This window comes from Kribbella sp. NPDC058245, assembly GCF_042882005.1.
In the GTDB taxonomy this organism is placed as follows: domain Bacteria; phylum Actinomycetota; class Actinomycetes; order Propionibacteriales; family Kribbellaceae; genus Kribbella.
Genome location: NZ_JBHVWY010000001.1, coordinates 169,562 through 225,141, shown reverse-complemented (window position 1 = coordinate 225,141; position 55,580 = coordinate 169,562). Strand labels below are relative to the sequence as shown.

Sequence of the window (55,580 nt, the reverse complement as noted above, 5' to 3'; positions counted from 1 at the left end):
GAGCCAGTTCGGCAGCGTCGTGCTGGGCGGGTGACCACCTACCGCGCTGCCTGGCAGCACGCGCTCTACGGCCCGGACGGTTTCTACCGGCGTGAGCGACCAGCAGCACACTTCCGTACGTCGGTGCACGCGTCCGAACTGTTTGGACGGGCGATCGCGCGGCTGGCGCGTGAGGTCGGTGCTGAGCAGGTGACCGACATCGGGGCCGGCTCTGGGGAGTTAGGGCGAGTACTGCGGGCTGAGGGTCTGAAGGTGGTCGAGATCGAGCTGGACGATCAGCTACCGGACCGGCTGACCGGACTGGTCGTGGCCAACGAGTGGCTGGACAACATCCCTTGTGAGCTGGCGGAGTGGGACGAGGACGGCGTACCGCACTACCTGACCGCCGAGCTGACACTAGGCAATGTTGTCGAGGGCAACGATCTCGCATGGCTGCAGCAGTGGTGGCCTGGCGAACCAGGTGACCGCGCCGAGATCGGACTGACGCGAGACGAGACCTGGGCCGGTGTGGTCGACCGCATCGACCACGGCACCGCGCTGGCCATCGACTACGGGCATCTGGCCGACGACAGGCCGCCGTACGGGACTCTGACCGGTTTCCGGGCCGGACGCGAGTGTGAGCCTGTGCTGGACGGCAGCTGTGACATCACTGCCCACGTCGCACTGGACTCGCTCGGCGGTGAGGTGCACAACCAGCGCGAGATGCTGATGCAGCTGGGCGTCTCGGCGCAGCGGCCGCCGCTGGACCTGGCCCACAGCGACTCGGCCGCCTACCTGGCCGCATTGTCTGCGGCAGGTGAGGCGGCCGAACTGCTGGACCCGTCAGGACTCGGCGGGTTCGGCTGGGTCTTCAGTCACTCGCCAGTCAGCGGCAAGTCGTCGTCGCTGGTGGATCTCGAGTAGACCGGGTCCCCGAAGGGGGTAGCGAACTTGCCGAGGTTGGTGATCGGTGTGGTCGTCCCGGTGGCATGCCCGATCGAGTACACGTAGGCGGCGTTGGTGTCCTTGTCGATGGCGGTGAGCAGGGTGCCCGTCCCGCACTTGCCCGCGACCAGCGTCTCGAAGCCCTGCCAGGTCGACCCGCGGACGGTCTTCACGACCGGCTTCAGCGGCGCGGTGGTCGGGATGTGGATCGTCTCCAGCACGCCGGTCTTCGTCGTGGCCAGGAACGTGTCGTAGGTGGCGGTCTGGCTGATCAGCGCCAGCGCCTTCACGTTCGCGAAGCCGGACGCCGAGGCGACGGTCTTCCAGCCGTTCGTCCAGCGGAACAGCACACCGTCGTTCCGCAGGCCGTAGTGCGCCACGCGGGCGCCGACGACGGACTCCTCGACCATGGTGAACTTGTCCCACCCGTCGGCGATCTTCGTCAGGTCGTTGAACTCCTCGTCACGGTCCTCGAGGTATCCGTACCGCGAGGCGTACAGGGTCGACCCGAGCACGACGTACCCAGTGGTGGACGACCCGTTGACGTCCGGCCCCCAGTTGAAGCGGGACGCGATCTTCGCCTCGCCTGCCGGGTACAGGTGCCGGTCAGGAGTGTTGACGCTGGTCGGCGGCTTGGTCCCCCAGGCGCCGATGATCACTGCGTCACCGGCGCTGTTGATCGAACGTAACGCCATCGTGCAGGCGGCGTCGGGTGCGGCGGTCGCCGTCCCCGCGGTTGTCACGGCCAGGCTCCCCAGCAGTACTGCGGACCCCGCCGCCGCAGCTACTCGCTTGAACATGTTTTTCGTCTGCATGCCAACCACGATGCAGAGCCACGCGCAGAAGTTGTCCTAGGACTCGTGGGGGCGGTTGGACTCGATGGCCTGGCGTGCTTGGCGCGCCTGCTGGGCTTGAGCTTGGGTGAGCCAGGCGGCTTCCTCGGCCGAGCGGTGCAGGGCTACTGCGTTCGTCGGGCCGACCGGGGTGTCGATGTGAACGTCGGCCAGGTTGAGGCGGCGCTGGATCGGTCCCTGGGCCAGCCGGACCGACTGGGTCTTGTGGTGCAGGACGATCGACGTACGGCGGCTCACCCAGCCGGCGGTGGTGACGAAGACCTGCTGGTCGGCGCCGTAGGCGAGGAAGCGCCAGCCGATCGGCCGTAGCCACTTGGCGCGCTCGGGGGCGCGCTGCATCTCGATGGCGTCCAGGTTGAAGCCGGGCAGCACCCTGGCGAGCACTGCGGCTACCTCACCGCGTTCACCGACCGGGAGCAGCTGTGCGCCTTCCAGATGGTCGTCGCCGTCCTCCTTGCCGCCCGCGACACCAGCGATGTCCAGCTCCACCCGAGACCAGCCCAACAGCCGCCAGATGATCGGCTCGGTGATCAGGAGGCCCTGCACGCGACCCGGCGGGATGGTCTGTCGCTGTACGTCGAACAGGCCGCGCTTGGTGCGTAGACCATGGTCGGTCTGGGACAGGGTGAAGCCGTGGTTGCCGACGACCTGCTTCCAGATCGGCTGAACCACACCGAGCAGCAGCGGCAGACCGGCGAACAGGCCGACGTGGAAGTCGAACACCATCGTGGCGACGATCAGCCAGATCAGAGCGCCCGCGCTACCGACGACTGTGGACGACAGCAGCGTCGCACCGAGCAGGCGGTTGGTCGGGACGACCAGCAACGCCTCCGGCTCGTGCTCCTGCTCTTGTTCCTGCTGCTGAGCCGCGTGCTCGCCCTTGGCCCGGACCAGCAGGATCGTGCGCAGCTCACGGGCCTCGGTGTACTTGAAGTAGCTCAGCCGGCCGTCGCTCTTACCGCCACCGGCCACGTCCATCCGCAGCTCGGCCATGCCGAACAGCCGGGCCACGAAGGGCTGGGCCACGTCGATGGCCTGGATGCGGTCGAACCGGATGATCCGGGTCCGCCGGAACAGGAAGCCGCTGTCCACCCGGATCGCCTCATCGGTCAGCTGCCACTTGGTGAACCACCAGGACAGTGCGCCCAGCAGGATGCCACCGACCAGTACGGCGGCCAGTCCGATCCCGGCGATCTCCAGATTGCTCCGCAGACCCTCGTTGTTGACCAGAGCGAACGCTGCGACGACGAAGTACCCCCAGCCCTTCACGAACGGCGTCAGGGGATGCAGCCGCGCACCCATCTGCTCCACCACCGGCGGCTGGCTCGGTGGGACAGGCACTGGCTCGGTCACAGGCCCCACGCCTGTGACTGACCGAGCGTGGACAGCCGGTCACGCAGCCGAGCGGCCTCGTCCGGATGCAGACCGGGGATCTTCGCGTCGGTCGCCGGTGTGGCCGTGTGCAGCTCGACCGTGGCGATCCCGAACGCCCGCTCCAGCGGACCGGCGGCCACGTCGACGAACTGCATCCGCCCGTACGGCACCACGACCAGCTCGCGGAACATGATCCCGTGGCTGACCATCAGCTCGTCCTCGCGCTCGGCGTACTTCCAGGACCGCTGGTTGCGCCCGATCAGGACCCACGACCAGACGAACACGGCCGCGACCACGATCAGCCCGAGGACGCCGTACAGCCACCCCAGGGTGAACCCGAGCACGAACAGCAGCGCGAGTCCGGTCACCCCGGCCATGATCGCCGCGGACACTCGCCGGACCGACGCGAGCTGCGGTGACACCGGCGTCCAGCTGACATCGGAAGGTGCAAAGAGGTCGTCCACGACACCAGCCTGTCACGAAGTGTGCCGTGCGTGCTGGAGCTTGAGCGATGGTGGCGTCCAGGTGCGTGCATCGGGGGCCTTGAGGGGCAGCCTCGATGCGGGGTCCATCGTGGCTGTTCCGCAAGGCCCGCGAGGTGCGTGCCTGGGCGTCAGCAGCGCCAAGCTCCAGTGCGCACGGCACACTTGGGTCATGAGCACTGAGAAGGTGGTTGGTGTCGGCGCGGGAGCTGCTGGATTCGACCCTGCGTTCGAGCGGGGTGGGACCGGTGCCGGCTCGGATCTGCCGACCACCGACATGGTGCTCAACATCGGTCCACAGCACCCGGCGACGCACGGCGTACTGCGGCTGCGGCTGACGCTGGACGGTGAGCGAATCGCCGGCTGCGAGCCGATCGTCGGCTACATGCACCGCGGTGCGGAGAAGCTGTTCGAGGTCCGGGACTACCGGCAGATCATCGTGCTGGCGAACCGGCACGACTGGCTGTCCGCCTTCGCCAACGAGCTCGGCGTGGTCATCGCGGTCGAGCGGATGATGGGCCTGGAGGTCCCCGTCCGCGCAGTCTGGCTGCGCACGCTGCTGGCGGAGCTGAACCGGATCCTGAACCACCTGATGTTCCTCGGCTCGTACCCGCTCGAGCTGGGCGCGATCACGCCGGTCTTCTACGCCTTCCGCGAGCGCGAGACCATCCAGGCCGTGCTGGAAGAGCTGTCCGGCGGCCGGATGCACTACATGTTCAACCGGGTCGGCGGGCTCAAAGAAGACCTCCCGTACGGCTGGCTCGGCCGCACCGCCGCAGCGTCCGCCGCGGTCCGCAAGCGGCTGCCGGACATCGAGAACCTCATCCTCGGCAACGAGATCTTCCGCGCCCGCACCGTCGGCATCGGCAAGCTCTCCCCCGAGCTAGTCGCCCAGTACGGCGTCTCTGGGCCGATCGCGCGCGCATCAGGTGTCGACGCCGACCTGCGCCGCGACGAGCCCTACCTCGCCTACGGCGAGCTCCAGGACGTCCTGCGCGTCGTCACCCGGCCCGACGGCGACTGCTTCGCGCGCTTCGCCGTACTGCTCGAGCAGGTCAAGGTCTCCCTCGACCTGGTCGACGCGTGTCTCGACAAGCTCTCGTCGATGCCGGCGGGACCGGTCAACGTCCGGCTGCCCAAGATCCTCAAAGTTCCCGAAGGCCAGACCTACGCCTGGACCGAGAGCCCACTCGGCATCAACGGCTACTACCTGGTCTCCCGCGGCGACAAAACCCCCTGGCGGCTCAAACTCCGCTCCGCCAGCTTCAACAACATCTCCGCCCTACCAGCCCTGCTCCCCGGCACGATGATCCCCGACATGATCGCCATCCTCGGCAGCATGTTCTTCGTCGTCGGCGACATCGACAAGTAACCCCCACCCACCCCCAGCCCGGCTCTCGCCCTCCCCCATCTCGCCCTCTCCCCCTCTCGCCCTCTCCCATCTCGTGGGCTGACCCACGCCGTTGTGGGTTCTGGACCCGCATGCGGGTGCAGAACCCACAACCTGATGGGTTAACCCATCAGATGGCGAAGGCTGGGTGGGTTAGAACTGGCGGTCTTTGACGGGCGGGCGCTCCGCCGTGGCGATCAGCTTGGTGATCTCGGCAGCCGGGGCGGTGCGGCCTGGGTCGACCGCGCCGGCGGCGCGCTGTTCCGGCGTACTGGCTTCGGTGCGGTACGGGTGCACGTAGACGGCCGTCTCCGGCTCGTGGCGCCAGCTCTCGCTCAGCGGGCCGACGTCGACCGCGTCCCAGCCGAGCTTGTCCAGCAGCTCCACGGCGGTCGCGCGGGCGGCCGCGTCGTTGCCCGAGATCGGCAGCGCGCTGCGATCCGCCGCACCCGTGGGCCGGGCCAGGGACAGCAGGTCCGCCGCGGCGATGTTGTTGAACGCCTTCACCGTGTGCGACTCCGGCAGGTGCCGTTGCAGCAGGTCAGCCGTCGTCACGGTCTCGTTGTCGAGCTCGTCGATCCGGCTGTCGCGGCTCGGGTAGTAGTTCATCGTGTCGATCACGACCTTGCCGGCCAGCGGCTCGACCGGGACCTCGGCGTACCGGCCCAGCGGGATCGTCACCACCACGATGTCACCGGCTTCCGCCGCCTCGGCCGCCGTACCGGCTCGCACGCCCAGCTCAGCGGCCTTCTCCTGCAGGCTCTCCGGCCCACGCGAGTTCGCCAGTACGACTTCTATGCCTGCCGCGACCGCGAGTTTCGCCAGCACGGTCCCGATGTTTCCACTTCCGATGATGCCCAGGGTGCTCATACCTATCGACAACCCCGGAAGGGGCGAGGGTATTTCAGACGCCGGAGCGGATCACCAGTTCGGTGAGCTCTTCGGCGAGCGCCGGGGCCACAGCGAAGGTGCCGCGGGAGGCCGGTGAGTGCTGGCTGCCGTCGAGGTCGAGCACCTGCAGGCCGGCCTCGCGACAGATCGAGACACCGGCCATCGTGTCCCACGGCTTGTTGGAGTACATGATCGTCGCGTCGAAGAAGCCGTTGGCGGTGAAGGTCAGCGCAGCCGCCGCCGTACCGATCTGGCGCAGCCGCTGCACGCGCGGGACGAGCAGGCTGTGCAACTCCAGCCGGCGCGGGTTGATCTCGGCCGCGTCCTCACTGATCGCGAAGTCGCCCATCGCGATCAGGGCCTCGTTGAGCGTCGTACAGCCGCCGCCTTGGATCGCCTTGCCGTTACAGGTCGCGCCCAGCCCCTCGGCAGCGGCGTACCGGGTGCCGAGCGGCGGGTGGTCGATCACTCCGAGGACGGCGCGGTCGTCGACGATCAGGCCCAGTGAGATGGCCCACAACGGCATCCCGTGGACGAAGTTCACCGTCCCGTCGATCGGGTCGAGGACCCAGCGGGTGCCCTCGGTCGGGCCGCCCTCCTCCTCGCCCTGGATGCCGATCTGCGGCGCCTCGCGCTCCAGGAACTCGCGGATCTTCCGCTCGACCGCGTAGTCGACCTCGGAGGCCATGTCGCGGTCACTCTTGAACGTGAGCGTCCCGGGGCCACGGGTGTCCGTCACCGTCCGGCCCTGGTCGACGGCGGCTTGGGCGACTTTCAGCAGCTGAGCGAGGTCCACGCCCTAGAACTTACCGCCTCAGGAGGCGGCGAGGCCGCGCAGTTTCAGATCCACGACGGTCGGGGCGTCGGCCTGGGAGTGTTTGTCGCCGGCGGCAACGACTGTGGCGACCTCTTCGTCGATCTTGTCGAGGCGCGCATCGATCTTGTCCAGGCGACGCTGCATCAGGTCGACGAACTCCGCGTTCTCGACCACGCGGGCACTGGTGATCCGTGAGTACTCCTGCGCGACGGTGGCGCGTTCGTCGGAGTGGGCGAGCCGCTCGACCAGCAACTGGTGGCGGAAGAGCACCGAGGCAGCGATGGCCACCGCGACGGCAGCGATCGCTGCTCCGCGGAGAATCCAGGTGTTCTGAGTGAACAGCGCAACGCTGACACCGAGGCACACAACGATCAACAGAGCGTTGGCGACGGTGAGAACGGTGGTCCTGGTTCGACGGCGGCTACCCCTTGACCCCATGGACCGTCATGTTAGGCGGTCTCGTCGGGGTCATCGGGAATACGACACGCACGTTCCAGCAATAATCCGGCCGTGACGACCAGCACTGAGATCACGGCGGCGAGACCGGCCATGATCACTCTGTTACGAGGACCCGAGGCGCTCACGCCTCGCAGGAAGGATAACGCGAACCCTGCGTACACACCGGTGCACAACGCGCCGACGAAAGCGCTCGCCTTCCCGATCAGCAACAGGAAGACGGCGCGCTGCGGTTCGACCCGCTCCCGCCGTACCTGGACCCGTTGCTGGGTGTTGCGGGCCGCGGCGAACAGCAGCGCGGCCAGGAACGCCCAGGCGACCAGCGTCAGCCACGAGATCGACGGCGCGACCCCACCGCCGGCCTCGATCGCCTTGACCATCGTGAACCCGATCGCGGCGCCCAGTACGGCGATTGCCACCAGCAATCGCCGAGAGGTCGGCCGCACCGAGCCTGGGCGCTGTGGCTCCTTGCCGGAACCAGGGGCGCGGCCGGACTCGGGACCGCCGGAGGCCACTACTGGAGCTCGAGATCGAGCTTGGTCACACCTTCGGTGCCGACCTTCTCCAGGAGCTCCACCACCGGGCCGTGCCCGAGCAGGACCGCGTCCGGCTCGATGTCCAGCCACGGCGCCAGCACGAACGCGCGCTCGTGCGCCCGCGGATGCGGGATGGTCAGCTCCTCGGACTCGATCGTCTTCTTGCCGTAGGTGATCAGGTCGACGTCCAGCGTCCGCGGCGCGCCGGGAACGCTGCGCTCGCGACCGAAGGCCTGCTCGACCGCGTGCGCGCGATCCAGCAGCAGGTCGACCGACAGCGTCGAGTCGGCGAGCAGGACGACGTTCAGGTACGGGCCGGATTCGTCCGGCCCACCGATCGGCTGGGTCTCGTAGACCGGCGAGACATCGACCACGACGACGTCCGGGGTGTCCCGCAGCGCGTCGATCGCGCCCTGCAGGTTCGCCTCACGGTCGCCGAGATTGCTGCCGAGCGACAGGATCACCTGGCGGATCGGCTTGAGGCCGCCGCTCAGGGTGTCCGCGTCGATGACGTAAGGACTGGGGGTCTCGGTCACGAGGATTCTCCGGCTCTGCGCTGCACGGTCAGGACAACGTCGTCGAACGGCACCGAGATCGGCGCCGAGGGTTTGTGGATGGTCACCGCGGTCGCTGTCACCCGCCGGTCGGCGAGACACAGGTCGGCGATGCGCTGGGCGAGGGTTTCGATCAGGTCCACCGGATCGGTCTCGATCGCTCGGTGCACCTGCTCGGCGACCACGCCGTAGTTCACGGTGTCGGCCAGGTTGTCGGAGGCCGCAGCAGGCCGGGTGTCCAGCTCCAGCCGGACATCCACGACGAACTCCTGCCCGTCGGCCCGCTCGTGATCGAAGACTCCATGGCGTCCGAAGCCGCGGATGCCGCGAATCTCGATCACGTCAGGAGGGGGCGTGAGACCGCTCATTCCGCCTCCTCCTGTTGACCCCCAGACGACAGTACCGGGGAGGCATGGTGGATCCACAACCGCCAGCCGGAGGAAGTTCTGCGGAAGACATTGGTCGCGAGCGCTTTGCCGCCCGCGAAACCGTCCTCCGGAGCTCCGTCACCCGACGACAGGACATTCTCCGTACACGTGACGTATGCCACGTCTTCATCCACCCGTACCTGGACGTCGGTGAGGAAGAACTGGATGTACGGCGTGTTCGCGAAGATCATCGCCCAGGCCCGCATCATCTCCGGATACCCGTAGATCGCCGCGTTGCCGGGGTGGATACAGACCGGGTCGGGTTCCGGCAGCCAGACGGCCGCCATCAGATCCAGGTCGCCGGCCTCGAACGCGTTGTAGAACGCGGTGTTGGCGTTCAGCACGACGTCCTCGACGGTCGTCCCGCGCGCGCCTTCGCCCGACCGGGCGGGTCCGTCGGTCATCCGGTTCCCCATCTCTTCGCCACTCGGACCGCGTCCGCGGTGGGCGCCACCACGTGGGCCCGAACACACCAGGCACCTGCGGCGGCGACCAGGGCGTTCACAGCCAGGCTCGCGTCATCTCGTCGTACGGCCGGTCGTAGTGCACCGGTCTCCTCATCGGCGAGCAGCCTACCGAGGAACGTCTTGCGGGAGGCACCGATCAGCAACGGCCGGCCCAGTACGGCGAATTCCGGCAGCCGCCGCAGGATCTCCCAGTTGTGATCGGCGTTCTTGGCGAACCCGAGCCCGGGGTCGAGGGCGACCCGGTTCAGGTCCACCCCGGCGGCCCGGATCACCTCGAGCCGCTCGGCCAGCTCCGCGATCACCTCGGCCACGACATCGTCGTACTCGGCCTTGTTCTGCATGTCGATCGAATGACCGCGCCAGTGCATCGCGACATACGGGGTACGGCGTTCGGCCACCAGCGCGAGCATGTCCGGGTCGGACTGGCCGGCGGACACGTCGTTGATCATCGTGGCGCCTGCTTCGAGTGCCAGCGCGGCGACCTCGGAGCGCATGGTGTCGACCGAGATCAACGCACCTGCGGCAGCCAATGCCTCGACCACCGGCAGCACGCGGCGGATCTCCTCCGCCTGCGACGGCCGCTCGGCTCCCGGCCTGGTCGACTCCCCACCGACGTCGAGCAGATCGGCGCCTTCGGCGAGCAGGTCCAGGCCGTGCTTGATCGCGGCAGCCGGTTCGAACCACTCACCGCCGTCGGAGAACGAGTCCGGCGTCACGTTCACGACACCCATGACGAGGCTCCGGTCCAGCACCGGCAGCCCGTCCACGTGACCCCACGACCCATTTCCCACCCGCCCACCGTAGTGGGCGGGTCGGACAATGCCGGAATCAGCTACCCATAACCAGTTCGGTCTGGGTGGCTCGCAGGGCTGCGCCGATGGGTTGCGAGTAGGACTCGTTGGAGCGGTTGTACTTGTCCAGGCACTTGCCGTCGATCAGCGCTGCGCCGCTGGTGATGCCTTGGGCGTAGTTGCCGGTCATGTTGGCGCCGCCCGAGTCACCGGACTCGACACAGGCCGTGTGCTGGAACAGCCCGCGCACGATCTTGTTGTTGCCGTAGTTCACGGTGACGTTGTTGGCGACGATCCGGCCGCAGGTCCAGCCGGTGCTCTTGCCCGACTTGCACAACTCGGATCCGACCGTCGGACTCGCGACGCCGTGCACCGCGACGCTGCCGGAACCCCAGCCTTCGATGTACCCCTGCTGGTCCCAGCCCTCGATCACGTCGACGCTGCCGTAGTCGTTGCCCGGGAAGCTCGAGTACACCGTGTTGCCGAGGATGTAGCCGTTCCGGGAGAACGACGGCTTGCCGGATGTGCAGTGGCCGGCGGTCAGGAAGACCCGGGTGCCCTTGCTCGTCCGGGCATTGAAGCCGAGTGAGCAGACGTAGCCGGTGTTCTTGTCGACCTGGAACCCGCCGCGCAGGCTGAAGTCGTCAGCGGTCGGCTTCACCGTGCCGTAGACGGTCTTCACCGTCACCTGGTCACCGTGTTCCTTGGCCCGCTCCACGAACCGCTCGGTGAAGATGTCGTGCGCTCCCTTGGGAACGCTCACCACAACGGTGCCGCTGATCGGATCGACGTACCAGGAGCGCACCTTGCCGGCTCGCGACGTCTCGGCCAGCCGGTTCAGCTCGGACTGCACGGAGTTCAGCTCGGCGGCCGTGAAGCGCACCAGCTTCGGCACCGCGCCGGCCGCCCGCACCAGCTCGGCGGTGGCAGCGTCGGAGACGGCGACCACGAGGTCACCCGCGCTGTCGTAGTAGCTGCCGACCGCGCGCGACCCGAGCTCGGTCCGCAACGTCTCGGCCTGCAGCGAAGATTTGGTGCCCGGCGCCCCGATCAGCTTCGTCGGCTCGACCCGCGGCCCTTCAGTGGTGTGTCGCTTGCCCTCGTCCGCGGTGGCCCAGTTCGCCGCCACCAGTCCGGCAGCGGTCAGTATCGCAGCGCCGGCGAGTGCGGCGCCGACCCGATAACGCCCCGACATTCCTTGTCCTCCTCACCGCCGGCGCCCGGTCCCCGTCGAACGAACGCCCTTACGGAAAGTAAACGTTCTGCAACGGATTGTCCACAGCTACCAGCTCACAATCCCCAACGATCCAAACACCAAGGAGCTACGCGCGGAGTCATCTGCTGTAGTGGAAGCGTGCCTGAAGGACGACCAGATCGTCGCCGTCGATGAGATAGACCAGTCGGTGCTCGGAGTCGATCCGTCTCGACCAGGCACCTTGCAACATGTGTTTGAGCGGCTCGGGTTTCCCGATACCGCTCTGCGGATCCCGCAGAGCATCCTCGATCAGCCGATTGATCCGCTTCAACTGCTGCCGGTCGACTTGCTGCCAGTAGGTGCTGTCCTCCCAGCCATTGGGAGTGAAGACGAGCCTCACGTCAGCTCGTGCTCCTCGCGCTCGCCTCGCTGCGCTTGCTGCAGACTCTCCAGTAGCCGCCGTGCATTCTCAGGGACACGCAGCAGGTGCGCCGTCTCCTCCAGAGCCCGATAGTCGTCGAGCGAGATCAAGACCGCATCGCCGCCCTTCGAGGTGATCTCGACCGGAGTGTGATCCTCGTTCACCTGCTGGATCAGCGGGAACAGATCTTTGCGTGCCGTGGAGGCCGTGATCGCCATCTACCCCTCCTCATCTAATGGTACGACAAATGGTACCACTCAGCCGACGATCAGGCTCATCGCCTCGGCGCGGGTGACGGGGTTGCGGAGCTGACCGCGGACCGCGGAGGTGATGGTCTTGGCGCCGGCCTTGCGGACGCCGCGCATGGTCATGCAGAGGTGTTCGCACTCGATCACGACGATCACGCCGCGGGGTTCGAGCAGCTCGACCATGGATTCGGCGATCTGGGTGGTCAGACGTTCCTGCACCTGAGGGCGCTTGGCGTAGACATCGACCAGGCGGGCGAGTTTGGACAGGCCGGTGATCCGGCCGTCGCGGTTCGGGATGTAGCCGACATGGGCGACCCCGGTGAACGGGACCAGGTGGTGCTCGCAGACGCTCCAGACCTCGATGTCCTTCACCAGGACCATCTCGTCGTGCCCGAGGTCGAACGTCGTACTGAGGACCTCCTCGGCCGTCTGACCGAGCCCCGCGGTGATCTCGGCGTACGAGCGCGCCACCCGGGCCGGGGTGTCCCGCAGCCCGTCGCGGTCCGGGTCCTCCCCGATCGCGATCAGCAGCTCCCGCACGGCCCGTTCCGCCCGGGCATGGTCGAACTTCGGCGACGTCATCCGGTCAGCCTAAGCAGAAGCCCCGCCATCCGGGTGGATGGCGGGGCTCTGGCGGATCAGATCATTCGCTCGGCAGCGGCGGGGTCGGGCCGCCACCGTAGTTCGGCGGGTTCACGTTCTCGTCCGGACCGACCGAACCACCCGGCAGTACGTCGGACAGCGAGCCGTTCTGCTCGGCCCGGGTCGGCAGCGGCATCACCGGCGGCTGGTCGGACGGGATCCGGGTCGAGGACCCGGTCCAGGCCGGCCGGCGCTCCTTCTTCACGATCGGGCCGAAGACCTCGGCGATCTGGGCCTTGTCCAGGGTCTCCTTCTCCAGGAGCTCCTCGACCAGGTGGTCCAGCACCGCACGGTTCTCGACCAGGATGTCGAAGGCCTCCTGGTGCGCGTTCAGGATCAGCTTGCCGACCTCCTCGTCGACCGCGGCCGCGATCTCCTCGGAGTAGTTGCGCTGGCTGCCCAGGTCGCGGCCCAGGAACGGCTCACCGCTGTCCGAGCCGAACTTGATCGCACCGAGCCGCTCGGTCATGCCGTACTGCGTGACCATCGCGCGGGCCAGCGCCGACGCCTTCTCGATGTCGTTGCTGGCGCCGGTGGTCGGGTCGTGGAAGACCATCTCCTCGGCCGCGCGGCCACCGAGCATGTAGGCCAGCTTGTCGAGCATCTCCGAGCGGGTGGTCGAGTATTTGTCCTCGTCCGGCAGCACCATCGTGTAACCGAGGGCGCGACCGCGCGGCAGGATCGTCACCTTGTGCACCGGGTCGGAGTGCGGCAGCGCCGCGGCGACCAGGGCGTGCCCGCCCTCGTGGTACGCCGTGAGCACCTTCTCCTTGTCCGACATCAAGCGGGTACGACGCTGCGGCCCGGCGATCACGCGGTCGATCGCCTCGTCCAGCGCCTTGTTGTCGATCACCTGCATGTTCGAGCGGGCGGTCAGCAGGGCCGCCTCGTTCAGCACGTTGGCCAGGTCGGCACCGGTGAAGCCCGGCGTCCGGCGGGCGACCGCCCGCAGGTCGACGTCCTGGGACATCGGCTTGCCGCGGGAGTGCACCTTCAGGATCTGCTCACGGCCGGGCAGGTCCGGCGCGTCGACGGCGATCTGCCGGTCGAAGCGGCCGGGCCGCAGCAGGGCCGGGTCCAGTACGTCGGGCCGGTTGGTGGCGGCGATCAGGATCACACCGCCGCGGACGTCGAAGCCGTCCATCTCGACCAGCAACTGGTTCAGCGTCTGCTCGCGCTCGTCGTGGCCACCGCCGAGACCCGCACCACGGTGCCGGCCGACGGCGTCGATCTCGTCGATGAAGACGATCGCCGGGGCGTTGGTCTTCGCGGTCTCGAACAGGTCGCGGACCCGGGAGGCACCGACACCGACGAACATCTCGACGAAGTCCGAACCGGAGATCGAGTAGAACGGCACCCCGGCCTCACCCGCGACCGCACGGGCCAGCAGGGTCTTACCGGTACCGGGCTGGCCGTAGAGCAGCACGCCCTTGGGGATCTTGGCGCCGACGGCCTGGAACTTGCCGGGCTCCTGGAGGAACTCCTTGATCTCGCCGAGCTCCTCGATCGCCTCGTCACAGCCGGCCACGTCGGCGAACGTGGTCTTCGGGGTGTCCTTGGTGATCAGCTTGGCCTTCGACTTGGCGAAGCTCATCACCCGCGAGCCACCGCCCTGCATCGAGTTCATCAAGAAGATGAAGACCACCGCGATCAGCAGGAACGGGATCAGCGTCTGGAACACCTGGCCGATGAAGCTCGGCTTCGGGTTCTCGACGTTGTACTTCTCGATCTTGCCGTTCTGATAGAGGTCCTGCAGCGACGTGCCCAGCGTGTTCGCCTGGCCGTCCACCCAGAAGGCGCGGATCTTGGTGCCGTCGGCCTTCTCGACCCGGATCTCCTGGTCGGGATCGACGAGCACGATCGACTTGATCACCTTCTGGCCGGCCGGTGCGTCGGTGGCCTGCTTGATCACCTTGACGACCTCACCGGTCGGTTCGGCCTTGAACCCGGTCGAGCCGGTCAGGAGCTGTCCGATCACCAGCACCATCAAAAAGGCGAGGATGATCCAGAACAGGGGTCCGCGGAAGAAGCGCTTCACGTCCATGATCGAGGCCTACGCCCCGTCCCTCCTAGCTCGGCAGGCCCGGGTTTCGCGGGCTTGAGACGGTACTACCAGTCCAAGTGTCTCGTGCCGGGCAAGCCTGCCGACCACGAGGGTCACCGATAGACGGTACGACCTGTTGTACAGGCTGTCACCAACTCTGCCCGGACGAGCAGTGCTGATACCTTCCCCGCCCCAGTCTCAGGAGTACACGTGCGGCGCGAGGGTGGCCACGCAGCGCAGGTTGCGGTACTTCTCGGCGTAGTCCAGCCCGTACCCGACGACGAACTCGTCCGGCAGCTCCAGACCGACGTACTTCACCGGGACCTGCATCTTGGCCGCACCCGGCTTGACGAACGCGGTGCACAGTTCGAGCGAGGCCGGCTTGCGCGACTCCAGGTTGCTGACCAGCCAGCTCAGCGTCAGGCCGGTGTCGATGATGTCCTCGACGATCAGCACGTGCCGGTTGGTGATGTCGGTGTCCAGGTCCTTCTGGATCCGCACCACACCCGACGACTTGGTCCCGGACCCGTACGACGAGATCGCCATCCAGTCCATCTCCACGTGCCGCGTGAACGACCGGGCCAGGTCGGCCATCACCATCACCGCCCCGCGCAGAACGCCTACCAGCAACAGATCCTTGCCCTGGTAGTCCTCCTCGATCCGACCGGCCAGTTCCCGCAGCTTCGCCAGGATCTGGTCCTCGGTGTAATGGATCTGGGTCAGGTCCTTCTCGATGTCCGCCGCATCCACGGGCGTCAGCCTGTCACATTCGGGCCGAGGATTATGAATCCGCCCCGGCGTACTGCCCGGACTCCTTGGGGCAGGTCGATCCAGCGCTGGCCGCGCCAGTCGGTGATCAGCGCGTCGACCGCGGCGACGTGACCGGCGCTCAGGTCGGTGGCCCGGGAGCCGGCTTCCAGAGCTGCCTGCCGCAGCACTCGCGTGCGGAGGGCTGCCGGCTCGTCGGCGAGCATCCCGACATCACAGTGCACCTCATCGTCAGTACGCCGTACTGCCGTCTCCGCGAGGTCTGCCGCCAACATGTCGAGCGCATCAGCGTCTGCCCGGAGCAGTCCGGCCGTCCGGGCCAGCGCCTCGACCACACCGGGTCCAAGTGCCTCTTCGAGCACCGGAAGCACCTCGTGGCGGACGCGGACTCGCGTGTACGACGGGTCGTCGTTGTGCGGGTCATGCCAGGGCCGCAGGCCGGAGGCGATACAGGCTGCCGCCGTGGTCGCGCGTGGGACCTCCAGGAACGGCCGCCGGAGCAGTCCGGCGACCGCGGCCATCCCAGCGAGCGATCTGGCGCCAGAACCGCGTCCCAGCCCTAATAAGACAGTCTCGGCCTGATCGTCCCGGGTATGCGCCAGCAGTACGACGTCCGCCCCGAACTCGTCGGCCGCCGCCCGCAACGCGTCGTACCGGGCTGCTCGAGCCGCGCCCTCCGGACCGCCCTCACTGCCGACCTCGACCGCGCTGACCTGGACCGGGTCGAGCCCTAGTCCGCGACACTGCTCCGCAGCGATCTCCGCAGTCCGTGCCGAGTCCGCCTGCAGACCGTGGTCCACGATGACCGCGCCGGCTTGCAGTCCCAGCTTCGGCGCCTCGAAGGCGACAGCGGCCGCCAACGCGAGTGAGTCGGTCCCACCCGAGCAGGCGACGAGAACCGTCGTACCGGCTGGCAGGTCGGACAGTGCGGATCGCACCGCCTCGCGGGTCCGGGCGACCGCGGGGTGCAGCCGGCCGCGGCGCTCGGCGACCAGCTCCTCGGCAGCGTTGCCGCCGGACTCAACCGTGGAGTCGGGTGACCCAGGCATCGGGGTTCGCGATCTCGTTCTTGGTGGGGAGCGTGTTCGGCCCGGTCCAGACCCGGTTGAACCCCTCCATGCCGACCTGCTCGACGACCCGCCGTACGAACGCGGCACCGTCCTTGTACTGCTTGAGCTTGGCGTCCAGACCGAGCAGCTTCTTCAGCAACTGGTCCAGCGGGTTCCCGCTCTGCCGCCGCGAGGTGAACTTCGACCGGATGGCGTCCACCGTCGGAATCACCGACGGCCCGACCCCGTCCATCACGAAGTCCGCATGGCCCTCCAGCAACGACATGACCGCGGTCAGCCGGTCCAGCACCGCACGCTGCTCCGGCGACTGCATCAGGTCCATCAAGCTCAGCTCGGCCTCACCACGCACCGACCGGCCGAGCCGCTGCACGGCTTCACGGAACATCGCCGCGTACGCCGACGCGTCCAGCTCGGCCTGGTCGAGGAACAACCCGATCTCCGACCGCAGGTGGTCCCGCAACCACGGAACCGCGGTGAACTGCACCCGGTGCGTCTCCTCGTGCAGGCACACCCACAACCGGAAGTCCCGCGGTACGACGCCCAGCTCGGTCTCGACATGCATGACGTTCGGAGCGACGAGCAGCAGCCGGCCGGTCAGACCCGGACGGGCCGGATCGGGCTCAGCCGGGTAGAACGGGTCGAACTGGCCCAGCACGCGAGAGGACATGAACGCCAGCAGCGCACCGGCCTCGATCGCGGTCACCCGGGAGCCGACTGCGGACGACAGCCCACCAGTCCGGTCGGCCTTCTCCTGCAGCTTGTCAGCCAGCGGCTGGAGCACGGTCCGGAAGCCATCGGCGTTCGCCTGGACCCAGCCCGGCCGGTCCACGATCACGACCGGCGCAGTGGCCGACGTGGCCTGCAGACCGGTGAACTCGCGCACGTGATGCTCGGAGTCGGCCGCGAACTGACGAAGCTCGGCGACGACCTGGTCCGCCTCGGCCCGGCTGACCACCGGCCCCGGGCGCAGCAGCTTGCGCGCCACACCGGTCGCCAGCTGCCAATCGACCATCTCGGTCGTGGCCCTGCCCTCGGTCCCACCTGCCGCCGTACTCATAAGTCGACCCTAGTCCCAGGGGCAAGCTCAGCACCCGCAGTTGGCGAGTGTGGCTGCGACTCGGTCCAGGGCCGCGCGAGCGTCGAGGGTCTTCGGCACCGGGACGCTGTCGCTGGCCACCGCGAATGCCAGCACCGTCCCGCTCCGCGTCCTGACGATTCCGGCCAGGGCATGCACTCCGGTGAGCGTTCCGGTCTTCGCTCGAACCAGTCCGGTCCCAGCGCCCGCGTTTCCGGCGCTGAAGCGCTCCTCGAGGCTCCCGCTGAAGCCTGCGATCGGCAGCCCGGTCAGTAGGTGCCGCAGCTCCGGGTGGTCCTTCGAAGCCGCCACGCGGACCGCACCGGCGAGCAGGTCGAGCGGAACCTTGTTCGACCGGGTCAGACCGCTACCGTCGAAGATCTGCGCCTTGCCGACCTGCAGTCCGAGCTTGGTGAGCGTCTGCTCGACCCCGGTGACGCCTCCGGCGTACGAGCCGCCGTTCTTGGTTGCCAGCCCGACCTGACGCAGCAGCACCTCGGCACCGTCGTTGTCGCTGTGCAGGTTCACGTACTCGACGATCTGGCCGACGGTCGGCGACAGCACCTTCGCCAGCGCCTCGGCGCCTTCCGGAGCGACCTTCGGCTTGGCGGCTCCGGCGACCTTGATGCCGTTGGCGACCAGCAGCTTGCTGAAGCTAGTTGCTGCGGCCAGCGCCGGTGAGTCGGCCCGCTTGGCCATTCCGGCCGACAGCCGACCCTCATCCACCCAGAGCGCCGACGTCCGCGCAGCAATACCCTCTGGTAGGTAGTTCGACTCCCAGTTCGCATTACCGGCCGGACCGGTGAACAGCGAGGCGTCGTACCCGAGGGTGACGCTGGTGACACCCTGCGCCTTCAGAGCCTTCGCCGTACTCGCAGCAAGTGCCTGGAGGGTGGCGCGCGTCGGATAGGCCGGACCGGGCTTCACCGCCAGGAGTGGGTCACCGCCACCAACCAGAACGATCGAGTTCTTGCCCGCGCTCACCACCTGAGTGGTGAACCGGTGCTCCGGGCCGAGCGTCGACAGCGCCGAGACCGTCGTGAGCAGCTTCAGCGTGGAAGCCGGCGTGTACGGCGTCGCCGTACCGCTGGAGTAGACCTGCTCGTCGCGGGAGACGTCGTACACGTAGACGCCGTGGTGCTTGCCCAGCGATGGATCCGCGAGCACTCCGGCCAGCGCCTTCTGCACACCGGCCGTAGTCGGGGCAGCACCCTCTGGCTTCGCCGGGGCGAGCACAGGCGGCGCTGCCTGGACAGAAGCCGGTACGTCGCTCGCTCCACCCGCCAGGCCGAGACACAGCGATGAGGCGAGCAGCGTGACGAACGCCGCACGAGGAGGACGGGCCACCGGGCTGCTCCTGTCATTTGGTCGGTCCGAACCGTGACAGTATCTGCCGTATGGAGTTCGACGTCTTCATCGAGATCCCCAAGGGCACCCGCAACAAGTACGAGCTGGACCACAAGACGAACCGGCTGCGGCTCGACCGCACCCTGTTCACGGCCACTCAGTACCCGTCCGACTACGGCTTCATCGAGGACACCCTGGGCCAGGACGGCGACCCGCTGGACGCGCTCGTCCTGCTGACCGAGCCGACCTTCCCGGGCTGCCTGATCAAGGCCCGGGCGATCGGCATGTTCCGGATGACCGACGAGAAGGGCCCGGACGACAAGGTCCTCTGTGTCCCCGCCGGTGACCCGCGCCAGGAGCACCTGCGCGACATCCACCACGTGCCGGAGTTCGACCGCCTCGAGATCCAGCACTTCTTCGAGGTCTACAAGGACCTCGAGCCGGGCAAGTCCGTCGAGGGCGCCAGCTGGGTCGGCCGCGCCGACGCCGAGGCCGAGGTCATCGCCTCGTTCGAGCGCCTGAAGACCGAAGGCCACTGACACCTCAACTCAACCGCCGGGACCGCAGCAGATGCGCCCCGGCGGTTTCGTCATTCCCCCGCCAGCCGGCCGAGCAGCCCCAGTAGCGTCTTGCGCTCCGCCGCACTCAGCGGCGTGAGCAGCTCGTCCTCCGCGGCGTAGATCAGCTGGTCCATCAACACCAGTTGCTTGCGCCCGGCGGCGGTGATCGCCACGATCTTGCGCCGCCGGTCCGCCGGATCCACCCGCCGTACGACGTATTCCAGCTCCTCGAGCTCGTCGAGCACCGTGACCAGGTCGCTGCGGTCGAGGGCGATCCGGTCGGCCAGCGTGGTCTGGGCCGCCTCCCCGTCGCCGTCCAGGCTGACCAGCACGTGGTAGTGCTGCGTTCGCACGCCGGCCTCGACCATGTGCTGCCGGACCAGCCGCTGCGACTGCTGACTCGCCCGCCCCAACGCCCACAGCACCCGGTCGGACAGGCGATGGTTCGACGACTTCTGCACCTACCCACTGTAGGACTTCGGGGTTATCGTGGGTATCACCCATTATTTCTACACCCCACGATTTGGAGTCCTGATGCGCGCAGTGCGCTACCACTCCCATGGCGGCCCCGAAGTTCTGCAGCTCGACGAGGTCGACCGACCGGAACCCACGACCGGCCAAGTACTGGTCGAGGTCGAGGCGGTCGGCGCCAACGCGATCGACGCCCTCTTCCGATCCGGCAACAGCCCCTGGCCGCGCCCGTTGCCCGGCAATCTCACGGGAGAGGTGGTCGGCCGGATCACTCGACTCGGGCCGGGCAGCCCATCACACCTTGCCGTCGGCAACCGAGTGGCCGGCGTGTCCGAAGACGCCTTCGCCGACTACGTCGTACTGGACACCGACTTCCTCGCTGCGATCCCCGAAGATGCCGACGCCGGCGCCGCCACGATGATGTCGATGACCGGGCCACTCGCGCTGCGCCTGCTCGAAGCCGGACGAGTCCCGGCCGGCGGCACGGTCCTGATCCAGTCCGCCGCCGGCGGCGTCGGCCACCTGGCGGTCCAGCTCGCCCGCTCCTTCGACCCCAAGACCATCATCGGTACGGCGTCCTCTCCCGCGCGACTGGACTTCATCCGCTCACTCGGTGCCGAGGCCGTCGACCTGACCGACCCCGACTGGCCGGCCCAGGTCCGCGCACTCGCCCCGAACGGCGTCGACACCGTGCTCGATTCGATCGGCGGCACGGTCTTCGACCAAGGCCTCGACCTGGTCGCACCGCTCGGCACGATGGTCACCTACGGCGCGATCTCCGGCGAACTGCCGACCATCCCGGTCCAAGCCTTGTTCGGCATGCGCTCGGTGACCGGCGTCTCCATGCTCGGCTGGCGAACCGCTCGTCCCGCGCTGGCTCGCGCGGACATCGCCGAGGTGACCCGCCGCTGGCAGACCGGCGAGCTGCAACCGGCCGTCCACGCCCGCCATCCGCTGGCCGCCGTACAAGATCTCCATCGCGAACTCGACGCCCGAACCCCGCTCGGCCGCCTCGTCGCAGTCCCCTGACCGCCTAAACTGCAGCCGTGGAGCTTCGGCAGATGCGGTACTTCGTTGCTGTCGCGGAGGAGCTCCACTTCGGGCGAGCCGCCGAGCGGCTGTACATCTCCACGCCAACGCTCAGCCAGCAGATCAAACAGTTGGAGCGCACGGTCGGTACGACGTTGCTGATCCGGCACAGCCGTGGAGTCGAGCTGAACCCGGCGGGCCAGGTCTTCCTGGCCCGCGCCCGGGAGACCATCCAGGCAGCGGGGCTCGCAGTGAAGGACACTCGCCGGGCGGCCGGTCTGGACGAGCCGATCCTCCGGCTCGGACTACTGAACGGCGTACCGGGTTGGTTGCCCGCGGCCCTCGAACAACTCGCCACCGAACGCTTCCCAGCCGGCACCGTCACGCTCGAGGCCGGAACCACCACCGATCAGGTGCGGATGCTCACTGCCGGCGAGATCGACCTCGGCCTCGTCCGACTGCCCCTGACGTTGCCCCCAGCAACAATGTCGATGGAACTGGCCGCCGAAGAGCTCGGCGTGCTGCTGGTCGCCGACCATCCGCTGGCGGCCGTCGCCGAGATCGGCACTGACGATCTGGCCGACCTGGAGCTGATCTGGATTCCGCGCGCCGCGGCTCCCGAGTTCCACGACGAGGCGCTGCGGCAACTCGGCGGCGAACTGCGGCTGAGCGAGATCACGATGAGCCACTCGCAGCTCCGGTCGGCGCTCCTGGTCAAGCGGGACGCCATCAGCCTCAGCTCGCGGCGTGCAGCCACACCGGACGTCGTCTGGCGACCCCTCGCCGGCCGGCCGCTGGTCGCCCGGTACGCCGCGATCTGGCGGACCGATTCGCCGAACCCCGTCCTGCAGGCGATGATCGTTAGCCCGGGACTAACGCCGGTGAGGCAACAAGTCGTGGATGACTGAGCGCCGTACTGGTTGGCTCGGAGCATGCCCGAAGAACATGTAGTGATCATCGGCGGCAGCTCCGGAATGGGTCGCGCACTCGCTGCCGAACTCGTTGCCCAAGGCAGCGAAGTGACCGTGGCCGGCCGCTCCCCCGACCGCCTCGCCGCCATCCACGCCGAGCTCGGCGTGCACACCGTCGCGATGGATCTCGCCGTCGAGGAAGACATCGCCAGGCTCTTCACCAGCACCGGCCCCGTCCAGCACGTCGTCACGACGGCCGCTGACGTCGGCGGCGCCTACCAGCCGATCAGGGAGTACGACGTGAAGTTGTCCTGGCCCGCGATCGGCTCCAAGTTGCTCGGTCCGCTGCTGCTGGCTAAACACGCCGCACCGGTACTCGAGCCCGGCGGCTCGATCGTCTTCACCTCGGGCATCGCGGCGTACCGGCCCGGGCCGGGAGCTTCGTTGCTGGCGGCACTCAACGGCGCCTTGGCCTCGCTGGCCGCCGCACTGGCGGTCGAGCTCGCACCGCTGCGGGTCAACGTGGTCTCCCCCGGATGGGTGGACACCCCGATCTGGCAGGACGTCGCTGGCGACGAGGCCCCCGCCACCCTGGCCGCGATGGCGGCCCGCCTGCCGGTCGGCCGGATCGGCCGTACCCAGGACATCGCGGAAGCGATCATTGCCCTGCTACGCAATGGATTCATCACTGGCACCGTCCTGCACGCCGACGGCGGACACCGGCTGATCTAGGTTGCGGACGCTTCCGGCAGGCCTCAGTTGCCGCAAGCAACTGACTCAGGGCCGGCCGAAGAAGTCCGGCGGTTCCCAGTAGTAGACGCTCTGGATCTGTACCGGCTTGCCGGTCCGCGGGGCGTGGATCATCCGGCCGCCGCCGATGTACATCGCGACGTGGTGGATGGTGCCCGGGTCGTTGGGGTTGAGCGCCCAGAAGATCAGGTCGCCCGGCCGCAGCTCATCCTCGTCGATGTGCCTGGTCTGCTCGTACTGCGCGACGCTGTAGTGCGGCAGCTGGACGCCGGCCCGCTGCCAGGCGCCCATCATCAGACCGGAGCAGTCCCAGCGCGAGGGTCCGGTGCCGCCCCAGAGATACATGTCGCCGAGCTGCGAGAGCGCGAAGCTGATCGCCGCGCTCGCGCCGCGACCCGAGCCGCCATTGCCGCCATTGCCGCCATTGCCACTGTTGCCGCCACCGGTGCTCGGCTTGTGCTTCTTCGGTTTCTTCTTACCCTGCTGGCGTTCGCGGGCCTCTTCGGCGCGTTCCCGGGCCCGCTCGGCGGCCTCCCGGGCCTCGATCTTGCGGCGTAGTTCGGCCGCCTTCTTGGCGGCGAGTGCGGCGGCGCGCTGTCGCGCAAGCTCCTCGAGCCCCCGCTGCCGCCGGTTGGCGACCTGGATGGACGTGTTCTGCAGGACGGCCAGCTGGGCGATCGACTTCTGCCGCTGGACACCCATCGCGGTCACCGCGGCCGACTGCGCGGCCTCGGCGGCTTCGGCGGCCTTCTTGGCCTTGGCGGCCTCGTCGGTCGCCTGCTTCACCTTGACCACGGCCTGGTCGGCCTGGACCTTGAAGAGGTTGGTCACCACCTGGGCCGCCGAGTACCGCAGGTAGGAACCCTGCATCGCACTCGACACCGTGTGCGCCGTACCGGCCGAGTCGAGCAGCTGCTGCGGCCCCTCCGCGGTGAACAGCGGCCCGAGCTTCGCGATGTCGCCACCACCCTGGTACGACGCGACCGCGAAGCGGCCGATCTGCTGCCGCTGAGTGGTCAGGGACTTCTCGGCCTTGGCTGCGCGATCCGCAGCAGTGGCTGCATCCTTCTTGGCCTGCTGCAGCCGGTAGACCGCACCGTTGTAGGCCTCGTCGGCCATCCCGGACTGGATCCCGAGCTGCTCGAGCCGGGCCTCGGCCGCGGCCAACTGCTGCTCGATCGCCTTGACCTGACCGGCCTTGTCGGTGGCGGCCTTCTTGGCCCGCTCGACCGCGGCCTGCGACGGGATCACCGGCGGCTTCGGCTTGGCCTCGGCCATGACCGGAACCATCAGCATTCCGCCGGCCAGACAGACCGCCAGCACACCGGAGAGCGCTGCTCTACCGGACTTCGGTGTGGCCGTCATCAGGTCGTCCCTTCCGCCATTTTGGTCCCCGTGGACCACATACGTGACACTAGTTGCCTCTGGCCCCATTGGGAACACTTTTCCCACAAGTATCTTTGTTTCACCTGCGTGTCGACTTGACAAACTACAAGCTTGTAATTCCAGGTCGAGATGTTCTCTCTCTTCCGTCTGCCTTGTCTGCGGCCGGTCTCGTACGGCGTGTGGTTGCTCGCCGCTGCGACCGATTTACAGTGACGGGTGGTCGGCGCCCGGCGCGTGGCTGAGGGGGATGGATCCGTCGGCGACCACGGTTGCCGTTGCCTGAGCTTCCGGGATTCGGTTGCGGCCAGTACTGACGAGGCCTGAAAGTGACCGTCCGCAGTGGCTGGCAGCGGATCAGGTCGCTGGGGGTGCCCCCGCGCCCAGCCCCCCGCCCCCTCCGCATCTGATGGGTTCACCCACCAGCTTGTGGGTTCTACACCCGCATGCGAGTCCAAAACCCACCACCTCATGGGTTAACCCATCAGATGGCCGGGCCCGGGGGTGCTGGGGGGCTGCCGCGCCTGGCAACCCTCGCTAATTGGTGCATTTTCGTCACCGGGTCCCTAAAACTCACCAACTAACGCGACCCAACCCGGCGCTCCGGTCCGCCCGGCTCGCTAATTGGTGGATTTTCGTCACCGAGTCCCTAAAACTCACCAATTAGCGCGAACGACCCCGCGCTCCGGTCCGCCTGCTCGTTATCGGTGACTTTTTCGGCGCATGGACCCGAAAAGTTCACCGATAACGCGGAACATGCCCCACACCGGTCGCCCCGTTCGCTGGGTGGAACGTTGTGTCCAAATGGCGACCAGAACCGTCTACTCGGCGCAGATCTTGGACCCCAGCCACAACCCGGAAGCCCAAGCAACGGCAACCGTGGTCACCAACCGCACCATCCCCCTCAGCCCCGCGCCCAGCCCAGCCACCCGCCACTGTAAATCGGCCGCAGCGGCGAGCAACCACAAACCCACATCCCCGGCCGCAGACGGATCGGCGAGCAACCACCCCCGCCGTACCGGCCCGCCGCAGACGGATCGGCGAGCAACCACTCCCGCCGTACCGGCCAACGCCTCCCGGCCCCCACGACCCCCACGATCCCCTAACCGCATTTGAACGGATATCCCTTCAAATGCACCCTTCTCCCCTCGAATTTTCAGGGGAGAAGGGTCAACTTCAGGGGTTATCCGTTCAAATTGCCGGAGGCGGACATCTTGGAGACGGCGGTACTCACCAGGGGTTGATCATGCCGACGAAGATGCCGAAGACCAGGTAGATCCCGAGAAGCACCAGTAGCGGAGTGCTTGCGCCGGTGAGCGCCCGCCAACCGAAGTTGACGGGCGCTTCAGCGCAATCGGGATTGCGAAGCCCAGGCCGATGTTTCCGCTGAAGGACGGTCAGCGCAGGGTGAACGAGGCGACCACCGGCAGGTGGTCCGACGCAAGGCTCACAGGGACTGCAGCTTTCAACGGAACCAGTTGCTGACTGTGCAGCTGGAAATCGATCCGGGCGGTCGGGTTGTCCGCCTCGATCGTGTAGCCGGGCCCGACACCGACCTCGGCCCAGGTGTCATTCAGTACGGCGGTCAGCGTCTTGATCTCCGGCGCATCCGGTCGCGCATTCAAGTCACCGACCAGCAGGGTCGCCTTCCGCGATTCCCCTAACAGCTCGACAACCTTCTTTGCCTGCTCGAGCCGCTCCGCGTTGTTGTTGCTGGTCAAATGCGTGTTCGCGAAGCGCAGTTCCGCGCCGCGGATCTTCAGCGTCGCCACCGCGAGTCCACGCTGCTCACCGGTCGGGTAGAGCGGCAGCAGACTGTTGGTGAAGTCCTTGATCGGGTACTTCGACAGGATCGCCGTACCGTACTGCCTGCGCGGCTCCCCCGGGTTCAGCGGCGGCAGATCGAGATTCGCGGCGTACGCGTAATGCATCTTCAACCGCTTGGCGAACCAGGCCGGCTGATCGACCCAATTGCTGCGCGCACTCCAATGCCGGTCGACTTCCTGCAGCCCGACGACATCCGCGTCGTTCTGCTCGATCAACGCCGCAATCCGCTCAAGATCCAGTACGCCGTCAATTCCGGCGCCATGGTGAATGTTGTACGTCATCACCGTCACGTCGCGGCCAGGCCGACCGCGGTCCGGCTGTGCGGCTGCCATCGTCGGGATCGCCATCAGCAACGCGACCAGGATCACCAGTCCGCGCCTCATCGGCCGACCACCAGTCGCGCGACGGCACCCTTGGCACCCGACGCCCAGCATCCAGCCTGTACGCCGTGCCCGCCGCACTCGACGCTGTCGAAGTTGGCGTCGGAGAACTGATTCCAGCTTCGACCGCCGTCACGACTGACATCACTTCCGGACGGGCCGACCGCGACCACCGTGGCCAAAGAACCAGGCAGGAACGTCGATCCGCTGCGGTACCCCTTCGGCGCCTTGTCAGCCGGGATGAGCTTCCACGTGCGACCACCGTCGTACGTGACCGAAGCAGCCTTGACCGCCTCGGTCGGCTTCAGGAAGTCACCACCGACCGCGACACCGAACAGTGAGCCACGGAAGGCGAGGCTGAAGATGCCAGCGGCCTCACCACTGGCCATCGGCGAGTCCCCGACCTTCCAGTGCCGACCGCCGTCGAACGTGCGGAACACGCGCGGCCGATCACCGCCGCCGGTCGCGAACCACGCCGTACGGCCAGGTCCCGCAACCAGGCAGGTGCCGCTCGCGGCGAACGCGAACTCGCCGGGCAGCGCGGCCGGCATCCCGGCGTTGGACTGCACCTTCCACGACTTGCCGCCGTCCGTGCTGGCCGCGATCCGGAACTTCCCATCGACCGGGTCGCTCAACGCGAGCCCGTGCCCGCCGGCATTGAAGGCGAAGCAGTCGTAGAACGCCTTCTCATCGGTGTTGCCGAACGTCTGGGTCCAGCTCTTACCGCCGTTCACGGTCCGGTAGATCCGCGAGTCCGTCCCCGGCCCGATCGACAGGACCACCGCACGCTGGGCATCGAACGCCTGCACGTCGCGGAACTGAACGGTCTCCGCTCCGGCCGGACTAACGTTCTGCCAGTGCTTGCCCCCGTCCACGGTGCGCAGTACCTGACCCGCCGACCCACCAACCCAGGCGACATCCTTGCTGACCGCCGACAACCCGCGGAACTGCGCCGTACTTCCGGTCGGCGTCATGCTCCACCTGTACGACGGTCCGCCGGTCGCCTGAGCTGGTAGCAACTGCGACATCACCAGCAGACCTCCTGCCGCGATTGCGGCCACACGCAGGATTCTCATGGGCCGCAATCTACGGGGCGATCAGGCTGCCGTCAGCTTGAACGACTGAGCAGTTCCACCGTTGCACGTGAACTGGACCAGCTGAGTTTGGTCAGCGGTCGACCCACCCGGGACGGTCAGGCACTTGCTGGTGTGCCGGACGACGAAGTGGAAATAGCCGCCGCCTTCGGAGACCGCCTGCCACTGCTGGTTGGTACCGCTGCTGTAGGTCCACAGCTGCAACCCGGCGTTGTCGGCGGTCGAGACGCCGGAGACGTCGATGACCTTGGTGGCGTCGTTGCGGTTGTTGACCCGGGTGAACCCGTCCGTGGTCGGCTGGAACTGGAAGTTCTGTGCCGTGGTGGAGTTGCAGCTGTACTGCTGGACGACCGTGCCGTTGGCGGTGCCGGCCGCGCGGGCGTCGACACATTTGCCGTTGGCCTTGTTCGCCACCGAGTACCAGGTGGCAGGCTCCGGCTGGTCGACCGGCGGGGTCGTCGTACCGCCGCCGCCGAGCCACTTCAGCGCGTCCATCATGAACTGGTTCTGCGCCGGGCTCTCGAACGTCGACGAGGTCCGGGTGTTGGTCTGGTAGTTCATGCCGTTGTGGCCCCAGTTCGCGTAGATGACCTTGTAGTTCTTGTTGGTCCACGCGATCGGGTAGTAGCCCGACGTCCAGATGTTGCCCTGCTGGCTACCGACCGGGAAGCTCGACGGGTCGATCGACGCGAGGACCTGGATGTTCGGGTTCTGCCGCAGGTCGTTCTGCCAGCTGTACCACTCGCTGACCGACGAGCGGAACGTCGCGCCCGTGTTCACCAGCGACGGGTGCGACCGGTTCTCGGTCCGCAGCGTGACCGCGGACGGCAGCCAGGTGTTCGAGTTGAACCGGCCGGTGCCGAGCAGCGTGTTGTTGAACCAGGGCCAGCCGCCGCTCGCGTCGTTGTAGTTGGAGACGTGGAAGCCGAAGAACGCGCCGCCGTTGTTCATGTAGCTCTGGAACCCGTTCCGCTGCGCGTCGCTGTGCGGCGAGTCGTCCAGGAACATCACCACCTGGTACTGCGAGGCCTGCAGACTGTTCAGGCGGTTCCAGTCGTTGGTCTGGGTGTAGGTGAAGCCGTTCTGCGCCCCGAACCCGGGGAAGCGCTCGGCGGCCTCCTTCTCGAAGTCGATGTGCGCGGCGTCGTACGTGCCGCTGTAGAAGGCCAGAACGTTGAACGTCGCCTGGACCTGAGCGGCCGCGGTACTCGTCAATCCAGCGATCACGAGCAGCAGGGCCAGCACGAAGGCAGGCAGGCGGAAACGATCGGAAGGCATGGGGCGGTCCTTTCCGGAGAGTCGATCCCGGAAAGGGCATTCCGAGATCCAGGACTTAAATTAACTCCCGACGAAAGTCCTGTCCAGGGCTCATCGTCTGGCTTCCCAAAACACCGAGAAGTTGCAGTTTTTCCGCACTCTCACTGCCCGGCTCGGCGGTGAAGACGACGAGCGTCTGCTGCTGGTCGGCGTTGTTGATCAGCTCGCAATACAGGTCGAACTCACCGACCAGCGGATGCCGGAAGTGCTTGGTCCGGCTGTGCGCGGGAATCACCTGATGCCGTTCCCAGATCTCAGCGAACTCCGGGCTGGCCTTCTGCAACGCCGTCACGATCGAGGCGGCATACGACTTCGGCCCGTCGGCGGTCGCGGTCATCCGCAGCATCGAGACCAGCAACCGGCTGTGCCTGTCCTGTTCGTCCTCGCGATAGAGAATCCGCGTCTCCGGATGCATGAACCAGCGGTAGGGCTCGCTGCGCTCCATCCCCTCGAAGTTCGTCAGCTCACCGGCCATCGCGACGTGCGCCGGCGTCTGCGCGACAGCCTCGCCGCAGCGGTTGATCAGCAACGCCGGAGTGTCCTGCAGCCGATCCATGATCCGCAGCATCCCCGGATCGACGTGACACGCCCGCGTCGTACGCGGCGGCGTACCGTGCCCTGCCAGCACGAACAAGTAGTCGCGCTCCTCCAGCGTCAGCCGCAGCGCACGGGCGATCGAGCCGAGCATCTCCACCGACGGCTGTGGTCCCCGCCCGCCTTCGAGCCGGCTGTAGTAGTCGGTCGACATCGACGCCAGTACGGCGACCTCCTCGCGCCGCAGTCCCGGCGTACGGCGTCGTCGCCCGCGCGGCATCCCGACGTCTTCGGGCTGCAGGGCCTCCCGGCGCTTGCGGAGGAAATCGGACAGATCGGCGTACTCCATGGCTCCAGTGTCCTCGCCTGCGGACAGTTATCCACTGCTTGCCGAGCAGTGGTCGCACCGAGCCTGGTTGCCTTCGGCATCCGCTTCCAGGCTGGAGCCATGAAAACAACCGGGAACACGATCTTCATGACCGGCGGTACGTCGGGTATCGGCCTCGAGCTCGCCCGTCGGTTCCGCGACCTCGGCAACACCGTCATCATCAGCGGCCGCCGCAAGGACCTGCTCGACCAGCTCGCCGCCGAGGACAACCTCGAAGGCATCGTCCTCGACGTCGCCGACCCGGCGTCGATCGCCGCCGCCTTCGCCGACGTGACCGCCCGGCACGACGTGAACGTCCTGATCACCATGGCCGGCATCATGCGCCCCGAAGACCTCCAGGACCCGGCCCACCTGGCCACGAGCGAGGCGACCATCGACATCAACCTGCTCGGCACGATCCGGTCGATCACGACCTTTCTGCCTTACCTGCAACAGCAATCCGACCCGGCCATCATCACCGTCTCGTCCGGCCTGGCATTCGTCCCGCTGGCCCTCACCCCGACGTACAACGCCACCAAAGCCGCCATCCACAGCTACACCCAAAGCCTGCGCCTGCAACTCGCGAGCACCGACGTCCAGGTGATCGAGCTGGTCCCACCCGCCGTACAAACGGAACTGATGGGCAGCACCCCCGACCCGTCCTGGATGCCCCTCGACGAATACACCGACGAGTCGATCGCCATCCTCCAACAGCACCCCGACGTCGAAGAGATCCTCGTCGACCGAGTCCACTTCCTCCGCGCCGCCGAACGCGAAAACCGCCACCCCGAAGCCGTCGCAGCCCTCAACACCCACTAGCCCACCGCCTCGCCCCCGCACCACCTTTGCGTGGACCTACTGCCCCAGAGCGGCAGCACAACTCCGCAAACCGCGCCAACTCCCACCCCGCAACCAACTACTCCCGACAACGTCCGAAGAACCGGAGACCCGCCCTCCGAACCTTCGGACGTCATGACTTGGGGACCGGCCTGGAGCTGGCATGGTGGGGATCAGCCCCGAGAGCGGAGTGGTTTGCGCTCGGGTGCGGGCTTGTACGACGTTGAGCACGGTTCAGTCACTTGCCCGGCCCGAAGATGGTTGACGGGTGCTCAAGGTGAGCTGGTGCTGGGACCTTGAGCACGGTTCAACCGTTTCGGAGGGTGTCAGGCGGTTGATGGGTGCCCAAGGCGGCTCTGGCAGATGACCGGGCTAAAGCAGCATTAGTCGGCCAGCGCCTGCTCGATCCGCTCCACCTTCGCCGTCAGCTGCCCGGTGAACGCAGGCCGAATATCCGCCTTCAGCACCAAACTCACCCGAGGCGAAACAGCAGCCACCGCCTCAACAGCCCGCTTCACGACGTCCATCACCTCGTCCCATTCACCTTCGATGTTGGTGAACATGGCGTTGGTCTCGTTGGGAAGACCGGAGGCGCGAACGACGCGGACGGCCTCGGCCACCGCTTCGCTCACGCCTCCGGTCTCGTCACCCGAGAGTGGGCTGATGCTGAATGCGACGATCATGCATCCAGCGTGCCACCGACCTGATCTTGCGGACGCGCCGGGGCGCCGTCCTCGGCCGCGCGGCGTTCGGCGCCGGTGGTGGTGAGGAGGGGCTTCTCCTTGATGAAGACGACGGCGATCAACGCCAGGACGGCGAAGGGGACCGACATCATGAAGAGGTCCGCGGTGGCGTCGCCGTAGACGTTCTCGACGACGGCGCGGACGGGCGGCGGGAGCTCCGCGACGTTCGGGACGGCACCGCCGCCACCGCCGGCGCCGCCGCCACCGAGGCCGTCGATGACCTTGTTGGCGAGGATCGCACCGAGGACGCTGACGCCGATGGTGCCGCCCATGCTGCGGAAGAAGCTGACGGCAGAGGTCGCTGCACCAAGCTCACGAGCGGGTACGTCGTTCTGTGCGGCCAGCACGAGGTTCTGCATGACGAGGCCGATGCCGACACCGAGGACGAGCATGAACCCCCACAGCATGTACTTCGAGGTGTGGGCGTCGATGGTGCCGAACAGTGCCAGTCCGATCGGGAGCAGGACGCTGCCGATGACCAGGAAGATCTTCCACTTGCCGTACTTGGTGATCAGCCCACCGGCGACGGTGGAGGCGCCCATCATGCCGATGATCATCGGCAGGCTCATCAGGCCGGCCTTGGTCGGCGAGTAGCCCTGCGCGGTCTGGAAGTACTGCGCGAGGAACACCGAGCCACCGAACATCGCCACACCGACCAGTGCGCTGGCGACGATGGCCAGGGTCACCGTGCGGTTGCGGAACAGGTCCATCGGGATGATCGGCTCGGGGTGCCGGCGCTCGACGAGCACCGCGGCCACCAGGGCGATCAGGGCACCGCCGACCATCAGGACGCTCCAGCCGGAGGCCCAGTCGAACCGCTTGCCGGCGAAGGTGGTCCAGACGAGCAGGGTGCTGACGCCGGCGGTGATGAGGAACGCGCCCCACCAGTCGATCTTCACTTCTCGGCGCACGGTCGGCAGGTGCAACGTGCGCTGCAACAGGAAGATCGCGACCAGGACGAACGGCACGCCGATCAGGAAGCAGGCCCGCCAGCCCAGCGGCGAGTCGACCAGGAATCCACCGAGCAGCGGTCCACCAACGGTGGCGGACGCGAACACGGCACCGAAGATTCCGGAGTACCGGCCGAGCTCACGCGGCGGGATGATCGCCGCCATCACGATCTGGACGAGCGCGGTCAGACCGCCACCGCCCAGACCCTGCAGCACCCGGCTTCCGAGCAGCACCTCGATGTTCGGCGCGAAGCCCGCGACCAGCGAGCCGACGACGAAGAAGCCCAGCGACAGCTGGACGAGCAGCTTGTTGTTGTAGAGGTCGGCGAGCTTGCCCCACAACGGCACGGTGGCCGTCATCGCGAGCAGCTCGAGCGTGACGACCCAGGTGTACGACGATTGGCTCGCCCCCAGGTCGTGAATGATCCGCGGCAACGCGGTCGACACCACGGTGCCGGCCAGGATCGCCACGAACAGCCCCATCATCAGACCGGACATGGCCTGCACGGTCTGCCGCGGCGTCAGCGCCGCGCCAGTTCCGGTCCCCTCGGCCGAGGTCGTCGTCATGAGTGACCTTTCTGATAGTCAGGGTCGATGCCCTGAGCAAGTAATTGGAACGCCGCGTCGACCAGGTCGCCGGGCGCGCTGTCCGGGGTGTCCTTGTGCAGCTCGACGGCGACCCGGCAGGCGGTCCCGGCCGCGCTGACGATCAGCTTGGCCCGCAACGGATCACCGATCCGCTCGGTCAGCGCCTCGGACATCTGCCGCTCGTCGTCCAGGCTGGACAGCATCAGGTGGAACAGGAGGCTCGGCGAGGTCATGATCAGCTCACCCCGCCGGGTCAGTGACCCCTCGCTGAGCAGGTCCTGCAGGACGTCGTGCACGATCAGCCACATCGTGGTCAGCGGCGACTGCTCCGCCGGCGCCGTGGCGATCATGTCGAGCGCGGCCTCCAGATGGGCGGGGTTGCGCCCGAGGATCGCGTACTCCTTGTGCGGGAAGTAGTTGAAGAAGGTCCGCACCGACACGTCGGCCGCCTCGGCGATCTCCTCGACCGTGACGTTGTCCGGGCCCTTCTCCAACGCCAGCCGCAGGGCGGCCTCCGTCAGCGCCGCCCTGGTCTGGAGCTTCTTACGCTCCCGCAACCCACCCTCACCCTGCCTCACCCGATCAGCGTAGGCAGGTTCTTGCACTCACTGCAAACTATTAGTCGATCACTTTTGCACCACTGCACTTAGAGGCACGATCCGGCTACTTCCGGCGATGGAACTGGGGCAGCGCGAGCACGTTGTGCGGATACGGCAACGGACCGTCGCCGGCCTCGGTGAGAAGGGCCATCTGCTCGTCACTGAGCGCCCAGCCGGAGGCGCCGAGGTTGTCGGCGAGCTGCTCCGGCGTCCGCGCCCCGATGATCGGCGCGGTCATCCCGGGCCGCTGCAGCACCCAGCGCAGGGCGGTCTGAGCCGGCGTCTTGCCGACCTCGTCCGCAACAGTGCGCAGTACGTCGAGAACTCGCCAGGTGCGGTCGTTGTCGTGCGAGTCCCAGTCCTCCTGGCTGCTCCGGCTGTTGGCCGGCGGACCACCCGCGTCCTTGCTGTACTTACCGGACAGCCAGCCACCACCCAGCGGGCTCCACGCGATCACACCGACGCCCTCGTTCACAGCGACCGGGATCAGGTCGAGCTCGGCATCGCGGTCGAGCAGGTTGTAGAGCGGCTGCAGGCTGACGTACGGCTCGAGGCCGCGGTGGTTCGAGAGGTCGATCGCCTTCTGCAGCTGCCAGCCGGTCAGGTTACTCGCGCCGATGAAGCGCACCTTGCCGCTGGTCACCAGCTTGTCGAACGTCGTCAGGGTCTCCTCCAACGGCGTCGCGTCGTCGAAGACGTGGGTCTGGTAGAGGTCGATGAAGTCGGTCTGCAGCCGGCGCAGGCTGTCCTCCACCCCGGCGAGGATGTGCTTGCGGCCGGTACCGCGGACCGGCAGTCCGGGCCCGGCCTCGCCGTACACCTTGGTGGCGATCACCAGGTCGTCGCGGTTCTGGTTCTTCAGCCAGCTGCCGATGATCTCCTCGGAGACTCCGGCGGAGTAGGTGTCGGCGGTGTCGATGAAGGTGCCGCCGGCGGCGACGAACTCGTCCAGGATGCGGTGGGCGGTCGGTTCGTCGGTCCCGGGTCCGAAGGTCATCGTGCCGAGGCACAGTTCACTGACTTCGAGTCCGGTCCGACCGAGAAAGCGCTTGTCCATGGCGGCAAAGGTAGGCGACATGCCGGTTCCGCTGCACTGGAGTAATTGCTCGACTACGGTGCGTCAGTGACTTTCGAGACCAATCCGTCCGCTTTGACCCGCCGCCGGTTCGCCGGCCTGACCGCCCTCACCGCGGCGGCCGCCACCGGCCTCACCCGGATCGGGCCCGCCGCCGCAGCGCCGTACGTTCCCGCCCTCGTCGTCGGCACCGGGTACGGCGCTGCCGTCACCGCGCTGCGCCTCGGGGCCGCCGGAATCAAGACCACGATGATCGAGATGGGCCAGTTGTGGACCACTCCCGGCAAGGACGGGAAGGTGTTCTGCTCGACCCTGAACCCGGACCGCCGGTCGATGTGGTTCAACCGCCGTACCGAAGCACCCCTCGACACCTTCCTCTGGCTCGACGTCGTCAACCGCGACCTCGGTACGCCGTACGCCGGCGTACTGGATCGGCTCGACTTCCCGAACATGGGCGTGTACGTCGGCCGCGGGGTCGGCGGCGGTTCACTGGTGAACGGCGGGATGGCGCCGACGCCGCAACGCGCGTACTTCGAGAAGGTCCTGCCGCAGGTGGATGCGGACGCGATGTACAAGCGGTACTTCCCGTTGGCCCGGCGGATGCTCGGGGTGAACACGATCGATCCGCGCTATCTCGAGCAGACGCCGGTGTACAAGTACGCCCGGGTCTCGCGGCGGCATGCTCACCAGGCCGGCTTCACGACGAGCGTCGTACCGAACGTCTATGACTTCAACTACCTGCGTCGCGAGGAGAAGCAGCAGGTAACACGGTCGGCACTCGCCGGTGAGGTCATCTACGGCAACAACCACGGCAAGCAGTCACTCGACAAGACCTACCTCGCCGACGCTCTCGGGACCGGCAACGTCACCATCCGCACGCTCACCCGAGTGACCACGATTCACCAGCAGGGCAAGGGATACCTGGTCGGTCTTGAGCAGATCGATGCCTGGGGCAAGGTGATTCGGCGTAGCGAGATCTCCTGCGGGTCACTGTTCCTCGGCGCCGGCAGCGTCGGTACGACGGAATTGTTGTTGCGGGCAAGGGAAACCGGAACGCTACCTGACCTACCGGCCGCGATCGGTAACGGCTGGGGTACCAACGGCAACGTGATGACGGCCCGCGCCAACCACCTCTGGGATCCGACCGGCTCCCTCCAGTCGACCATCCCCACGCTCGCGATCGACAACTGGAACGACCCGAAGCATCCGGCGTTCGCCGAGATCGCCCCACTGCCGATCGGTCTGGAGACCTGGGCCAGCCTCTACCTCGCGATCACGGTCAACCCCGAGCGCGGCCGCTTCACCTACAACCACGGCACCGATCGCGCCGACCTGCACTGGTCCGTCGACCAGAGCACGCCGTCCATCCGCTCAGCCCAGGCCCTGTTCGACAAGATCAACAAGGCCATCGGTACGACGTACCGGCGTGACCTCTTCACCGGCAACCGAGCCTTCGCCGCCGACTTCTGTTACCACCCGCTCGGCGGCGCCCTGCTCGGCAAGGCCACCGACAACTACGGCCGAGTCCGCAACCACCCCGGCCTCTACGTCACCGACAGCTCGCTCATCCCCGGCAGCCTCGGCGTCAACCCCTTCGTCACCATCACCGCCCTGGCCGAACGCAACATCGCCCAAGTCCTCGCCAGCGACCTCAAGCGCCGGTAGAATGTGTGAAAGCCTCCGACGCAGACTTCCTGCGGACGGAGGCTTTCGCTTATGCCGACACTCTTGTATCGAGCCGCCATCCACGATCTCCGCGGCGACGCCATCCTGCCCCTCAACATGCTGCGCGAACAGCACCCCGACCTGTACGAACGCGAGGCCGCCAAGTACGCCATGCGTCCCGAGACGATGGGCTACCCGGTCTATCCGTTGGACTGCACCTGGACCGACGTCGTCTTCCTCTCCCCGGTCCATCCGGCGCCACTCTTCGAGGCCATGCACGAGTCCGGCCGCATCGGCCGCGTCGTCGTCGACTACTGGACTCTCGACGCCGAACTCCTCGAGCCGGCCAACACCTGCATCCTGCTCAAGCGCCACGACCCCTCACTTCGCCCGCAGCCGCCCGAGGACTTCATCCCCTACTCACCCGCAACCGTCGCCACCCTCACCGAGCCGTCCGTGCAAGCCCTCCACCGCCTACGAACCCTCAACTCCACCGAGCCGCTCTTCCCCTGGGCCGACATCCCGCACATCCTCCACCGCGGCCCCCTCCCGGTCACCCTCTTCCGGACCGGTCAGTACCCGCCGACGCCGGTGAGTTGAGCCTCGATGCCGAAGACATCGGGAATCCCCGGCCCCTTCGGTGGGAGCCCGATCACCACCTGAAGCTGTTCGAAGTACATGACCGCTGTGTTGTACGCGCGGCCCTTCACAGCAAGGGCCGCGCGTGGTCCGGGCGGCCACTGCACGGTGGTTCCAGGCTCGGCGTAATAGCTCCAGCCGATGTTGATCGTGGCGAAGACCAGGACCTTGTCGTACGACGATTGCAAAGCGACGATCGGACCGTCGACAGACGCAAGCGTGCTGGGCTTGTCGTCGCCATTGCTCTGAGCCAACATGAACTCGCCGAAGTACGAATCGGCAGTTCCCGACGTGTGGAAGGGCGCGAAACTGAGGTCCATCGTCTTGGTCGTCAGTAGTGCGGCGACCTTCTGGACGGCGGCGATGGGAGACATCTTCAGGCGCGCGAGCTCGGCCTTCGTCGGGGTGCGCAGCGGGGAGTCACCGGGGCGGGGCTTCGTCGTCAGAAACTGCATGACGGTCTCGTCCCCGAGGTTCACCGCATACCGCCAGCTCCAGGGCAGGCTCGCCCGCTTCCGCTCGGCCATCGCGACCAGCCGCGGGTAGCGCTCCGTCTGCAGTTCGGTCTCCACGACCAGGCGCTGCGGTGAGACTCCCGGTGGCGTCACCGTGCCGACGGTGTTCTTGATCCTGATCCCGGGGATCTTGGTCTTCAGGATCCGGTTGATCTTGTGGTCGCTCAGGCGCTGCTCGAGCAGCGGTCCACTCGTGACGGTCTTGATCAGCGCGTCGTCGTACTTGCTCGCAGCCTGGTTCCGCGTTGCGAAGTAGTCACCGATCGCCTTCGCGACCTGCTCCTCGGAGATCGCCGGCGTCGGAGTGGGAGTCGGCGTTGGCGTCGGACTACTGCTCGTCGGCGGAGCCGCGACCGGCCGCTCGGCGCCGCCGGAACAGGCCGGTACGGCGCCGACCGCCAGCACGGCGATCACGGCTGCGATCCGCTGTCTCCTCATACCTGCCGACGCTAGAGGTGACCGGTCCAGAACCGGTCCACCACGCATCCAGTGACGCGCCTCACCTGGAGATGCATAGCATTCCTATGTATATTGAAAGGTGTGGACCTGACCGAGCTGGGTGTTGATGTCGTGGTTGCGGCTGCGCGGTTGACGCGGCTGGCGAGCCGGGATGTGAGTGCGTTGCCGCATGCGGCGATGCGGTTGCTCGGGCGGCTGGACGAGCTGGGACCGACCCGGATCAGTGATCTGGCGAAGGCCGACCGGACCTCGCAGCCGACCATGTCCACGCTGGTGCAGCGCCTTGAGGAGCAGGGGTGGGTGCGGCGGGAGCCGGATCCGTCCGATTCGCGCGCCAGCCTGATCAGCCTCACGAAGACAGGCCTGACCGAACTGCAGCGCGCCCGCCAGGAGGCGGGTGCCGCGCTCGCGGCCAGACTCCGTCACCTTCCGGCGGCCGACCTCGAGACCCTCGAGGCCGCGGCCGCGGTTATGCACAAGATTCTCACCCTCGAAGTTCTGGAGGACACGCCCCGGTGAGCGGTACGTCGTCGTTTCTGAAGCAACCCAAGTCCGTCTGGGCGGTCGCCTTCGCCTGTGTGATCGCGTTCATGGGCATCGGCCTGGTGGACCCGATCCTGAAGCCGATCGCCGAGCAGTTGCACGCCAGCCCGTCGCAGGTGTCGCTGCTGTTCACCAGCTACATGGCCGTGATCGGTGTCGCGATGCTGATCACCGGCGCGGTCTCGAGCCGGATCGGCGCCAAGCGCACCCTGCTCATCGGTCTGGCCATCATCGTCGTGTTCAGCGCGCTTGCCGGTCTGTCGAACTCGATCGGCATGATCGTCGCCTTCCGGGCCGGCTGGGGTCTGGGCAACGCGCTCTTCATCGCGACTGCTCTTGCCACCATCGTGAACTCGGCCGCCGGCTCGGTCGCCGAGGCGATCATCCTGTACGAGGCCGCCCTCGGCGTCGGTATCGCCGCCGGTCCCCTGGTCGGCGGTGAGCTCGGCACGATCTCGTGGCGCGGCCCGTTCTTCGGCGTCGCCGTCCTGATGACGATCGCCCTGGGCGCGACCGCCTTCCTGCTTCCCTCGACGCCGCCCGAAGCCCGCCGTACGTCGATTCTTGAGCCCCTGAAGGCGTTGCGGCACCGCTCCCTCGCGACGGTTGCCGTCACCGCGCTGCTCTACAACTTCGGCTTCTTCACGCTGCTCGCCTTCACCCCGTTCCCGCTGGCGATGTCCGCGCGGCAGATCGGTCTGATCTTCTTCGGCTGGGGTATCGGCCTCGCGGTCACCTCGGTGTTCGTGGCACCGCGGTTGCAGCGCTGGTTCGGCACGCTGCCGGTGGTGATGACATCGCTGCTGCTGTTCGGCGCCGACCTCGCGCTGATGGGCGTCTTCGCCCACCACAAGGCGGTCCTCGCGATCGGCGTGATCGTGGCCGGCCTGTTCCTCGGCGTGAACAACACCCTGATCACCGAGGCCGTGATGGGCGCAGCCCCGGTCGAGCGCGGTACGGCGTCCGCGGCGTACTCGTTCGTCCGCTTCTCCGGCGGTGCCGTCGCCCCCTGGCTGGCCGGCAAGCTCGGCGAAGAGGTCAATATCCAGCTGCCGTTCTACGTCGGCGCCTTCGCCGTCCTGCTCGCGGTCGGCGTCCTCGCCTCCGGCTGGAAGCCGCTCGCCCACCTGCGCATCCCTGCCAACCACTCGGCGACCGAAGCCGAAGCCCTCACCGTCGCCGACGCCTGAGTGGTCTAAACAACTCCGTTCCACCCGGGGGCCACGGCATTTAGGGTCGATAAGCATGACGACCTCGCCGTGGCCCCTGCTTCGTACCTACACCGGCCGCCAGCTACGCCGGATCGCCCTCCCGCTCGGCGGGATCGGTACCGGAACGGTCAGCTTCGGCGGCCGCGGCAACCTCCGCGACTGGGAGATCGTGAACCGCCCGGCCAAGGGCTTCCACCCCGGTACTGCGTTCTTCGCGATCCGCACCGAATCGGCCGACGGCGTGGTCACCACCCGCGCCGCCGAAGGTCCCCTCGACCTGAGCGACTACGAAGGCGCCCACGGCAGCGCCGCCCAGTCCCACGGCCTCCCCCGCTTCCGCGAAGCAACCTTCAGTACGGCGTACCCCTTCGCCCGGCTCGCCCTCACCGATCCGGACGTACCGGTAGAGCTCGCCGTCGAGGCGTTCACTCCCCTAGTCCCCACAGACGTAGAAGCCAGCTCCTGGCCCATCGCAGTCCTCCGCTACGCCGTCACCAACACCACCAACGAGCCGCTCACCGTCTCCCTAGCCGGCTCCCTGGAAAACTTCATCGGCCGCGACGGAACGACTGACGTTGCCAAAGGCAACTACAACATCGCCGCCACCGGCGGCATCGGACTGGGCGGCGGGCTCCTCCCCGAGCGCCGACCCAGCTGGGGCGCCGAGCCTGTCGATGATGCCGGGGTCAGCGAGTGGCACATGGGCTCCGACAACACTGAGTTGCACGCGAGCGCCGATGGGCTGGAGGAGCACGCGGGCGCCGAGGGCCCGAGCATGAGCGTAGATGGGGTACTGCTCGGCAGCCGCGGGGTTTCCGCTGACGCCGAGCAGTTCGGGACTATTGCGCTTGCTGTGGTGGACGGGCAGGACGTTAGCCGGCGTACTGGGTGGGCGGATCGGACGTGGGGCGACAGTCTGCTCGACTTCTGGGATGACTTCAGTGCGGACGGGCGACTCGACGAGCGGGAGAGCGAGTCCGCTACCCCCATCGCCTCCGTCGCGGATCGCCGTACCGTGGCTGCTGGTGCGACCGAGCACTTCACGTTCTTGCTCGGCTGGCACTTCCCGAACCGGATCGCGTGGGAAACGACCGACCAGGTGGTCGGCAACCACTACACGACGCTCGCCGACGACGCGTGGACCACGGTCTGCCGGTTCGCAGCACAGCTCGACGCGCTGGAACGCCGTACCGTCGCCTTTGTCTCCGACTTCCTCGCCAGCGACCTTCCTGAGCAGGTCAAAGAAGCAGCGCTGTTCAACCTCAGCACGCTGCGCACGCAGACCGTCTTCCGCACACCGGACGGCCGGTTCTTCGGCTGGGAAGGGTGTTCGGACCACGTCGGCAGCTGCTTCGGGAGCTGCACCCACGTGTGGAACTACGAGCAGGCGACGCCGTACCTGTTCGGCGAGATAGCCCGCTCACTCCGCGAGGTCGAGTTCGCGCACGCCACCGACGACCAGGGGTTGATGAGCTTCCGCGTCGGCCTACCGCTCGAGACGAACGCCCAAGCCTGGCGAGTCGCCGCCGCCGACGGGCAGCTCGGTTGCCTGGTGAAGCTGTACCGCGACTGGCGACTCAGCGGCGACGACAAACTGCTGCAGTCACTCTGGCCCGCAGCCCGGCGCGCGCTGGAGTTCTGCTGGATCGAGGGCGGCTGGGACGCCGACCGCGACGGCGTGATGGAGGGCTGCCAGCACAACACAATGGACGTCGAGTACTACGGTCCCAACCCGCAGATGCAGTCCTGGTACCTCGCCGCCCTCCGCGCCTCCGAAGAGATGGCCCGCCATGTTGGCGACAACGATCTCGCAGATGACTGCCGCCGGCTCTTCGACTACGGCAGCGCCTGGATGGACGAGCACCTGTTCAACGGCGAGTACTACCGCCACGAGATCCGTCCGCCGGCCTCCGCCGACGACGTCGCCCCCGGCCTGCGCGAACGGATGGGTGCCGCCGACCCGACCCACCCCGAACTCCAGCTCGGCGACGGCTGCCTGATCGACCAACTGGCCGGCCAGCACCTCGCCCGAATCGCCGACCTCGGCACCCTCGTCGACACCGAGCGAGTGAAGACGACCCTGCAAAGCATCCTCCGCCACAACCGTCTCGAAGACTTCCACGGCCACTTCAACCACATGCGCAGCTACGTGCTCGGCGACGAGACCGCCGTACTGATGTGCAGCTATCCCCGCGGCAACCGCCCCGAGCGCCCGTTCCCGTACTTCAGCGAAGTGATGACCGGCTTCGAGCACATCCTCGCCGTCGGCCTCATCCAGGAAGGCCTGGTCGACGAGGGCCTCCAGGTGATCACCGACATCCGCGCCCGGTACGACGGCGAACGCCGCAACCCGTACGACGAAGCCGAATGCGGTCATCACTACGCCCGCGCCATGGCCAGCTGGGGCGCAGTCATCGCCCTCACCGGCTTCGACTACGACGGCCGTACCGGGGCCATGCGCTTCACCACCCCCGGCACCCACTTCTGGTCCACCGGCAACGCCTTCGGCACCCTCGACGCCGACGGCCTCCACGTCCGCGAAGGCACCCTCTACCTAACCTCCCTCAGCCTCCCCGGCGAACCTCCCATCACCGTCACCGCCGACACCCTCACCCCCGGCACCACCCTCCCCTTCAACTGACCACCGCGGCGACGGCATCTCATGGGTTCACCCACCAGCTTGTGGGTTCTGCACCCGCATGAGGGTGCAGAACCCACAACGGGATGGGTTAACCCATCAGATGGCGGAGGTGGGGGGTGGATTAGCGGGTGGCAAGTAGGGCGATGGGGCGTTGGGTGGTGGCTTGGTGGGCGGTGAGGGTGCTGGCGGCGCCGACTACGGCAAGGGCGGCGGCCAGGATGAGGGCGAGCAACCGCCACGGGATCGCCACCGCGGCGAGTCCATACGGCCCAGCCGCGATTCCAGCCAGTGCCGCACCAGCGACAACCGCACCAAGCAGTACGCCGGTCAGCACCACCGTCACCGACTCCGTCAGAGCAACGGCGATGACCTGCCGCCTCGTGAGCCCCGCCATCCGGGCCAGCGCAAACTCACGGCGCCGGTCCGCGGTCGACATCACCACCGCATTGACGACAGCAACAGCGGTGAAGATCCCCGCCAACCCCATCAGCGCGGCAAACAGCCCAGTGTTGTTGCGCTGCTGCGCATCCCCTCGTGCCTTCGCCCACTCGCCAACTGTCCGCACCTCACCTTTCAGCCGCGCCGCGACCGTTGCCGGATCGGTGCCCTGGGCAACCTTCACCAACGTCTCGGTCCGGCCGCCGGCCGGGAGCAACGACAGCGGGACGAAGAAGTTCTCGCTGACATCCAACGTCTCCGGCATGATCGCCACCACCTTTACGGCGACCTTCTTCTTGCCCATCGCAACCGTCAGCGTCGACCCGAGCTTGTACCCCTCGACCGCCATCCCCGGCCCGATCGCGATCGTCCGCCCGGTCAGGTCGTCCAGCGAACCCTGCCGCGGCCGCAACACATGCGTTTGCTGATAAGCAGCCGGATCAATCCCCACCGCCTCGGAATACACCGCCTTCTTTCCCCGCGAAACCACCACCGGTACGGCGGTCTGTGGCGAGACGACCGCGATCCCGGGCCCGGCCGCGACCGCGCGGTCGACCACGAGGTCCGCCGTGATCAGCCGCTCCTGCTCGACCCCGACTGCCTTCGCCTGCGAACCGAACGTTCCCCACAACCCGACCACCAGCCCAACGAGCACGATCAACGGTGCCGCAGTCGCCGCACTCCGCCGTACTGCATGGAGAACGCCGGCCCGAGCGAGGTCCGCGACCAGGTGACCGCGGAGGACCACCGCGGGCAGTCGTCCGGCCCACGGAACCACGATCGGGCTGAGCTGACTGAGTGCGACCGAACCACTGACCAACACCATCAGCCCGATCAGCAGACCAGCCACGAGGTCCCGCGCGGCCTGGGCCGCGATCACCATCGCCACAGTGGCGGCCGCTGCCGACAGTCCCCAGAACCAGCGCCAGCCCGTCATCACCCGGTGCGACTCACGGCTCTCGGCCAACGCCTCCAGCGCGTTAACCCGGGACGCCCGCCAGGCCGCTGCCAGCACGCCGGTGAGCGCAGTACCGATTCCAACCGCCATGGCCGCCCACATCGCGCCCTGACTCCACGGTGCGGCGAACCAGTCCGGCAGCATGCCGAGCTTGATCATCAGCACCGACTGGGCCCAGGTCGCGAGCAGCCCGATCGGTACGCCGACCGCAGTACCCAGCACACCGAGCAGTGCGGCCTCGCACACCAGCATCAGACACAGGTAGCCGCGCTGTGCACCCACCAGCCGCAGCAGCCCGAGTTCACGACGACGCTGCACCACGGTGAAGCCGAACGTCGTACTGACGATGAACACGGTCAGGAACACCGCGAGCATGACGGACATCCCCAGGAGTGTTCCGGCGCCCACGTAGCCCTCACGGATCTGTGCACGCTCGTACGCCGACAGTCCGGCCGGCAGCACGGGCCGTCCGGTCGCAGCCAGCATCTGTAGACCCGACTGGACCAGTCCGACGCCGAGAGCCACCGCAACGACCGCTCCGGCGAACAACTGCCACCTGTCCCGCACGGCACCGACCGACAACCTGAGCATGATCACAACCCAACAGGGCTGCAGCTGCTACCGCTGTGGCCTGTACACCCGGGCGGCGGTAGCTCGCGCGCTACCGCAGTACGTCGAGCAGGGCTGCGATGTCGGCGCGGTCGACTTCGCGCGCGCCGATCAGGCACTGCATCAGGAGACCGTCGAGGGCGGCGACGAGGAGTTGCGCCTTACGTGGGTCGGCGGTGAAGGTGCGGGCGATATCAGTCATCGGTTCCAGCCAGGCGGCTGCGGCGGATCTGAGTTCGGGGCGGCGGGCGGCGTACAGGTAGAGCTCGTAGAGCGCGAGGGTGCGGCCGCGGCGCCGTACGAGGTTGTGTTCGATCAGCCGGGCGAGCTCGTCGGTCGGCCTGGGGCCGAGCTCACTGCCCCAGCCGTGCAGCTCGGTGGCCAGATCATCGGCGGCCCAGGTCAGCGCGGCGACAAGCAGATCGTCCAGGGTCGCGAAGTGATAGGTGATCGAGGCAACCGACACATCGGCCCTCGCGGCGACCGCCCGATGACTCACACCTGCGACTCCGTCGCATCGGATCACCTCGACGGCAGCCTGCAGAAGTTCGCTGCGCCGCAGGTCACCGCGGATTCGGCGGCCGTCGGCGGTCATGCATCGCAAACTATCAGGACAGCCGTACGGATTGTTTTTGGCCCTCGGAATCGCGGGATCGGCCGGGTTCCGGCCTCTAGGCTTTGGTGACGTGACAACCAACGAGCTGAGTACGGCGATGCGTCGCGCATTGAAGCGGGCCGACGACGGGAAGACCCTCGATCCGGCCGAGGTGGAGGTGCTGCTGACCGCCTCGGGGACGGCACTGACCACCCTGATGGCGACCGCGGCCCGGGTACGCGACCAGGGGCTGGCCGACGCCGGCCGGTCCGGCATCATCACGTACTCCAAGAAGGTCTTCATCCCGCTGACGCGCCTGTGTCAGGACCGCTGCCACTACTGCACCTTCGCGACGACACCGGGCCGCGTGCACGCGCCGTTCATGTCGCCGGACGAGGTGCTCGAGGTTGCCCGGCAGGGCGCGGCCCTGGGTTGCAAGGAAGCGCTGTTCACGCTGGGCGACGCTCCGGAGAAGCGCTGGGACGCGGCGCGGGTCTGGCTGGAAGAGGCTGGCTACGACAGCACGCTGGACTACGTCCGGGCGATGTCGATCCGGGTCCTCGAGGAGACCGGGCTGCTGCCGCACCTGAACCCGGGCGTGATGTCGTGGCAGGACCTGCAGCGACTGAAGCCGGTCGCGCCGAGCATGGGCATGATGCTGGAGACCACCTCGCGTCGTCTGTTCGAGGAGAAGGGCCAGCCGCACTACGGCTCACCCGACAAGGACCCGGCGATCCGGCTCCGCGTGCTCGAGGATGCGGGTCGTTCGAACGTCCCGTTCACCACCGGCCTGCTGATCGGCATCGGCGAGAACCTGGCCGAGCGGGCCGACTCGATCTTCGCGCTGCGCAAGATCGCCCGGCAGTACAACGGCATCCAGGAAGTCATCATCCAGGGCTTCCGGGTGAAGCCGGACACGGCGATGCGCAACGACGCCGACGTTCCGCTGGACGAGTGGCTCGCCGCGATCGCCGTCACCAGAGTCGTCCTCGGACCGGGCGTCCGGGTCCAGGCACCGCCGAACCTGGTCGACCTCGCCGAGTGCCGCGCGCTGCTCGACGCCGGTGTCGACGACTTCGGTGGGGTCTCCCCGCTGACCCCGGACCACGTGAACCCCGAGCGTCCCTGGCCGCAGATCGACGACCTGGCCAAGGTGACCGCGGACGCCGGCTTCACGCTGCGCGAGCGCTTGACCGCGCACCCCGAGTACCTCCGTGAGCCCTGGCTCGACCCGCGCCTGATCTCCCACGTCGAGGCCCTCGTCGACCCGGAGACCGGCCTGGCCAACGAGTCCGCGATGCCGGTCGGTCTGCCATGGCAGGAGCCGGACGGCGGCTGGGACAGCGTCGGCCGCACCGACCTCCACACCGCCATCGACACCGAAGGCCGTCGTACCGAAACGCGTTCGGACTTCGACGCGGCGTACGGCGACTGGGACGCCGTCCGCGAGGACGTCGCCGCCCGTCGTGCCGCCGGCACCTCTCTCCCGATCGACGCAGGGCTGGGAACTTCGGCGCCGACCCGCATCGACGCCGACGTGAAGGCCGCACTGGCCGCCGCCGAGCACGACCCGGCCGGCCTCTCCGACGCGCAAGCGCTGACCCTGATGACCACCACCGGCCCGGCGCTCGACGAGCTGGCCCGGATCGCCGACGACCTGCGCAAGGAGGTCGTCGGGGACGACGTCACCTACGTCGTCAACCGGAACATCAACTTCACCAACGTCTGCTACACCGGCTGCCGGTTCTGCGCGTTCGCGCAGCGCCGTACCGACGCCGACGCGTACTCGCTCTCGATGGACGAGGTCGCCCAGCGCGCCGAAGAGGCGTGGGTGATCGGCGCGACCGAGGTCTGCATGCAGGGCGGCATCCACCCCGACCTGCCCGGTACGGCGTACGCGGACCTGGTGCGCGCGATCAAGGACCGCGTCCCGGAGATGCACGTCCACGCGTACTCGCCGATGGAGGTCCTGAACGGTTCGGTCCGCACCGGCCTGTCGATCGAGGAGTTCCTGATCTCGGTCAAGGAGGCCGGCCTGGACAGCATCCCGGGCACCGCCGCCGAGATCCTCGACGACGACGTGCGCTGGATCCTCACCAAGGGAAAGTTGCCGACGGCAAGCTGGATCGAGGTCATCACGACCGCCCACAAGGTCGGGCTGCCCTCCAGCTCCACGATGATGTACGGCCACGTCGACGCCCCGCACCACTGGGTCCAGCACCTGCGCACGATCGCCGCCGTCCAGGACCAGACCGGCGGTTTCACCGAGTTCGTCCTGCTCCCCTTCATCCACCAGAACTCGCCGATCTACCTGGCCGGCGTCGCCCGCCCCGGCCCGACGTACGACGAGAACCGCGCTGTCCACGCGATGTCGCGGATCATGCTGCACGGCCGGATCGACAACATCCAGTGCTCCTGGGTGAAACTCGGCGTCGACGGCTGTGTCGCTGTCCTCAACGGCGGCGTCAACGACATCGGCGGCACGCTGATGGAAGAGACCATCAGCCGGATGGCCGGCTCCAAGCACGGCTCCCGCAAGTCCATCGAAGAGCTCACCGCGATGGCCACCGCCGCCAACCGCCCCGCCCGCCAACGCACCACGACGTACGGCGAAGTCACCCAGCGCTCGAACACCCTCCTGGAACTCGCCTGACGCTCGGCACCACAGACGAACCGATTTCTGTCGGTGACGCCCTGCAGACTGCCCTCGACAGATAGTGAGCAATTTTGTTGGACAGATCTAATTCTGTCTGACAGAATCGGGGGCAGGGTGTTCATCAAGTTCACTCGCGGTTCGCGCAAGCACCGCATCGGCAGGGCGCACGCGAAGTATGTGCTGGAGACAGCGGACCCGACAGTGATCCCAGCCACAGCTTCGGCCGACGAACGGATCGTCTGGATCGGACCAGACGATCGAGGCGTCGAACTGGAGATCGTGGCTCTCGTGTTGCCGGAGTACTGGCTCGTCATTCACGTGATGCCGACGCAGTACCGGACGGGAGGACGCAATGAGTAAGCACGAGTACGGCGAAGACGTCGATCTCGACGCCGAGGTGGTGCGCGACAAGCAGGGAAAGCGGATCACCGAGCAGCGGGCCGCGGAACTCGCCGAGGAAGCAGTCGTTCGAGTGCGCGCGGGCCGTCCATCCTTGAGCGGCTCCCGGAAAGCCTCACCCCAGATCGCATTCCGGGTGCCGGACGAACTGCAGGCCCGCGCCGAGGCAAAGGCCAAAGCGCGGGGCATGACGGTGTCGCAGTTCGCCCGCGAGGCTCTGGAGCGAGCCGTCGGCGAGTGATGGACCGGTCCCGGCTCGCCCTGTGCGGCGTACTGGTCCCCAGTTGCACCAGTACGCCGTACGAGGGTTTCGCGGAATAAGAAACGCCGGTCGTGCCGGGTGTCGGTCGCCACCTCACTGGCGACCGGCACCTTTGTGGCACGACCGGCGTCCTGCTGTTGCCCCGAGAGGGCAGTCGGCCCGAAGGAGGGCGGAACCGTCGTCTCATTCCGTAACCGGCAGGGGAGGTACATTTCCGGTCGCGGACGGGAGTACATCGGTTTTCCGCCTGGAGCCTGTGTCCGCGACCCGTCCGTCGCTGACAACTGAACGTTGTCACGGGAGTACCAGAACGGACTACTGGTCGGTTCAAACATTTGCATTGCCTTTGAACAAGGCAACGCTGAGTATTTTTTCAACTACGCTGCGTCGATATGTTGCCTTCCGCAACAACAAGACCCGGGGTGCTGCCTACGCTGGCTCGATGGCCAACGAACCCAATCCGCACGAGACGCACAAGAGTGGCGACAACGCCGCGCACCAGACTCAGCGCAGCATCAGCAAGGCGCTGGACGGCGTGGCGAGCCCGAGCGAGAAGTCTGAGAAGAGCGCGGCTGAGCTCGCTGCCGAAGAGGCCGCGCAGGCGGCGGAGAGCAAGCGCATCCAGGACCGCCTGCAGGGCCTCTGATCGGTCAGTAGGGGAAGGTGTCGTCGCGGCGGGTCGGGTCGAGGTCCCAGAGGGAGAACTCGACGATCTTGTGCGACTCCTCGCCGCCGGCCGGGGTGAGGCCGGCCTGGTCGTAGTCCTTGGAGCCGAGGCCGTCGAGGTAGCAGAGCAGCTCGAACGCCGACTGGGCGTCCTCGATGTCGTCGACGACCTCGTCGTTCTGGGCCTCGTCCGCGCGGCTCCGGACGTAGCGCACGAAGGCCTCGGGGTCCGTCACCACGAAGTCGTAGCGGGCCTGGTAGCTGACCCGGACGCCGTCCTCGGGGAGCAGTACCTCTTCGAGCTCGTCCAGATCGTCGCCCGCGACGATCTCCCGGTAGTCCTCGGGATCGTCGAAGTCGTCCGGCCCGAGCGGCATGTCGTCCAGCTCGTCGGGGTCGTACGAGTCGATCCCGAGGAAGATGTCGCCCCAGCCCCGTTCGTTGACAGCGTTGGCCAGCACTCTGGCCTGGACGCGCACGTTCTCGATCGCGGTGGTGGCCCGCAGATCGTGCAGGTCGAGGGCATCGGCCTGCTCCAGCAGGACCCGGGCGAGCTCGCGGGCGGCCTCGGCGGCCGAGGCGGGTTCGATCGACTCACTCATGCTGTGACGGTACAACCATCGGCACCTCCACCGCCGCGCCCGGTACGCCGAAAGCCGCCACGAGCTCGACCGCGACCGGCCGGACGACGCCGCACAGCTCGTTCACCAGTGCCGTGATCGCCTTCGACCGGGCTGGTGACAACCGTCCGTGCTCGAGGTACCACGCGCGCTCGGCCTCGATCGCCGAGAGGGCGTGCAGGTCGTAGACGTCCTTCAGCACCTCCTGGAGGTCCTCGGGCGCATTCCGGACGCCCGCCTGGAACGCCTCCAGTACGACGCGGTCCACATGCGCCCGACCGGCCGCGATGACGTGGTCCTGGCAGCGGTTGAACACCTCGAAAGCGCCATCCCCGGCGTCGATCCCCGCCTTCAGCCGGCGCGCGACCCCGGACAGCATGTGCTGCTCGCGGAACCGCAGCAGCCCGGAGTGGTACGCATCGTCACGCAGCCCGGCATCCGGATCGCTCGTATCGTTCCGATTCGGTACGACGTCGCGCAGCCGGTCGATGAGCGGTCGGAGCGCGGTCTTCTCGACCGCGATCTCCACCGCCTGCGCCGCGATGAACCGCGCCGTACCGAGTGGGTCGAGCTTCCCGAACGACTCCCGGTAGTCGGTCAGCAGCCCCTTCGCGACCAGTTGGAGCAGGACCGTGTTGTCACCCTCGAAGGTGGTGAACACATCGGTGTCCGCCTTCAGCGTCGCCAGCCGGTTCTCCGCCAGATAGCCGGCGCCGCCGCACGCCTCTCGGCAGACCTGGATCGTCTCGGTCGCATGCCAGGTCCCGAGCGCCTTCGTCCCGGCGGCCTGCGCCTCGAGCGCCCGGCGGTCGTGCTCGCTGCTGCCGTCACCGAACACCCGGACGAACTCTTCGACCAACTCGCCTTGGGCGAAGTGCAGCGCATAGGTCCGCGCGAGCAATGGCAGAAGCCGGCGCTGATGCATGCGGTAGTCGAGCAGCAGCGTCTCCTCGTTGCTCCCCGGTGCACCGAACTGCCGCCGCTGCGCGGCATACCGGATCGCGATCTCGAGTGCGACCTTGCTCGCGGTGATCGCGGCGCCGCCGACCGACACCCGGCCCTGGACGAGGGTGCCGAGCATCGTGAAGAACCGGCGGTCCGGATTCTCGATCTCGCTGTGGTAGTTGCCATCGGCATCGACCTGGGCATAGCGGTCGAGCAGGGCGTCGCGCGGCACCCGGACCTGGTCGAAGACGATCCGCCCGTTGTCGACACCGTTCAGCCCGAGCTTCGGTCCGCAGTCCGACAACGTGACGCCCGGCAGCGCCGTACCGGCTTCGTCGCGGATCGGCACCAGCAGGCAGTGCACGCCGTGGGTCTCGCCGCCGACCACGAGCTGGGCGAACACGGCCGCCATCCGCCCGTGCCGGGCCGCGTTGCCGATGTAGTCCTTGCGGGCCGCCTCGGACGGGGTGTGGATGACGAACTCGTCGGTCCCGGCGTCGTATGTCGCCGTCGTGCCGAGCGCCTGGACGTTGGAGCCGTGCCCGGTCTCGGTCATCGCGAAGCAGCCGAGCAGGCGGCCGCCGATCGCGTCGGCGAGGTAGGCCTCGTGGTGCCGCTCGGTGCCGAGGTGCAGAATCGCTCCCGCGAACAGGCCGAACTGCACACCGGCCTTCACCATCAGCGACAGATCCCCGAACGCGAGCGTCTCGAAGCCGGCGATGTAGCCGCCGAGGTCACCCTCGCCGCCGTACTCCTTGGGGAAACCGCGCGCCGGATGCCCCTCGGCGGTGATCGCCTGCAGCATCTCCAGCACGGTCTCGCGATACTCGTCGCGCGGCTGCCGCACGGCGAACTCGAACAGTTCGGTGTTCGCCGCCAGTCCGGCGCGCACCACGTCGCGGGCAGCCTTGTGCGGCCCGTCCAGGTAGTCCCGCATCCCCGATGTCCTCATACCCACAACATATGCGGATTCGTGCCCACTTTCGGTGACCGATTACGGCTTGTGGACAACTCGGAGAACCCCCACGGCAGGCGTAGTTGCGGCTGTATGCTGTCGACCGTGCCGAATTTGCGGATCAGTGAGGCGGCAGCGCTCCTCGGGGTGAGTGACGACACCGTCCGGCGCTGGATCGATCAGGGCCGGTTGTCGTCGATTCAGGACGGTGGCCGGATGGCGGTGGACGGGCAGGCGCTGGCCGCGTTCGCCCAGGAGTTGGCCGACACCCCGGAGCCGGGCAACACGACCGCGGCCTCGGCACGCAACCGCATGCGCGGAATCGTCACCCGCGTCGTCAAGGACGGCGTGATGGCTCAGGTCGAGATGCAGGCAGGCCCGTTCCGCGTCGTGTCGTTGATGAGCCGCGAGGCCGCCGACGAGCTCGGCCTGGAACCGGGCGTGGTCGCCGTCGCCTCGATCAAGTCCACGCACGTCGTCGTAGAGATCCCGGGGGCCTGATGTTCCGCCGTACCGCGCTCGCCGCGCTCACCACCGTTGCCACACTGACCCTGGTCAGCTGCGGGTCCGACCAGCCGGCCGCGTCCTCCCCGTCCAGCTCCAGCTCCAGTACGGCCGCAGTGTCCGGGACCGTCACCGTCTTCGCGGCGGCGTCCCTGACCGGGACGTTCACCCAGCTGGGCAAGGACTTCGAGGCCGCCCACCCGGGCACCAAGGTGGTGTTCAACTTCGCCGGCAGCTCGGCTCTGGCGCAGCAGATCAACCAGGGTGCGCCGGCTGACGTGTTCGCGTCCGCCGCGTCGAAGAACATGGACCAGGTGACCGACAAGGGCACTCCGACCACCTTCGTGCAGAACACGCTCGAGATCGCCGTACCCAAGGGCAACCCGGGCAAGATCACCGGGCTGAAGGACTTCACCGACAAGAGCAAGAAGATCGCGTTGTGCGCGGAGCAGGTGCCGTGTGGGGCCGCGGCGGACAAGGTGTTCAAGGCGGTCGGTCTGACGCCGCAGCCGGACAGCCTGGAGCAGGACGTGAAGGCCGCGCTGACCAAGGTCAGCCTCGGTGAGGTCGATGCGGCGTTGGTCTACAAGACCGACGTACTCGCGGCCAAGGACAAGGTGGACGGTATCGAGTTCCCTGAGGCGGACAAGGCGATCAACGAGTACCCGATCGCCACGCTGAGCAAGGCACCGAACGCGGACGGCGCCAAGGCGTTCGTGGAATACGTCCTGTCCGACAAGGGCAAGGCTGTCCTGTCGGCCGCAGGTTTCGGCGCACCGTGAGCCGTCGCAGCAGGAGCACGACGGGGCGACTGCCTCTCGTGCTCCTGCTGCCTGCGTTGATCGGTCTGGCGTTTCTGCTGATCCCCCTGATCGGACTGCTGGCTAGAGCGCCTTGGTCGACTCTGCCGAGCAAGTTGTTCAGTGCGGACGTGTGGACGGCGCTGCGGCTGTCTCTGGTCTGTGCGACCGCGGCGACGGTGGTGTGTTTACTGCTGGGGATTCCGCTGGCCTGGTTGCTGGCTAGGGGTGAGCTCCCGGGGCGCGGGCTGATCAGGGCGTTGGTGACGGTGCCACTGGTGCTGCCGCCGGTGGTTGGCGGGGTTGCGTTGCTGCTGGTACTCGGACGGCGCGGACTAGTCGGTGAGCACCTCGACACGTGGTTCGGCTTCTCATTGCCGTTCACGACCGCCGGAGTCATCGTTGCCGAGGCGTTTGTCGCCATGCCGTTCCTGGTGATCTCCGTTGAAGGTGCGCTGCGTGCTGCTGACCCGCGCTACGAAGAGGCGGCCGCAACACTGGGCGCTGGGCGCTGGCTGACGTTCCGCCGGGTCACCCTGCCTTCTATTGCGCCTGGTGTGGTTGCGGGCACTGTTCTGTGCTGGGCCCGTGCGTTAGGTGAGTTCGGCGCCACCATCACGTTCGCCGGCAACTTCCCTGGCCGTACGACGACCATGCCGTTGGCCGTGTATCTGGCGTTGGAGACGGATCCGGATGTGGCCGTCGTACTGAGTCTGGTGCTGTTGCTGGTGTCTGTCGTCGTCCTGGCGTCGCTGCGCGAGCGCTGGATCAGTGGGCTGCGATGACCCTGTACGCCGACCTCCGGGTGACCCGTGGATCCTTCGGCCTCGATCTGGACCTCACCATCGCTCCCGGTGAGGTCGTTGCCCTGCTCGGACCCAACGGAGCCGGCAAGAGCACCGCACTGCGCGCTATCGCTGGTCTACTCCCCTTGGGAGCTGGACGCATCGCCTTGGGTGACGAGACGTGGGACGAACCTCCTCACACGTTTCGACCACCGGACCGGCGCCCCATCGGCGTCGTCTTTCAGGACTACCTGCTCTTCAACCACCTCACCTGCCTGGAGAACGTAGCCTTCGGCCTCCGCGCCCGCGGCGTCGACAAACACCAAGCCCGCACCGAAGCCGCCCGCTGGCTGGAGACCGTAGGCCTCTCCTCCTACGCCCGCACCCGCCCGCGCGCACTCTCCGGCGGCCAAGCTCAACGAGTAGCCCTGGTCCGCGCCCTCGCCACCAGCCCCGACGTACTGCTCCTGGACGAACCTCTAGCCGCGCTGGACGCCAGCACCACGCTGCATGTCCGTGCCGAACTCGGCCAGCACCTGGAGCGCTTCCCCGGCCGCACCCTCCTGGTCACCCACGACCCCCTGGACGCCATGGTCCTCGCCAACCGCCTGGTCATCGTCGAGAACGGCCGCGTCGTCCAGTCCGGTACCCCCACCGACATAGCCCGTCATCCCCGCACCGACTACGTGGCTCAACTAGTAGGCCTCAACCTCTATCGAGGCACCGCCAACGGCACCACAGTCACTCTCCCCACCGGCGGCACCATCACCCTCGCCGAACCAGCCCAAGGCCCAGTCCACGTGGCCTTCCCGCCCACCGCCGTCAGCCTCTACCCCACGCCCCCCACCGGCAGCCCCCGCAACACCTGGCCCGCCACCGTCACCGCCCTGGAACAACACGCCCACACAGTCCGCATCACCCTCGACGCCACCCCCACCGGCCCACCCACCCTCCTCGCCGACATAACCCCCGCCGCCCTGGCCGACCTCCACCCCACCCCCGGCCTCCCCCTCCACGCCACCCTCAAAGCCACCGAAGTAACCACCTACCCGGTGTGACCTGCACTAGGGGGTTCTAGCGGGATTGCGTGGTGGTCGAAGGGATTGCGGCGTAGGCCGTAATCGGGTCGGGTGGGGGTCTGACTAGGTGACATCAGTCTGCGCTGGACCGACTGGACCGAGCCGGGCGAGTACGTGTACGGCCGGGGCAAGAACCGGGGTGTGCTCACGGAGATCCGCGGCAACTTCAGCGGCGGCTCCGAGATCGACGCCGGCGGCGACACCTTCGCCGGCATGGTCTGGGACGACCTGCACGGCCGGTACTACCCGATCCCGACCGATCCGGAGTCGATCAACAACGTCGGGGACGCCGTCACGATCGACGAGCAGGACGGTAGCCAGGTGGTCGTTGCGGTGAACGGTACGACGCGGTGGAAGTTCCCGCAGCGCACTCGGATCGCCACGCTGATGGACCGCAACCCCGTTACCGGCCCGGAGCCCGACGCCGTCGGAACCATCGGCGCGTTCGACGACAACCACGCTGTCCTCTGGAGCGGTTGCAGCGACGCGATCCACTAGTGGCCCGAGTCTGAAGTTGGTTGACAGTAGGCGGTGTTCAGGTGCGTGCATCGTGGTGACGGAGAAGCTGCCTCGATGCTCTTTATCGTGGCTGTTTCTCCGGTGCCGCGAGGTGCGTGCCTGGGCGCCGCCTACGTCAAGGAACTTCGGACTCGGGTCACTAGGTCATCGAAAAGTCATGAAGGGTGCGGAGACTCGGGTCATCGAGGCAGATCGACAGGAGCCGAGGATGATCTACAACCCGCCACCGAACTGGCCGCCACCACCCGAAGGTTGGCGGCCAGAACCCGGCTGGCAGCCGGATCCGAGCTGGGGACCGCCGCCGCCCGGGTGGAAGCTATGGCAGCCGGCGAACCCGGGCGGCCGCGCGTTCGGTAGCGCCTACGCCGCGGCCGGCATCGTCGGGATGCCGTTGTATGTCCTGGCCTACGTGACCGACGTGATGCCGACCGTGGCCGTGATGGGCGGTTTCCTGTTCGCGCCGGTCGGGGTGGCCGTCCTGGCCCGGGTCAGCTCCTTCAGGTGGCCGTTCGCCGGCTACCTCCCGGTGGTCCTGGTCGCCGGCCTCCTGGTCGCGGGATTCTTCGGCTCGAACGTATGAATGGGCAGTGACGACACACTCTGGCCGAAGTTACGCGCCGTGACGTCACTGCCACGAATTGACATCTTGTAACAGCCCGATTCACGCTCAGAACGCGCGGGCAGGTAACAAGGAGTGTTTACTTACCCACTCGTAGTGCATGCATTCCTCACATCAGAGTCATGACATCGTGCACTACGCCGCCCCCTCTCCAGCCGCCCAAGATGGCGGTGCACCGCGAGAGGGGGGTTGATCAGTTATGCGTGACAGAGCGCAAGAAAGCTACGAGTTCTACTGCCTGGCAGACCGGACGTTCTATGACACACCAACCCCTGGATCGGGGCGGTGGGGCGGGGAAGGTATCGGGGG

Annotated in this window: 59 protein-coding genes (2 of these 59 running past the window's edge); 24 read left to right on the top strand and 35 right to left on the bottom strand. The window is 67.4% G+C overall.

All coding sequences use genetic code 11. The annotated features are described in order from the left end of the window. Together ACFVWG_RS01100 and ACFVWG_RS01095 are read left to right on the top strand one after the other, a co-directional pair. Positions 1 to 34: the end of a 2'-5' RNA ligase family protein gene (locus ACFVWG_RS01100; protein WP_391541085.1), read on the top strand. The gene continues 524 nt to the left of window position 1, outside the view; 34 of the gene's 558 nt are visible here — the last part of the coding sequence; the start codon falls outside the window, past its left edge; the stop codon is at positions 32 to 34. After that, positions 31 to 903 (top strand): SAM-dependent methyltransferase, encoded by an 873-nt coding sequence (locus ACFVWG_RS01095; protein ID WP_391541084.1) that lies wholly within the window; start codon positions 31 to 33, stop codon positions 901 to 903. Before ACFVWG_RS01100 ends, ACFVWG_RS01095 begins: the two co-directional genes overlap by 4 nt. Here the strand turns inward: ACFVWG_RS01095 and ACFVWG_RS01090 are convergent. The 3 genes from ACFVWG_RS01090 to ACFVWG_RS01080 are packed head-to-tail and all read right to left on the bottom strand — an operon-like array spanning position 855 to position 3,616. Further along, a complete protein-coding gene (locus tag ACFVWG_RS01090; protein WP_391541083.1) occupies positions 855 to 1,739 on the bottom strand; it encodes a hypothetical protein in 885 nt (294 codons plus the stop codon). The genes ACFVWG_RS01095 and ACFVWG_RS01090 overlap by 49 nt on opposite strands. 36 nt (positions 1,740 to 1,775) lie before the next feature. After that, positions 1,776 to 3,131: a PH domain-containing protein gene (locus ACFVWG_RS01085; protein ID WP_391541082.1), complete on the bottom strand. Its 1,356-nt coding sequence runs from the start codon at positions 3,129 to 3,131 to the stop codon at positions 1,776 to 1,778. Continuing rightward, positions 3,128 to 3,616: a PH domain-containing protein gene (locus ACFVWG_RS01080; protein ID WP_391541081.1), complete on the bottom strand. Its 489-nt coding sequence runs from the start codon at positions 3,614 to 3,616 to the stop codon at positions 3,128 to 3,130. Before ACFVWG_RS01080 ends, ACFVWG_RS01085 begins: the two co-directional genes overlap by 4 nt. Before the next feature lie 190 nt (positions 3,617 to 3,806). On the opposite strand from ACFVWG_RS01080, the gene ACFVWG_RS01075 reads away from it, so the two are divergent. Next, entirely contained in the window at positions 3,807 to 5,006 is a 1,200-nt protein-coding gene (locus tag ACFVWG_RS01075) for an NADH-quinone oxidoreductase subunit D (RefSeq protein WP_391541080.1), read from the top strand. 171 nt (positions 5,007 to 5,177) lie between these two features. Here the strand turns inward: ACFVWG_RS01075 and ACFVWG_RS01070 are convergent, their stop codons facing one another. The 17 genes from ACFVWG_RS01070 to dacB all read right to left on the bottom strand — a co-directional run bounded on the left by ACFVWG_RS01070 (position 5,178) and on the right by dacB (position 18,774). After that, a complete protein-coding gene (locus ACFVWG_RS01070) occupies positions 5,178 to 5,906 on the bottom strand; it encodes an NADPH-dependent F420 reductase (RefSeq protein ID WP_391541079.1) in 729 nt (242 codons plus the stop codon). Between the two features lie 22 nt (positions 5,907 to 5,928). Then, positions 5,929 to 6,711 carry an inositol monophosphatase family protein gene (locus ACFVWG_RS01065; RefSeq protein ID WP_391541078.1) on the bottom strand — a complete coding sequence of 261 codons (783 nt, stop codon included), beginning with the start codon at positions 6,709 to 6,711 and terminating at the stop codon, positions 5,929 to 5,931. A gap of 18 nt (positions 6,712 to 6,729) precedes the next feature. Continuing rightward, a complete protein-coding gene (locus tag ACFVWG_RS01060) occupies positions 6,730 to 7,170 on the bottom strand; it encodes a hypothetical protein (RefSeq protein WP_391541077.1) in 441 nt (146 codons plus the stop codon). Positions 7,171 to 7,181: 11 nt separating this feature from the next. Continuing rightward, positions 7,182 to 7,634 carry a DUF3180 domain-containing protein gene (locus tag ACFVWG_RS01055; protein WP_391541076.1) on the bottom strand — a complete coding sequence of 151 codons (453 nt, stop codon included), beginning with the start codon at positions 7,632 to 7,634 and terminating at the stop codon, positions 7,182 to 7,184. 68 nt (positions 7,635 to 7,702) lie between these two features. Then, entirely contained in the window at positions 7,703 to 8,260 is a 558-nt protein-coding gene (gene folK / locus ACFVWG_RS01050) for a 2-amino-4-hydroxy-6-hydroxymethyldihydropteridine diphosphokinase (protein ID WP_391541075.1), read from the bottom strand. Beyond that, a complete protein-coding gene (gene folB / locus ACFVWG_RS01045) occupies positions 8,257 to 8,646 on the bottom strand; it encodes a dihydroneopterin aldolase (protein ID WP_391541074.1) in 390 nt (129 codons plus the stop codon). The genes folK and folB overlap by 4 nt, the downstream gene beginning before the upstream one ends. After that, entirely contained in the window at positions 8,643 to 9,110 is a 468-nt protein-coding gene (locus tag ACFVWG_RS01040; protein ID WP_391541073.1) for a nuclear transport factor 2 family protein, read from the bottom strand. The genes folB and ACFVWG_RS01040 overlap by 4 nt, the downstream gene beginning before the upstream one ends. Next, positions 9,107 to 9,904 carry a dihydropteroate synthase gene (gene folP / locus ACFVWG_RS01035; RefSeq protein ID WP_391541529.1) on the bottom strand — a complete coding sequence of 266 codons (798 nt, stop codon included), beginning with the start codon at positions 9,902 to 9,904 and terminating at the stop codon, positions 9,107 to 9,109. Before folP ends, ACFVWG_RS01040 begins: the two co-directional genes overlap by 4 nt. Positions 9,905 to 10,001: 97 nt before the next feature. Then, on the bottom strand, positions 10,002 to 11,159 hold the full coding sequence (locus ACFVWG_RS01030) for a S1 family peptidase (RefSeq protein ID WP_391541072.1): 1,158 nt from the start codon (positions 11,157 to 11,159) through the stop codon (positions 10,002 to 10,004). A 139-nt stretch (positions 11,160 to 11,298) separates the two neighbouring features. Beyond that, entirely contained in the window at positions 11,299 to 11,559 is a 261-nt protein-coding gene (locus tag ACFVWG_RS01025) for a Txe/YoeB family addiction module toxin (protein ID WP_391541071.1), read from the bottom strand. Next, the gene (locus ACFVWG_RS01020) at positions 11,556 to 11,798 is read right to left on the bottom strand and encodes a type II toxin-antitoxin system Phd/YefM family antitoxin (protein WP_391541070.1); all 243 of its coding nucleotides are present in this window, start codon (positions 11,796 to 11,798) and stop codon (positions 11,556 to 11,558) included. Before ACFVWG_RS01020 ends, ACFVWG_RS01025 begins: the two co-directional genes overlap by 4 nt. 39 nt (positions 11,799 to 11,837) lie before the next feature. After that, on the bottom strand, positions 11,838 to 12,410 hold the full coding sequence (folE, locus tag ACFVWG_RS01015) for a GTP cyclohydrolase I FolE (RefSeq protein ID WP_391541069.1): 573 nt from the start codon (positions 12,408 to 12,410) through the stop codon (positions 11,838 to 11,840). 61 nt (positions 12,411 to 12,471) lie between these two features. Then, complete coding sequence (gene ftsH / locus ACFVWG_RS01010) at positions 12,472 to 14,517, bottom strand: ATP-dependent zinc metalloprotease FtsH (protein WP_391541528.1); 2,046 nt, start codon at positions 14,515 to 14,517, stop codon at positions 12,472 to 12,474. A gap of 195 nt (positions 14,518 to 14,712) precedes the next feature. Beyond that, positions 14,713 to 15,264 (bottom strand): hypoxanthine phosphoribosyltransferase, encoded by a 552-nt coding sequence (hpt, locus tag ACFVWG_RS01005; RefSeq protein WP_132164525.1) that lies wholly within the window; start codon positions 15,262 to 15,264, stop codon positions 14,713 to 14,715. Between the two features lie 5 nt (positions 15,265 to 15,269). Next, a complete protein-coding gene (gene tilS, locus ACFVWG_RS01000; protein ID WP_391541068.1) occupies positions 15,270 to 16,331 on the bottom strand; it encodes a tRNA lysidine(34) synthetase TilS in 1,062 nt (353 codons plus the stop codon). Beyond that, positions 16,303 to 17,409 carry a zinc-dependent metalloprotease gene (locus ACFVWG_RS00995; RefSeq protein WP_391541067.1) on the bottom strand — a complete coding sequence of 369 codons (1,107 nt, stop codon included), beginning with the start codon at positions 17,407 to 17,409 and terminating at the stop codon, positions 16,303 to 16,305. The genes tilS and ACFVWG_RS00995 overlap by 29 nt, the downstream gene beginning before the upstream one ends. A 27-nt stretch (positions 17,410 to 17,436) precedes the next feature. After that, a complete protein-coding gene (gene dacB / locus ACFVWG_RS00990; RefSeq protein ID WP_391541066.1) occupies positions 17,437 to 18,774 on the bottom strand; it encodes a D-alanyl-D-alanine carboxypeptidase/D-alanyl-D-alanine-endopeptidase in 1,338 nt (445 codons plus the stop codon). 50 nt (positions 18,775 to 18,824) lie between these two features. On the opposite strand from dacB, the gene ACFVWG_RS00985 reads away from it, so the two are divergent. Further along, entirely contained in the window at positions 18,825 to 19,313 is a 489-nt protein-coding gene (locus ACFVWG_RS00985) for an inorganic diphosphatase (protein WP_391541065.1), read from the top strand. A gap of 50 nt (positions 19,314 to 19,363) precedes the next feature. Here the strand turns inward: ACFVWG_RS00985 and ACFVWG_RS00980 are convergent, their stop codons facing one another. Next, the gene (locus tag ACFVWG_RS00980; RefSeq protein ID WP_391541064.1) at positions 19,364 to 19,795 is read right to left on the bottom strand and encodes a MarR family winged helix-turn-helix transcriptional regulator; all 432 of its coding nucleotides are present in this window, start codon (positions 19,793 to 19,795) and stop codon (positions 19,364 to 19,366) included. A gap of 73 nt (positions 19,796 to 19,868) precedes the next feature. Between ACFVWG_RS00980 and ACFVWG_RS00975 the strand changes: the two genes are divergently transcribed. The 3 genes from ACFVWG_RS00975 to ACFVWG_RS00965 are packed head-to-tail and all read left to right on the top strand — an operon-like array spanning position 19,869 to position 22,477. Then, entirely contained in the window at positions 19,869 to 20,834 is a 966-nt protein-coding gene (locus ACFVWG_RS00975; RefSeq protein ID WP_391541063.1) for a zinc-binding alcohol dehydrogenase family protein, read from the top strand. A 17-nt stretch (positions 20,835 to 20,851) separates the two neighbouring features. Beyond that, complete coding sequence (locus tag ACFVWG_RS00970) at positions 20,852 to 21,742, top strand: LysR family transcriptional regulator (protein ID WP_391541062.1); 891 nt, start codon at positions 20,852 to 20,854, stop codon at positions 21,740 to 21,742. A gap of 24 nt (positions 21,743 to 21,766) precedes the next feature. Further along, on the top strand, positions 21,767 to 22,477 hold the full coding sequence (locus ACFVWG_RS00965) for an SDR family oxidoreductase (RefSeq protein ID WP_391541061.1): 711 nt from the start codon (positions 21,767 to 21,769) through the stop codon (positions 22,475 to 22,477). A 45-nt stretch (positions 22,478 to 22,522) separates the two neighbouring features. On the opposite strand, the gene ACFVWG_RS00960 is transcribed toward ACFVWG_RS00965, so the two are convergent. From ACFVWG_RS00960 to ACFVWG_RS00940, 5 genes are all read right to left on the bottom strand, one after another. Then, complete coding sequence (locus tag ACFVWG_RS00960; RefSeq protein WP_391541060.1) at positions 22,523 to 23,860, bottom strand: C40 family peptidase; 1,338 nt, start codon at positions 23,858 to 23,860, stop codon at positions 22,523 to 22,525. Positions 23,861 to 25,275: 1,415 nt separating this feature from the next. Continuing rightward, complete coding sequence (locus tag ACFVWG_RS00955; protein WP_391541059.1) at positions 25,276 to 26,088, bottom strand: endonuclease/exonuclease/phosphatase family protein; 813 nt, start codon at positions 26,086 to 26,088, stop codon at positions 25,276 to 25,278. Continuing rightward, a complete protein-coding gene (locus ACFVWG_RS00950) occupies positions 26,085 to 27,161 on the bottom strand; it encodes an oxidoreductase (RefSeq protein WP_391541058.1) in 1,077 nt (358 codons plus the stop codon). The genes ACFVWG_RS00955 and ACFVWG_RS00950 overlap by 4 nt, the downstream gene beginning before the upstream one ends. Before the next feature lie 21 nt (positions 27,162 to 27,182). Then, positions 27,183 to 28,457, bottom strand: a complete 1,275-nt coding sequence (locus ACFVWG_RS00945) for a ThuA domain-containing protein (RefSeq protein ID WP_391541057.1) — start codon at positions 28,455 to 28,457, stop codon at positions 27,183 to 27,185. A 55-nt stretch (positions 28,458 to 28,512) separates the two neighbouring features. After that, the gene (locus tag ACFVWG_RS00940) at positions 28,513 to 29,379 is read right to left on the bottom strand and encodes a helix-turn-helix transcriptional regulator (RefSeq protein WP_391541056.1); all 867 of its coding nucleotides are present in this window, start codon (positions 29,377 to 29,379) and stop codon (positions 28,513 to 28,515) included. A gap of 99 nt (positions 29,380 to 29,478) precedes the next feature. On the opposite strand from ACFVWG_RS00940, the gene ACFVWG_RS00935 reads away from it, so the two are divergent. Next, positions 29,479 to 30,216: an SDR family oxidoreductase gene (locus ACFVWG_RS00935; RefSeq protein WP_391541055.1), complete on the top strand. Its 738-nt coding sequence runs from the start codon at positions 29,479 to 29,481 to the stop codon at positions 30,214 to 30,216. 401 nt (positions 30,217 to 30,617) lie between these two features. Here the strand turns inward: ACFVWG_RS00935 and ACFVWG_RS00930 are convergent, their stop codons facing one another. The 4 genes from ACFVWG_RS00930 to ACFVWG_RS00915 all read right to left on the bottom strand — a co-directional run bounded on the left by ACFVWG_RS00930 (position 30,618) and on the right by ACFVWG_RS00915 (position 34,171). Next, positions 30,618 to 30,917: an MTH1187 family thiamine-binding protein gene (locus tag ACFVWG_RS00930; RefSeq protein WP_391541054.1), complete on the bottom strand. Its 300-nt coding sequence runs from the start codon at positions 30,915 to 30,917 to the stop codon at positions 30,618 to 30,620. Beyond that, positions 30,914 to 32,494, bottom strand: coding sequence for an MDR family MFS transporter (locus ACFVWG_RS00925; RefSeq protein ID WP_391541053.1), 1,581 nt, complete (start codon positions 32,492 to 32,494; stop codon positions 30,914 to 30,916). Before ACFVWG_RS00925 ends, ACFVWG_RS00930 begins: the two co-directional genes overlap by 4 nt. Beyond that, positions 32,491 to 33,093: a TetR family transcriptional regulator gene (locus tag ACFVWG_RS00920; RefSeq protein WP_391541052.1), complete on the bottom strand. Its 603-nt coding sequence runs from the start codon at positions 33,091 to 33,093 to the stop codon at positions 32,491 to 32,493. The genes ACFVWG_RS00925 and ACFVWG_RS00920 overlap by 4 nt, the downstream gene beginning before the upstream one ends. Positions 33,094 to 33,178: 85 nt before the next feature. Continuing rightward, positions 33,179 to 34,171, bottom strand: coding sequence for an aldo/keto reductase (locus tag ACFVWG_RS00915; protein ID WP_391541051.1), 993 nt, complete (start codon positions 34,169 to 34,171; stop codon positions 33,179 to 33,181). Positions 34,172 to 34,237: 66 nt separating this feature from the next. On the opposite strand from ACFVWG_RS00915, the gene ACFVWG_RS00910 reads away from it, so the two are divergent. Continuing rightward, positions 34,238 to 35,854, top strand: coding sequence for a GMC oxidoreductase (locus ACFVWG_RS00910; protein ID WP_391541050.1), 1,617 nt, complete (start codon positions 34,238 to 34,240; stop codon positions 35,852 to 35,854). Between the two features lie 51 nt (positions 35,855 to 35,905). Continuing rightward, positions 35,906 to 36,454: a hypothetical protein gene (locus tag ACFVWG_RS00905; protein WP_391541049.1), complete on the top strand. Its 549-nt coding sequence runs from the start codon at positions 35,906 to 35,908 to the stop codon at positions 36,452 to 36,454. On the opposite strand, the gene ACFVWG_RS00900 is transcribed toward ACFVWG_RS00905, so the two are convergent. Next, the gene (locus tag ACFVWG_RS00900) at positions 36,427 to 37,446 is read right to left on the bottom strand and encodes a hypothetical protein (protein ID WP_391541048.1); all 1,020 of its coding nucleotides are present in this window, start codon (positions 37,444 to 37,446) and stop codon (positions 36,427 to 36,429) included. The genes ACFVWG_RS00905 and ACFVWG_RS00900 overlap by 28 nt on opposite strands. Positions 37,447 to 37,548: 102 nt before the next feature. Here ACFVWG_RS00900 and ACFVWG_RS00895 point away from each other — a divergent pair, with 102 nt between their 5' ends. The 3 genes from ACFVWG_RS00895 to ACFVWG_RS00885 are packed head-to-tail and all read left to right on the top strand — an operon-like array spanning position 37,549 to position 41,862. Next, a complete protein-coding gene (locus ACFVWG_RS00895) occupies positions 37,549 to 37,986 on the top strand; it encodes a MarR family winged helix-turn-helix transcriptional regulator (protein WP_391541047.1) in 438 nt (145 codons plus the stop codon). Beyond that, positions 37,983 to 39,200: an MFS transporter gene (locus tag ACFVWG_RS00890; protein ID WP_391541046.1), complete on the top strand. Its 1,218-nt coding sequence runs from the start codon at positions 37,983 to 37,985 to the stop codon at positions 39,198 to 39,200. Before ACFVWG_RS00895 ends, ACFVWG_RS00890 begins: the two co-directional genes overlap by 4 nt. Positions 39,201 to 39,255: 55 nt before the next feature. Further along, positions 39,256 to 41,862, top strand: coding sequence for a GH116 family glycosyl-hydrolase (locus ACFVWG_RS00885; protein WP_391541045.1), 2,607 nt, complete (start codon positions 39,256 to 39,258; stop codon positions 41,860 to 41,862). Positions 41,863 to 41,983: 121 nt separating this feature from the next. Here the strand turns inward: ACFVWG_RS00885 and ACFVWG_RS00880 are convergent, their stop codons facing one another. Then, entirely contained in the window at positions 41,984 to 43,849 is a 1,866-nt protein-coding gene (locus ACFVWG_RS00880; protein ID WP_391541044.1) for an FtsX-like permease family protein, read from the bottom strand. Positions 43,850 to 43,919: 70 nt separating this feature from the next. Further along, positions 43,920 to 44,462, bottom strand: coding sequence for a TetR/AcrR family transcriptional regulator (locus ACFVWG_RS00875; protein WP_391541043.1), 543 nt, complete (start codon positions 44,460 to 44,462; stop codon positions 43,920 to 43,922). Between the two features lie 91 nt (positions 44,463 to 44,553). Here ACFVWG_RS00875 and ACFVWG_RS00870 point away from each other — a divergent pair, with 91 nt between their 5' ends. The 4 genes from ACFVWG_RS00870 to ACFVWG_RS00855 all read left to right on the top strand — a co-directional run bounded on the left by ACFVWG_RS00870 (position 44,554) and on the right by ACFVWG_RS00855 (position 48,425). Further along, a complete protein-coding gene (locus ACFVWG_RS00870; protein WP_391541042.1) occupies positions 44,554 to 47,115 on the top strand; it encodes a bifunctional FO biosynthesis protein CofGH in 2,562 nt (853 codons plus the stop codon). 117 nt (positions 47,116 to 47,232) lie between these two features. Further along, entirely contained in the window at positions 47,233 to 47,478 is a 246-nt protein-coding gene (locus ACFVWG_RS00865) for a hypothetical protein (protein WP_391541041.1), read from the top strand. Further along, the gene (locus ACFVWG_RS00860; RefSeq protein ID WP_391541040.1) at positions 47,471 to 47,758 is read left to right on the top strand and encodes a CopG family transcriptional regulator; all 288 of its coding nucleotides are present in this window, start codon (positions 47,471 to 47,473) and stop codon (positions 47,756 to 47,758) included. The genes ACFVWG_RS00865 and ACFVWG_RS00860 overlap by 8 nt, the downstream gene beginning before the upstream one ends. Before the next feature lie 463 nt (positions 47,759 to 48,221). After that, on the top strand, positions 48,222 to 48,425 hold the full coding sequence (locus ACFVWG_RS00855) for a hypothetical protein (protein WP_391541039.1): 204 nt from the start codon (positions 48,222 to 48,224) through the stop codon (positions 48,423 to 48,425). A 4-nt stretch (positions 48,426 to 48,429) separates the two neighbouring features. Here the strand turns inward: ACFVWG_RS00855 and ACFVWG_RS00850 are convergent, their stop codons facing one another. Beyond that, the gene (locus tag ACFVWG_RS00850; protein WP_391541038.1) at positions 48,430 to 49,047 is read right to left on the bottom strand and encodes a hypothetical protein; all 618 of its coding nucleotides are present in this window, start codon (positions 49,045 to 49,047) and stop codon (positions 48,430 to 48,432) included. Next, on the bottom strand, positions 49,040 to 50,962 hold the full coding sequence (locus ACFVWG_RS00845; RefSeq protein ID WP_391541037.1) for an acyl-CoA dehydrogenase: 1,923 nt from the start codon (positions 50,960 to 50,962) through the stop codon (positions 49,040 to 49,042). Before ACFVWG_RS00845 ends, ACFVWG_RS00850 begins: the two co-directional genes overlap by 8 nt. A gap of 108 nt (positions 50,963 to 51,070) precedes the next feature. On the opposite strand from ACFVWG_RS00845, the gene ACFVWG_RS00840 reads away from it, so the two are divergent. The 7 genes from ACFVWG_RS00840 to lanKC form a co-directional block, all read left to right on the top strand. Next, positions 51,071 to 51,466 carry a molybdopterin-binding protein gene (locus ACFVWG_RS00840; RefSeq protein ID WP_391541036.1) on the top strand — a complete coding sequence of 132 codons (396 nt, stop codon included), beginning with the start codon at positions 51,071 to 51,073 and terminating at the stop codon, positions 51,464 to 51,466. Continuing rightward, positions 51,466 to 52,251: a molybdate ABC transporter substrate-binding protein gene (modA, locus tag ACFVWG_RS00835; protein ID WP_391541035.1), complete on the top strand. Its 786-nt coding sequence runs from the start codon at positions 51,466 to 51,468 to the stop codon at positions 52,249 to 52,251. Before ACFVWG_RS00840 ends, modA begins: the two co-directional genes overlap by 1 nt. Before the next feature lie 38 nt (positions 52,252 to 52,289). Next, positions 52,290 to 53,054, top strand: a complete 765-nt coding sequence (gene modB, locus ACFVWG_RS00830) for a molybdate ABC transporter permease subunit (RefSeq protein ID WP_391541034.1) — start codon at positions 52,290 to 52,292, stop codon at positions 53,052 to 53,054. Continuing rightward, positions 53,051 to 54,112, top strand: coding sequence for a sulfate/molybdate ABC transporter ATP-binding protein (locus ACFVWG_RS00825; RefSeq protein ID WP_391541033.1), 1,062 nt, complete (start codon positions 53,051 to 53,053; stop codon positions 54,110 to 54,112). The genes modB and ACFVWG_RS00825 overlap by 4 nt, the downstream gene beginning before the upstream one ends. Positions 54,113 to 54,274: 162 nt before the next feature. After that, entirely contained in the window at positions 54,275 to 54,631 is a 357-nt protein-coding gene (locus tag ACFVWG_RS00820) for a hypothetical protein (protein ID WP_391541032.1), read from the top strand. A gap of 229 nt (positions 54,632 to 54,860) precedes the next feature. Further along, positions 54,861 to 55,232 carry a hypothetical protein gene (locus tag ACFVWG_RS00815; RefSeq protein ID WP_391541031.1) on the top strand — a complete coding sequence of 124 codons (372 nt, stop codon included), beginning with the start codon at positions 54,861 to 54,863 and terminating at the stop codon, positions 55,230 to 55,232. A gap of 238 nt (positions 55,233 to 55,470) precedes the next feature. Next, positions 55,471 to 55,580, top strand: partial view of a class III lanthionine synthetase LanKC gene (gene lanKC / locus ACFVWG_RS00810; RefSeq protein WP_391541030.1) — the beginning only. 2,515 nt of this gene lie beyond the right edge of the window; the window shows 110 of its 2,625 coding nt (coding positions 1–110); the start codon lies at positions 55,471 to 55,473; its stop codon lies off the right edge, out of view.

What these genes read in the sequence shown, in the direction of transcription:
- ACFVWG_RS01060 (WP_391541077.1), bottom strand. Translation starts at nt 7,170, where the DNA reads ATGGGGTCAAGGGGTAGCCGCCGTCGAACCAGGACCACCGTTCTCACC.
- ACFVWG_RS00925 (WP_391541053.1), bottom strand. Translation starts at nt 32,494, where the DNA reads ATGACGACGACCTCGGCCGAGGGGACCGGAACTGGCGCGGCGCTGACG.
- ACFVWG_RS00885 (WP_391541045.1), top strand. Translation starts at nt 39,256, where the DNA reads ATGACGACCTCGCCGTGGCCCCTGCTTCGTACCTACACCGGCCGCCAG.
- ACFVWG_RS00845 (WP_391541037.1), bottom strand. Translation starts at nt 50,962, where the DNA reads ATGAGGACATCGGGGATGCGGGACTACCTGGACGGGCCGCACAAGGCT.
- folP (WP_391541529.1), bottom strand. Translation starts at nt 9,904, where the DNA reads ATGGGTGTCGTGAACGTGACGCCGGACTCGTTCTCCGACGGCGGTGAG.
- tilS (WP_391541068.1), bottom strand. Translation starts at nt 16,331, where the DNA reads ATGCCTGGGTCACCCGACTCCACGGTTGAGTCCGGCGGCAACGCTGCC.
- ACFVWG_RS00965 (WP_391541061.1), top strand. Translation starts at nt 21,767, where the DNA reads ATGCCCGAAGAACATGTAGTGATCATCGGCGGCAGCTCCGGAATGGGT.
- ACFVWG_RS01090 (WP_391541083.1), bottom strand. Translation starts at nt 1,739, where the DNA reads ATGCAGACGAAAAACATGTTCAAGCGAGTAGCTGCGGCGGCGGGGTCC.
- ACFVWG_RS00855 (WP_391541039.1), top strand. Translation starts at nt 48,222, where the DNA reads ATGGCCAACGAACCCAATCCGCACGAGACGCACAAGAGTGGCGACAAC.
- ACFVWG_RS01040 (WP_391541073.1), bottom strand. Translation starts at nt 9,110, where the DNA reads ATGACCGACGGACCCGCCCGGTCGGGCGAAGGCGCGCGCGGGACGACC.
- ACFVWG_RS00900 (WP_391541048.1), bottom strand. Translation starts at nt 37,446, where the DNA reads ATGAGGAGACAGCGGATCGCAGCCGTGATCGCCGTGCTGGCGGTCGGC.
- ACFVWG_RS00940 (WP_391541056.1), bottom strand. Translation starts at nt 29,379, where the DNA reads ATGGAGTACGCCGATCTGTCCGATTTCCTCCGCAAGCGCCGGGAGGCC.
- ACFVWG_RS00875 (WP_391541043.1), bottom strand. Translation starts at nt 44,462, where the DNA reads ATGACCGCCGACGGCCGCCGAATCCGCGGTGACCTGCGGCGCAGCGAA.
- ACFVWG_RS00915 (WP_391541051.1), bottom strand. Translation starts at nt 34,171, where the DNA reads ATGGACAAGCGCTTTCTCGGTCGGACCGGACTCGAAGTCAGTGAACTG.
- ACFVWG_RS00860 (WP_391541040.1), top strand. Translation starts at nt 47,471, where the DNA reads ATGAGTAAGCACGAGTACGGCGAAGACGTCGATCTCGACGCCGAGGTG.
- folB (WP_391541074.1), bottom strand. Translation starts at nt 8,646, where the DNA reads ATGAGCGGTCTCACGCCCCCTCCTGACGTGATCGAGATTCGCGGCATC.
- ACFVWG_RS00850 (WP_391541038.1), bottom strand. Translation starts at nt 49,047, where the DNA reads ATGAGTGAGTCGATCGAACCCGCCTCGGCCGCCGAGGCCGCCCGCGAG.
- ACFVWG_RS00825 (WP_391541033.1), top strand. Translation starts at nt 53,051, where the DNA reads ATGACCCTGTACGCCGACCTCCGGGTGACCCGTGGATCCTTCGGCCTC.
- ACFVWG_RS00985 (WP_391541065.1), top strand. Translation starts at nt 18,825, where the DNA reads ATGGAGTTCGACGTCTTCATCGAGATCCCCAAGGGCACCCGCAACAAG.
- ACFVWG_RS01020 (WP_391541070.1), bottom strand. Translation starts at nt 11,798, where the DNA reads ATGGCGATCACGGCCTCCACGGCACGCAAAGATCTGTTCCCGCTGATC.
- ACFVWG_RS00935 (WP_391541055.1), top strand. Translation starts at nt 29,479, where the DNA reads ATGAAAACAACCGGGAACACGATCTTCATGACCGGCGGTACGTCGGGT.
- ACFVWG_RS00975 (WP_391541063.1), top strand. Translation starts at nt 19,869, where the DNA reads ATGCGCGCAGTGCGCTACCACTCCCATGGCGGCCCCGAAGTTCTGCAG.
- ACFVWG_RS00880 (WP_391541044.1), bottom strand. Translation starts at nt 43,849, where the DNA reads ATGCTCAGGTTGTCGGTCGGTGCCGTGCGGGACAGGTGGCAGTTGTTC.
- modA (WP_391541035.1), top strand. Translation starts at nt 51,466, where the DNA reads ATGTTCCGCCGTACCGCGCTCGCCGCGCTCACCACCGTTGCCACACTG.
- ACFVWG_RS00905 (WP_391541049.1), top strand. Translation starts at nt 35,906, where the DNA reads ATGCCGACACTCTTGTATCGAGCCGCCATCCACGATCTCCGCGGCGAC.
- ACFVWG_RS00950 (WP_391541058.1), bottom strand. Translation starts at nt 27,161, where the DNA reads ATGAGAATCCTGCGTGTGGCCGCAATCGCGGCAGGAGGTCTGCTGGTG.
- ACFVWG_RS00945 (WP_391541057.1), bottom strand. Translation starts at nt 28,457, where the DNA reads ATGCCTTCCGATCGTTTCCGCCTGCCTGCCTTCGTGCTGGCCCTGCTG.
- folE (WP_391541069.1), bottom strand. Translation starts at nt 12,410, where the DNA reads ATGACGTCGCCGAAGTTCGACCATGCCCGGGCGGAACGGGCCGTGCGG.
- ACFVWG_RS00995 (WP_391541067.1), bottom strand. Translation starts at nt 17,409, where the DNA reads ATGAGTACGGCGGCAGGTGGGACCGAGGGCAGGGCCACGACCGAGATG.
- ACFVWG_RS00955 (WP_391541059.1), bottom strand. Translation starts at nt 26,088, where the DNA reads ATGAGGCGCGGACTGGTGATCCTGGTCGCGTTGCTGATGGCGATCCCG.
- ACFVWG_RS01075 (WP_391541080.1), top strand. Translation starts at nt 3,807, where the DNA reads ATGAGCACTGAGAAGGTGGTTGGTGTCGGCGCGGGAGCTGCTGGATTC.
- ACFVWG_RS01030 (WP_391541072.1), bottom strand. Translation starts at nt 11,159, where the DNA reads ATGTCGGGGCGTTATCGGGTCGGCGCCGCACTCGCCGGCGCTGCGATA.
- ACFVWG_RS00960 (WP_391541060.1), bottom strand. Translation starts at nt 23,860, where the DNA reads ATGACGGCCACACCGAAGTCCGGTAGAGCAGCGCTCTCCGGTGTGCTG.
- ACFVWG_RS00930 (WP_391541054.1), bottom strand. Translation starts at nt 30,917, where the DNA reads ATGATCGTCGCATTCAGCATCAGCCCACTCTCGGGTGACGAGACCGGA.
- ACFVWG_RS00815 (WP_391541031.1), top strand. Translation starts at nt 54,861, where the DNA reads ATGATCTACAACCCGCCACCGAACTGGCCGCCACCACCCGAAGGTTGG.